The sequence below is a fragment of the Kluyvera cryocrescens NBRC 102467 genome (assembly GCF_001571285.1).
Lineage (GTDB): Bacteria > Pseudomonadota > Gammaproteobacteria > Enterobacterales > Enterobacteriaceae > Kluyvera > Kluyvera cryocrescens.
Window position 1 is genome coordinate 56,487 of sequence record NZ_BCTM01000006.1, and the last position, 57,671, is coordinate 114,157.

Here is a 57,671-nt window from a genome sequence, read left to right on the forward strand (position 1 = left end):
GTCAGCGGCACTTGCGCAATAAAAGAGGAAAGCATGAGCTTTGAAGGAAAAATTGCACTGGTAACCGGTGCAAGCCGCGGTATTGGCCGCGCAATCGCTGAAACTCTCGCCGCTCGCGGCGCAAAAGTTATCGGCACTGCGACCAGCGAAAGCGGCGCGCAGGCGATTAGCGACTATCTGGGTGCGAACGGTAAAGGTCTGATGTTGAATGTGACCGACCCGGCATCTATTGAATCTGTTCTGGAAAAAATTCGTGCGGAATTTGGCGAAGTCGACATTCTGGTCAATAATGCCGGGATTACTCGTGATAACCTGTTAATGCGGATGAAAGATGATGAGTGGAACGATATTATCGAAACCAACCTGTCATCTGTTTTCCGTCTGTCAAAAGCGGTAATGCGCGCTATGATGAAAAAGCGTCATGGGCGTATTATCACTGTCGGTTCTGTGGTTGGTACCATGGGAAATGCGGGTCAGGCTAACTACGCTGCGGCGAAAGCGGGTCTGATCGGCTTCAGTAAATCTCTGGCGCGTGAAATTGCGTCACGCGGTATTACTGTAAACGTTGTTGCTCCGGGCTTTATTGAAACGGACATGACGCGTGCGCTGACTGATGAGCAGCGTGCGGGTACTCTGGCGGCTGTGCCAACGGGGCGCCTCGGCTCTCCAAATGAAATCGCTAACGCGGTTGCATTTTTGGCCTCCGACGAAGCAAGTTACATCACTGGTGAAACGTTGCACGTTAACGGCGGGATGTATATGGTCTGACCGTGTTTTGCACAAAGTGCTCAGACAACGGGCAATCTACGTATGTCTGAGGATGATTAGTGCAAAATGATTTGCGTTATGAGGGCAAACACCCGCAAAATAGCGTAAAATCGTGGTATGACCTGCCGGGATTTAGTTGCAAATTTTTCAACATTTTATACACTACGAAAACCATCGCGAAAGCGAGTTTTGATAGGAAATTTAAGAGTATGAGCACTATCGAAGAACGCGTTAAGAAAATCATCGGCGAACAGCTGGGCGTTAAGCAGGAAGAAGTGACCAACAATGCTTCCTTCGTTGAAGACCTGGGCGCAGATTCTCTTGACACCGTTGAGCTGGTAATGGCTCTGGAAGAAGAGTTTGATACTGAGATTCCGGACGAAGAAGCTGAGAAAATTACTACTGTTCAGGCTGCCATTGATTACATCAACGGTCACCAGGCGTAAGTGAACATCTCCAGGCGGTCATTCGACCGCCTGAGTTTTATCTTTTTGTCCCACAAGTATCTATTTTATCCCTCCCTGGAGGACAAACGTGTCTAAGCGTCGTGTAGTTGTGACCGGACTGGGCATGTTGTCTCCTGTCGGCAATACCGTAGAGTCTACCTGGAAAGCTCTCCTTGCCGGTCAGAGTGGCATCAGCCTGATCGACCATTTCGATACTAGCGCCTATGCAACCAAATTTGCTGGCTTAGTAAAGGATTTTAACTGTGATGACATTATCTCGCGCAAAGAACAGCGCAAGATGGATGCCTTCATTCAATATGGAATTGTTGCAGGCTGGCAGGCCATGCAGGATTCTGGCCTTGAGATTACGGAAGAGAACGCTCACCGTATTGGCGCCGCTATCGGCTCCGGTATTGGCGGTCTCGGTCTTATCGAAGAAAACCATACCTCTTTGGTAAACGGTGGCCCGCGTAAGATCAGCCCGTTCTTTGTTCCATCAACCATTGTTAACATGGTGGCGGGTCACTTGACCATCATGTTCGGTTTGCGTGGTCCAAGCATCTCTATCGCAACCGCATGTACTTCCGGTGTGCACAACATCGGCCAGGCTGCGCGCATTATCGCTTATGGCGATGCGGATGCCATGGTTGCCGGTGGCGCAGAAAAAGCCAGTACCCCGCTGGGCGTAGGTGGCTTTGGTGCCGCACGCGCGCTGTCCACGCGTAACGACAATCCTCAGGCGGCAAGCCGTCCTTGGGATAAAGAGCGTGATGGCTTTGTGCTGGGCGACGGTGCAGGCATGGTCGTACTGGAAGAGTACGAACACGCGAAGAAACGCGGCGCGAAAATTTATGCGGAAGTCGTTGGCTTCGGCATGAGTAGCGATGCGTACCACATGACTTCACCACCGGAAGACGGTGCAGGTGCAGCGCTGGCAATGGTTAACGCCATTCGCGACGCAGGCATTGAAGCGAGCCAGATTGGCTACGTGAATGCCCACGGTACCTCTACCCCTGCTGGCGATAAAGCAGAAGCGCAGGCCGTTAAGTCTGTCTTCGGCGACGCCGCGAGCCGCGTGATGGTCAGCTCCACCAAGTCGATGACTGGCCACCTGCTGGGTGCTGCGGGTGCAGTAGAATCTATCTACTCCATCCTGGCGCTGCGCGATCAGGCTGTCCCACCAACCATCAACCTGGATAACCCGGATGAAGGTTGTGACCTGGACTTCGTGCCTCATGAAGCGCGTCAGGTTAGCGGTCTGGAGTACACCCTGTGTAACTCCTTCGGCTTCGGCGGTACCAACGGTTCACTGATCTTTAAAAAGGTCTGAGCCTGATTATCTGACGGCCATGCTGCTGTCAGATAACGAATTGATTAAGGCCCGCTTGTCGGGCCTTTTTTTATTCGGCTTTCTCTGCTTGTTCAACGGCTTCCATCTTGCGAAACTAGCCGACCATCGATAAGGAGCCGCTATGTTCTTAATTAATGGCCTCGAACAAAATACCCTTGCGGTCAACGATCGTGCCACGCAGTTTGGCGACGGCAGTTTCACCACGGCGCGCATCGTGGAGGGAAGGGTACAGCTGTTGGCTGCGCACGTTGGCCGTTTACAGCAGGCCTGCGAACGTCTGTCGATTCCATTTCGCGACGGGCACATTCTAACCGAGGAGATGTCTACGCTGGCGAGTAAGCAGCGTAATGGCGTACTCAAAGTCATTATCAGTCGCGGAGCCGGCGGACGAGGCTACAGCGGTAGCGCCTGCAATTCACCCACGCGCATTCTCTCAACCTCGGCCATGCCAGCCCACTATACTCACTGGCAAGCGCGCGGCGTGACGCTCGCGCTGAGCCCGGTCACGCTGGGGCGCAATCCGTTTTTGGCTGGAATTAAACATCTCAACCGGCTTGAACAGGTCTTGATTCGTTCTCATCTTGAGCAGACGGGCGCCGATGAGGCCCTTGTCCTTGACAGCGATGGGTGGCTTACGGAATGCTGTGCCGCAAATTTATTCTGGCGCTGCGGGCAGGATGTGTACACGCCACGTCTCGACAGTGCGGGGGTAAACGGTGTTATGCGGCAGTTTATTATTGCTGCGCTGGCACGCTCGCCGTATCGCGTTGTCGAAGTCAATGCACGGCCTGCGGAGATAAGCCTGGCTGACGAAGTGCTGATTTGTAACGCCCTGATGCCGGTTGTCCCCGTTCAGCGCTACGGAGAGCAGCAGTGGTCTGCTCGTGAGCTCTACCAATTTTTAGCCCCACTTTGTGAGTCGTCTGATTAGCATGAAGAAAATGTTACGCTTTGTCCTGGTAGTCATTATTGCCCTCGGCGTCGCCGCTGGCGTGGGCATGTGGAAAGTTCGCCAGTTGGCGAATAGCACGCTGCTGATTAAAGACGAAACTGTCTTTACGCTGAAGCCCGGTACCGGTCGTCTGGCGCTTGGTGAAAAGCTCTATGCCGAAAAAGTGCTCAACCGCCCGCGCGTATTCCAATGGTTGCTGCGCCTTGAGCCGGAACTGTCGCACTTTAAGGCCGGGACCTACCGATTCACTCCGCAAATGACTGTGCGTGAAATGCTGCAACTGATGGCCAGCGGCAAAGAGGCGCAGTTCCCGCTGCGTTTTGTCGAGGGGATGCGTCTAAGTGATTACCTCAAGCAGCTTCGCGAGTCGCCGTATATTAAGCACACGCTGAGCGACGATAAATATGCCACGGTGGCGCAGGCGCTGGAGCTGGACAATCCTGAGTGGGTCGAAGGCTGGTTCTGGCCAGACACCTGGATGTATACCGCTAATACCAGCGATGTGGCTATTCTCAAGCGAGCGCACCAAAAAATGGTCACTCAGGTTGATAAGGTCTGGGACGGGCGAGCGGACAATTTGCCGTACCACGATAAAAACCAACTGGTGACCATGGCCTCGATTATCGAGAAAGAGACGGCGGTTGCCGAAGAGCGCGATCGCGTGTCGTCGGTGTTTATCAACCGTCTGCGTATTGGTATGCGCCTGCAAACTGACCCGACCGTCATCTACGGTATGGGCGAAAGCTATAATGGCAAGCTCTCGCGTAAAGACCTTGAGACGCCAACCGCGTATAATACTTACACCATTTCCGGCATGCCGCCGGGTGCCATTGCCAACCCGGGTGAAGCCTCACTGAATGCCGCCGCGCATCCGGCGAAAACGCCGTATCTCTATTTTGTGGCCGACGGCAAAGGCGGGCATACGTTTAATACCAATCTTGCCGGCCATAACCGGTCGGTGCAGGATTATTTGAAAGTGCTAAAGGATAAAAATGCGCAGTAATTACATCGTCATTGAAGGACTGGAAGGGGCGGGTAAAACCACCGCGCGTGATGTTGTCGTCGAAACGCTGCGTGAACTTGGCGTCAACGACCTGCTGTTTACCCGCGAACCGGGCGGCACCGTGCTGGCTGAAAAGCTGCGCAGTCTGGTGCTGGATATTAAATCGGTTGGCGATGAAGTGATTACCGATAAAGCGGAAGTGCTGATGTTCTACGCCGCGCGGGTCCAGTTGGTTGACAGCGTGATTAAGCCAGCGCTGGCCAAAGGACAGTGGGTGATCGGTGACCGTCATGATCTCTCAACCCAGGCCTATCAAGGCGGCGGGCGTGGCATTGATCGCCAGATGCTGGCCACCCTGCGCGATGCGGTGCTGGGCGATTTTCGTCCTGACCTGACCATTTACCTCGACGTCACGCCGGAAGTCGGCCTCAAGCGCGCCCGCGCGCGCGGCGATCTTGACCGTATCGAACAGGAGTCGCTGAACTTCTTTAACCGCACCCGTGCGCGTTATCTGGAGCTGGCTGCCGCCGATGACAGCATTATCACTATTGATGCTACCCAGTCGCTGGAAAAAGTGATGAGCGATATCCGCACCGCGGTGACCGCCTGGGTTGCGGAGCAGCAGGCATGAAATGGTATCCGTGGTTGCGCCCCCCGTTTGAACAGCTTACCGCAAGCTATCAGGCTGGACGGGGTCACCACGCGCTGCTGATACAGGCGCGTGCGGGGATGGGCGCGGATTCGCTTGCGTACGCCATCACTCGCCTGTTGATGTGCCATCAGCCTGACGGTCATAAAAGCTGCGGCCAGTGCCACAGTTGCCAACTGATGCAGGCGGGAACGCACCCCGACTACTACACGTTGCAGCCGGAGAAAGGCAAAAGCACCCTGGGGATCGACGCGGTGCGTAGCGTCAGCGAAAAGCTCTATGAGCACGCTCGTCTGGGGGGCGCCAAAGTGGTGTGGATCGCCGATGCCACGCAGCTCACCGAGGCTGCCGCCAACGCGCTGCTCAAAACGCTGGAAGAACCACCGAAAAATACCTGGTTTTTCCTCGCTTGCGAAGAACCTGCGCGACTGCTGGCCACTTTACGCAGCCGCTGTCGCTTCTATCATTTGGCGCCACCGGGCGAACCCTACGCGCTGGCGTGGCTTGAGCGAGAAACCAGCGCTTCGCGCGATACGCTGTTGACCGCCCTGCGCCTGTGCGACCATGCGCCTGCTGCGGCGCTTGAGCTGCTGGCGCCGGACAGTTGGTCGGCGCGCGAAAAGCTATGCCAGGCGCTAAGCGGTTGCTTAAACAGTGGTGACTGGCTGGCGCTCTTACCGGCGCTGAACCATGATTCAGTCGTACAGCGCCTGCACTGGTTGTCATCGTTACTGCTGGATGCCCTAAAGCAACAGCAGCGGATCACCCGATTGACCAATGCCGATAGCCTGGCGCTGGTTGAACAGTTAGCCCGCACGCTGTCTGCCTCACGTTTGCAGGCGATAGCTGCGGATGCATGCGCCTGCCGTGAACAGCTACTGAGCGTAACGGGGCTGAACCGCGAGTTAATCCTCACCGAGCGCCTGCTGCGCTGGGAACAATATTTGCAACCTGGTGCGATATTGCCAGTATCCCACCTTTAAGTGCCTGACCTGCCAGGCTGCTTTATGCGTCAATTTGGCCGCGGCCAGTGCTCGAAATCCTCACGTACTTGGTGTACGCTCCGGTTTCTGCGCGCTGTTCAGCGCCAAACTGGCCTCCACCGTGACGCCTACTGGAATAGGTTCTAAGAGAGACATTATGTTTTTAGTCGACTCGCACTGCCATCTTGATGGCCTTGATTATCAATCCCTGCATAAAGACGTTGATGATGTGATGGCAAAAGCCGCCGCGCGCGACGTCCGTTTTGCGCTTGCGGTTGCCACTACGTTACCCGGTTATCGCCAGATGCGTGAACTGGTGGGTGAGCGCCCGGAAGTGGTGTTCTCCTGCGGCGTCCATCCTTTGAATCAGGATGAACCCTACGATGTTGAAGATCTGCGTCGTATGGCGGCGGAAGAGGGCGTTGTGGCGATGGGGGAAACCGGGCTGGATTACTTCTATACCCCGGAAACCAAAAGCCAGCAGCAGCTCTCGTTTCGCCAACATATCCAGATTGGCCGCGAGCTGAATAAACCGGTGATCGTGCACACCCGCGATGCACGCGCCGATACGCTTGCGATCCTGCGCGAAGAAAGCGTGATGGATTGCGGCGGTGTACTACACTGTTTCACAGAAGATACTGAGACGGCGGGTAAGCTGCTGGATATGGGGTTCTATATTTCGTTTTCCGGGATTGTGACTTTCCGCAATGCCGAGCAGCTTCGTGAGGCCGCGCGCTACGTTCCGCTCGACCGCCTGCTGGTTGAAACCGACTCACCTTATCTGGCGCCGGTGCCGCATCGTGGCAAAGAGAACCAGCCCGCGATGGTGCGTGACGTGGCGGAATACATGGCCGTACTGAAGGGCGTTAGCGTTGAAGAGCTGGCGCAGCAGACAACGGATAACTTCGCAAACCTCTTCCATATCGATCCCGCCCGCCTGCAATCTTGCTGATTTTTTGGCTTATTTTAATGCTCGTAATTAATGGTCAAAGCGAGTACAGTTCACCGCCGTAAAAGTGGCGGTGAATGTTAATCTTGCAACATACAGACACTGTTTATGTAAAGAAGATTAAGTTTTTCAGCCATAGCTCTTTGAAACGTGATAGCCGTCAAACAAAATCAGAGTTAATTATTTTACTCTGTGTAATAAATAAAGGGCGCTTTAGATGCCCTGACCCTGGTGAGTCTCTCCCCACTCACTAATGCGTGAAAACGTAGATAAAAGTACAAATACTCAGGAGCACTCCTAATTATGTTTAAGAATGCATTTGCTAACCTGCAGAAGGTCGGTAAATCGCTGATGCTGCCGGTTTCCGTGCTGCCTATCGCAGGTATCCTGCTGGGCGTCGGTTCCGCAAACTTCAGCTGGCTGCCAGCCGTCGTCTCTCATGTTATGGCTGAAGCAGGCGGTTCTGTTTTTGCTAACATGCCACTTATCTTCGCTATCGGTGTTGCTTTAGGTTTCACCAATAACGACGGTGTATCCGCACTGGCTTCGGTCGTGGCTTACGGCATCATGGTAAAAACCATGGCTGTGGTTGCGCCGCTGGTACTGCATTTACCGGCTGAAGAAATCGCCGCAAAACACCTGGCTGATACCGGTGTTCTGGGGGGCATCATCGCGGGTGCGATTGCAGCCTACATGTTCAACCGTTTCTACCGCATCAAGCTGCCAGAATATCTGGGCTTCTTTGCCGGTAAACGTTTTGTTCCGATCATTTCTGGTCTGACTGCCATCTTCATGGGTATCGTGCTGTCCTTCATTTGGCCGCCAATCGGTACCGCTATTCAGACCTTCTCTCAGTGGGCCGCGTACCAGAACCCTGTTGTGGCGTTCGGTATCTACGGTTTCATCGAACGTTGCCTGGTGCCGTTTGGTCTGCACCACATCTGGAACGTTCCATTCCAGATGCAGATCGGTGAATACACCAACGCAGCAGGTCAGGTCTTCCATGGCGACATTCCTCGCTACATGGCAGGCGACCCAACTGCGGGCAAACTGTCCGGTGGCTTCCTGTTCAAAATGTACGGCCTGCCGGCTGCAGCTATCGCGATCTGGCATTCTGCTAAACCAGAAAACCGCGCGAAAGTGGGCGGTATCATGATCTCCGCAGCGCTGACCTCGTTCCTGACCGGTATTACCGAGCCGATCGAGTTCTCCTTCATGTTCGTTGCGCCGATCCTGTACGTCATCCACGCGATTCTGGCGGGTCTGGCATTCCCAATCTGTATTCTGCTGGGTATGCGTGACGGTACGTCGTTCTCTCACGGTCTTATCGACTTTATCGTTCTGTCCGGCAACAGCAGCAAGCTGTGGCTGTTCCCGATAGTCGGTATCTGCTATGCGATCGTGTACTACGTCGTGTTCCGCGTGCTGATTAAAGCACTGGATCTGAAAACGCCGGGTCGTGAAGATACTTCTGAAGATGCTAAAGCTACCGCAACCAGTGAAATGGCTCCGGCGCTGATTGCTGCCTTCGGTGGTAAAGAAAACATCACTAACCTTGACGCCTGTATCACCCGTCTGCGTGTGAGCGTAGCCGACGTTGCTAAAGTGGATCAGGCTGGCCTGAAGAAACTGGGCGCTGCGGGTGTTGTGGTTGCAGGTTCCGGCGTTCAGGCAATTTTCGGTACCAAATCCGATAACCTGAAAACCGAGATGGACGACTATATTCGCAATAACTAAGTTATTCGAAGTCGTAGTATTGGGGAGACTAAGGCAGCCAAATGGCTGCCTTTTTTATGCCTCGGGTTTGGCCTCGGTTCCGGGCCACTGGTCTGAAAATGGGCTTAACGACCGAGCTCGGGCACGCAATCTGGACAATAAAAAAGGAGCCCGTAGGCTCCTGTGGTATGGGTGAGAATGACATCAGAACTGATAGCTTGCGGTCACGCTGACGTTACGCGGTTCGCCGTAGACAATTGACCCGTCGATGTTCGTGTCGTAGGTCTTGTCGAACAGGTTGTTGAGGTTACCCTGCACGGAGAAGTTCTTGGTGAACTGGTAGCGGGTGAACAGATCAACCAGCGCGTAGCTGCCCTGTTCGGCGCGGAAGGTACCAAATGACGTCACGGTATCTTTGTAGACGCGGTTCTGCCAGTTAACGCCGCCGCCAACGGTCAGCTCAGGCATCGCCGGCAGGCGATAGCGGGTAAATAGCTTCACCGTAGTGCGCGGCAGGTTCGGGTTAATCGCGTTGCCTTCGTTATCTTCAGCGACATAGCGGGTAGCACCAAAGGTCATCTGCCAGTTATCGGTCAGCGCGCCGTTAATCTCAAACTCGACGCCTTTACTGACGGTCCCGTCCGCGGTGGTATAGGCCGTCTCGCCGTTGCTGCCGGCAATCGGTACCCCGGTAGACTGCGCCAGGTTGTCCTGCTCAATACGGAAGATGGCCAGGCTGGTGGTTAAGCGGCTGTCCATCCAGTCGGATTTCAAGCCCACTTCATAGTTGTTGCCGGTAATCGGCTTCAGGTACTGCCCCGAACTACTACGCTCATTCTGCGGCTGGAAGATAGAGGTATAGCTGGCGTAGGTTGACCAGTTATCGTTGATATCAAACACCAGGCCCGCATACGGCGTAGTGTGATTTTGCTCCATCGTGTAGGTCAGCGTACCTACGCTCCAGTTGGTGTAGCGGGCGCCAACGATCAGATGCAGCGGGTCAGCCAGCGTGATACGCGTTGCGGCGTACAGCGATTTCATGCGCGTCGTATCGTCTTGCGCCAGGCTTTGTGGATTCCAGTCGGTTTCCGGGAAGCTGGCGCTGTTGAAGTTATTAAAGTTGCCGATGGCATCCGGGAAGACGTTGTCCCACGAGCTGAAGTAGCGGTTGTTCTGCTTACTGTAGCTGCCGCCGAGCATCAGGTTATGCTGACGACCGAACAGGTCATAGCTGCCGTCGGCGTACAGATCCAGCGCATCCACTTTCCGCTTGCCGCTGTTCCAGCCGGTTCCGCCGACGTATTCATAGTCTGGACCGTAGCTGCCGTACGGACCCACCAGAGAACCATCGGCTTTGTTCACATAGGCATCGATATACATCATTTTGCTGTCGAACTTCACCTCGGAGTGGGTGGCATTCAGCGTGGCCTGCCACGTATCGGCAAAGCGCTGGGTCAGAGACATGAAGACTTTGTTGATGTCTTTATCGTTGTAGGCCCAATCCGGCGAGGTGCTGTGCGCGCGATCGTAATGGTTGGTGCTGCCATCGGTATTCCAGCGCGGCAGGCCACCCCAGGTTGGGCTGTTGATATCGATACGCTGATACTCATAGCCCACGGACAGGCTGGTGGTATCCCCTAAGTCAGCGTCGAGAATACCGGAGAAGAACGTTTTATCGTTGTTGTAGCGGTCGAGCCAGGAGTCATTGTTTTGATAACCGGCCACAATACGCGCCCGGACTTTACCGTCTTCGGTCAGCGGGCTTTGCAGATCCGCAACGTAACGTTGCTTATTCCAGCTACCGTATTCGGCGGAGAGGTTGCCTTTGAATTCGCGGCTGGTGGCATGTTTGCGGATCATGTTAATGGAGGCGGAAGGGTTCCCTGTACCGGTCATTAGCCCGTTAGCGCCACGTACCACTTCCACACGTTCAAACAGCGCAGTATCGGATAGCGCATCCCCCAGGTTCCAGCGGGATTCAAAATAGGTCGGAATGCCGTCGACCATATAGTTATCGATCTGGAAACCGCGGGAGAAGTAGCTGGTACGGTCAGAGTCGGCCTGGCTGCTGGTGATGCCAATGGTGTTGTTCATCACGTCGCCAAGGGTCTGCAACTGCTGATCCTGCATGCGCTGTTCGCTGATGATACTGACCGATTGTGGGATATCGCGCTGGATCATCTGCATCTTGGTGCCCGCGGTGGTGGCTTTAACGCTGTAGTCCTGCTGCTGCGCGTCGCTGCTGGTATCTGAAGAGCCTTCAACTACGATGGTATCTTCGGTTTTATCGGCGGCCTGGCTCAGCTGAGGGTAGAGCGCGAGTGCGACGCCCATAGCAATCAGTGACGGCGCGATGCGGCCATCCCGGGTGTGGGAAGTGAAAGACATGGTAAATCCTTATCAATGATAGTTATTTTTCTCCGAGGCTCTGCGGCCCCGGTCGAGATTTGCCACATGTAAATGCGGTATTGTGAATGCAAATGAGAAATATACGCATTTTTATTGAAATGTAAACAGGCGTAAGAAGTCGATTCTGGTAGTAATGAAATGGCTTTTCATCTCTGAAGGGGCGCGATATGCGTTCGTGATAGCGCGGTTTTTATGGCGAAAAAATCCTTAATTAATAGACGATTCTTTTCATCGCGTATTTAGCCAGCGGCGTTGGCTTCGCGGTGCAGGCGATAGGGCAAAAAATGCGGATACGGACAGCCTGCCCAGGCGGATGACTCCTCCTCCAGCGCCGTAGGAGATTTCAATTCTCACGCGAAATCATCGCCTGGTGGCCTCTTTTCGCGACATGTTTTCACTGCATCAATAATTAAATAGTGGCAATTATCAGAGTTAATATATTACTGACAAGATAAAAGTGAAAACTCGGTATTGCCTCATCTATTTATGACCTTTTCTTTCACGCTGCCGCGTTTGTTGCAATGGTTTTTTCTGATATTCATACGCGCATGCGCGAAAAAATGTCTCATCGTGGACAATTCAAGCGGCTTTATTATTATTTTAGACATTATTTACTTGTTAAATAAAAAAGCTTCGTTTTATTGATTGATCAGCGCAAACGATCGATAACCATATTATCGATCGTTATTAACAATTAGACGGGTGGCAGGGCAGTTACTATTCTTTTTCGCGTTGAGATTTGCTTAATTTGCGTAAAGGTCTTTATTAATTGTTCCATTTAGTGAAGTTCGTACCACGGCAAATTTCACGGAATACATTCGGTTGTTAATAAATAACGAATGTTTGCGGAAGGAATTATTTTTTAATTAACAGGAGTTGTTTGAAATGAAAAAAGCATTATTAGGAATGTCTGTTGCTGCGGCGTTATTAGCTTCTGGTTCCGTACTGGCCGCTGAGCCGGTGGGGGCTGACTATAGCAGCATCGGTGTTCACGGCGTAGTCAGCTCAGGTACCTGTGACATTGTGGTCAATAATGGCCAGGACCTGACCCTGGATCCCGTCGACAAAGAAGATTTTGCTGCTGATGATACCGTGATTGCGGCAAAACCATTGTCAATTAGCTTCAGCAACTGCGAACCGACGGTCACCACCGGTACCATCGCTTTTGTTAAAGATGGTGATGATATCGATCCGGTTACAGGTTATCTCACTAACGCCACGTCAAGCGGTGCGAAGTCCGTACAGATCGCACTGCAGGGAACAGATGGCGTGACGATGGATCTGAACACCGCTGCGGGCATTCCTGTCGCCATTGATGCTACGACTCATGACGGTAGCGTTGCATTAACCGCAGGTTATGTCACACCGAATAAAAGCGAAGTGACTGCCGGTGTTGTTGATGGCTACGTGCGTTTCAGCGTGGACTACCTCTAATAAACACGACTGCTCTGCCATCTGCTTCGGCAGATGGCAGAGATTAAACGTCCCTAACGTTTGAGATCAGCAAGGAAGAGCTTATGTCGTTGTTTACGGGTAAAACCCTTATCGCCGCGGGCATCGGCGGACTTTTGGCGATGTCACTTTCCGCCCATGCTGGCGTCGTGCTGTCCTCTAGTCGGGTGATTTACGGGCAGACGTTGCATGAAAAAACCATCAAGGCGACTAACCGTGGCAGCAGCCCGGTCCTTATTCAGACGTGGATTGACGACGGACGAGAAAACCAGGCTCCGGATAAACTCAATTTGCCGTTTATGGTGACTCCACCCGTCGGGCGTTTGGATCCGGGCCGGGAACAAACTATCAAAATCACCGCTCTGAATACCACTTTTCCTCAGGATCGAGAGTCCGTTTACTGGCTAAGCGTACTGGAAATCCCCGCGAAATCGAAAGCATCGGCAAACGCCAACACCCTACAGGTCGCATTACGTACGCGAATAAAGTTGTTTTGGCGGCCTGACCATTTAGCCGGTTCGGCAACCGAAGCTGCCGAACATTTACAGTGGCAGTGGAGTAGTGAAAATGGCAAGCCAGCGCTGATCGCCAATAACACCTCACCTTATTATGTTTCGCTGAGTAAGGCTGAAGTGAAATCAGGCGCAATGCAGTGGACGGTGACCCCAAAAATGATCCCGCCTTTTGGTAAAGAAACGCTCGCCGTTAATTCTTTAAAGGCGACACCCGGCTCGGCAGAAATACACTATATCGCTATCGGCGATCTGGGAAATATTCTGGATAACAATCAGAAAATTAAATAACCCATCGTTATTTATCCCGCTCATGGAAAAAAGAACATGGATTGCACGACGTCACGCTGGCGGCTCCTGCTTATTACTCTGGCCTGTTATCCGATACTGTCCTCGGCGCAGGAAGAGGTGGAGTTCAACAGTAACTTCCTGATGGGCAGTAATAAAATAGATACCTCCCGCTATGCGAAAGGCAATCCTGTCTCGCCGGGTGAATATCAAGTCCAGATTTACCTCAATAATAAGCAGATAGTAAATGAACTGAATCTTGAATTTCAGGACAACGGTACCGCACAGGCTGAACCGTGCCTGAAGCCGTCGCTGCTTGAACGCCTTGAGGTAGATAGCGAAAAAGCGGTCATCCCTATTCCCGCAGATGAACAGTGCCTTGGCGATTTAGCCCACTATTTTCCCGGTTCTTCCGTGAGCTACGATCCGTTAAACCTGCGGCTGGATGTTGTTATGCCGCAGGTTTTTTTGCAGCAGATCCCGGTCGGTACGGTGCCACCGTCGCGCTGGGAAAACGGCATACCGGCACTTTTGCTGGCTTACGACACGAACTATTACCATCAGGTCAGCAGTACTCGCGATAGCGACACCGCTTACGCCGGATTGACCTACGGGGCCAACCTCGGCCCATGGCGCCTCCGTGCTCGCGGCTCGCTCAACTGGGACAGCGATGACGACGATATCGGCTACGACAGTCAGGATATCTATCTCCAGCGCGATATCGCGCCGCTGCGCGCGCAGATGATCCTAGGTGACTCCAGCACCAAAGGGGATGCCTTTGACACCTTGAAGGTCCGCGGTCTGCGACTGTACACCGATAAGCGGATGTACTCCTCAAGCGTCAATAATTATGCGCCGATTATCCGCGGGGTCGCCAACAGCAACGCCAAGGTCACGGTGAAGCAGAACGGCTCGACCATCTATCAAACCACGGTGCCGCCGGGGCCATTTACCCTATCGGACGTGATCCCCAGCGGCTACGGCAATGATTTGGATGTCACGGTAGAAGAGGCCGACGGCAGCAAAACGACCTTCACCGTGGCGTACTCTTCCGTACCACAGCTGATACGTAAAGGCTATGGTCGCTGGGAGGTGGCCGCAGGAGAGCTTCACGACAATTCTCTCAACCACAAGCCTAAAGTGGCACAGTTGACGGGTTATTACGGTCTGAGCGACACCATCACCGGCTATGGCGGGCTACAGGCCAGCGACCAGTCATATTATGCCGTGCTGGGCGGGTTGGCGTTTAACACCCCGCTGGGTGCCATTGCGACGGATATCACCCATTCACAAGCCGAATTTGATGATACCGCACAGGATCATCAGTCCGGAGAGAGCTATCGGGTGACCTACAGTAGCTTAGTGTCTGCGACGCAAACCACCTTCAGTCTGGCCGCCTATCGCTTTTCAACGAAGGGCTATCTGACGTTAAAAGATGCCGCGTCGTTGAATGACGATCTGCATGATGGTTCCCTGGAGAATTTAGGTGACTACCAGCGCTTGCGCGATCAGCTTCAGCTCAATATTAACCAGCCGCTGCGCTGGGGCGGCGAAGACCACGGTTCTTTTTATCTTTCGGGCAGTTGGGAAACTTACTGGGGCGGCTATGCCGATACTCAGCAGTATTCCGTCGGCTATAGCAACAACTGGAAAGCGCTGAACTACAGCATTTCGGCACAGCGCAGCTATGACAACGAGGGGAAAAAAGACGATAGCGTGTTTATCAACTTCACGTTGCCATTTAGCGCCTTTACTCACGACAACCACAAACCCGGCGGTTTTACGACGCTTAGCGGTGGCATCAGCAACAGCGGCCATGGCAGCACCCAGTTTAATGCTAACGCCAGCGGGGCGACCGCAGACAACAAATTTAGCTACAGCGTTAACGCCGCGACCGGTATCGGCGGCGGCGACAACTCAACCACCTCCTCGGTGGGGACCTACCTCACCTGGAACAGCCCGTACGGTCCGTTTAATGCCTCCGCTTCGGCGACAGATGGCGAGGGCAGCCAATATTCGCTCAGTAACAGCGGCGGGGTGATTGTTCATTCCGGCGGCGTCACCTTTGCCCCTGACAGTATCGGCAGCGATAGTGCCATTGCGCTGGTACGGGCAGATGGTGCCGAAGGGGCGAAGCTGACGATGGGGGATGGCGAAATTGGCCGCTCCGGCTACGGCATGTCGACCTACCTGTCCCCGTACCGGGAAAACCGAATCGGTCTGAACATCGAAGGTATGGATAACGATGTGGAGATAAAAAGCACCAGCACCACCGTGGTTCCGACCAGCGGCGCGGTGGTCGGCGTTAATTTTGAAACCGATCAGGGGCGTCCGGTACTGCTGATGCTTATCCGCGGAGACGGCGGTGATATTCCGCTGGGGGCGGCGGTGCGAAATGAGAAGGGCGATGACGTCGGTAACGTCGGCCAGGCGGGCTATGCCTACGTTCGCGGTATTGAAGATGCGGGCACCTTGCAGGTTGTCTGGGGCGCGAAGACAAATGAGATGTGCCAGGTCAGCTACCGCATTCCGACGGATCGGCAAATGGCGGATAAAACCATCGTCTTGTCCGGTCAGCGCTGCGTGATGAAAACCGGTACGCCGACATCATTAGGGGGCGTCAGATGAGATATTTCCCGTTACTGATAACCGGCCTGCTGGCGGGAGGGCTGCATTCACCGAGCGCAGTCTCTGCGCCGGTCGTGGGCGGAAACATTGATGTGACCTTCAAGGCGACCGTCGCCGACACCACCTGCGTGATTAACGTCGTGGGAGGGAGCGGCGATGGTAAAAACCGGACGGTGGTGATTGGCGACAGCAGCGGTGAAGTCTCGATGGAGTCGGTGGTCAATGGCGACAGCGCGGCGACCGCCAGCTTCAGCCTTCAGGCCACCGAGTGTCCGGCCGCCGGTACGCCGAGTTATTTCACCACCATTCAGGCCGACAGCGATCCGCAGGCAGGCAATATGTTGCTCAACCAAGCCGAAGGGCCGCTGGCGGCGCAGGGATTAGGCATTTCGCTGAGCCGAGCAGACAGCCTGGATACGCCATTGATCCTCAATCAAAAGCTCAGCTATGGCGATTTTGGCTGGCAGGTGCTGACTCAGGATAACTTCACGCAATCCGTCGAGGCCCGAATGGTGGCAAGGATCGCCGTCACTTCCGCGGTCAGCAGTGCGAAAGCGGGCAGCGTGCAGGCCACCGCCGTTTTTCACTTCGATTATAACTAGCGGACAATGCAGCCCATGAAAAAACATCCGGCAGTTTCTTCTTGCCCTGTATCGCTGGGAGTGTCGATAGCGCTGCTGTCGGCGCTGCTCTCCCCGGCCAGTAGGGCAATTGACGATGTTCAGGTCAATTTTACTTCCACCGTGGTGGCGGGCACATGCCAGGCACAGTTGACCACTCGCGACGGTGCCATTCTTACCGATGGGACGTTGGCCTTTGGCGACGTCTACAAAAGCCAGGTGCAGCAGGGGGCCGCCTGGCAGAACTTCTTTGTCAGCTTCAGCCATTGTCAGGGGGTTGGCAGCGCGACGGTACAGGCCTCCGCCGGTGCCAACGGCCTATGTAACGGCGTGGCCTTTGGCGGGGCTGGCGATCTTACCGGCGTCGCCGCTGAGATTTACCGCGACGCAGACGGTGGCGGTGCACAACTGAACTGTAGCGACACGATGAGCTCGACGCAGACCGTGGATCCTAATACCACTGCCGATATGCCGTTCTCAACGCGGTTGGTGGTGGCACCGGGTAAAACCCAATCCGACTTGCATAGCGGCAGTTTCAGCGCGCCGGTCACTTTTACCGTCAATTACCAATGAACAGGAGCCTCATGATGATTGCTGCGGGTAGCAAACCGAGCGCGCTATCGCTCATTGGCATCCTGTTATTGGCCGTCGGCCATTCTGCGACGGCGGCTCAGGCGCTGGATATGACCATTACCGCTAATGTAATGGAAGACCATTGCGCCATTCAGATTGAGCCTTCCACGGTTGAACTCCCAGTGATTGCTGCGCGAACGCTGGACGAAGATGGCCAAACGCCGACAGATTTCGGCTCTCAGGCATCGTTCAACGTCGAGGTTACCGATTGCGATGACGCAGACCAACTCTCCGCGCTGCATTTTTCGATTCAACCCGCCAGCGGCGTATTTCCCGCAGGATATCAACAGGTGTTTGCCAACGATCTCCCTGTCGAAAGTAAAGGCGCCGGGGGCGTAGGTATCGTCGTGTTCTGGCATGACGGTCAGCAAAACGTACTGAACAACGATGGCACCTCTGACGTGGTTGTACCGACCACGCCGGACGACTATCGCCAAAGCTACGCCTTTGACGTGCGCTATCAAAAAATCGGCAGCGTCAGCGCCGGTCAGGTATCGACGACGCTTCTTGTTGACGTGGAGTATCAGTGATGCAAAGGAGAAATGCCGTGAGTTGGTTAAACAGGATGGGGTTAATCCGCCGAATGCTGATGGCCGTGCTGGGCGTTGGGCTGTTTGTATTTCACCTCGCAGGCGCGCAGGCGAAGGTGAATGACTGCTATATGAGTAACAGTTATCTCAATAAATATGAGGCGGGGAAGACCCTCAATATGGGTGACGTTACGGGGATGTTCGATAGCATCACCGGAGCCCCGGCAAGCGATGTGCTGCTGGGGATGAAGACCATTGATCTGTTCGATAACGATGACGATCTGGAGTGCTCAGACAGTTCTGGCGACAACAGCGTTACTGTCTTCGGGATGAGTAACGTGCCAGCCAGCGGGATTGCCGGTACTGATTCGAGCGGCCGCACGCTGTATCTGGTTAATCAGAATATGCCAGGCATTGCCTACTCCATGGAAATTATCTGTCAGGGGGGGGATGAGCCCGGTGAGTGCCAGGGGCATTCCGGGGACACGATTCCGATTGTTGCTGGCAGCACGGTCACCTGGATAAACCAGGATGGTCACCCTTGGGATAACATGAAGGCGATTGGTTCCAAGAAATCGGGGATGAATTTTAAGCTTAATGTCTATTTCTGGCAGCTTCCTTCATGGCAGCCGTTTCCTTTCGATGGCGATTACGTCGGTAGTCGTTATGGATTGTTTTCTATGCGGTTCGGTTCATATACAAAACATAGTATTCCCTACTATTTCGATGTTCATCTGGTACCGATAACGCCGACCTGCGACACCCATATCAGCGTTGAGGGCAACCCTTCTGCGGTCATCAATCTCGGCGACGGTATCACCCCGCAGCAGCTCTCAGGCGATAGCACCGACAAGGTGCCTTTCACCCTTGTGGTCGATAACTGTAGCGCCACCCTGAACAACGTCTACGTCAAGATGACCTCCACCACAGTGGATAGCAACAACGCCACGCTGCTGGGCCAGCAGAGCGGCAGCGCCGCGGGCGTCGGGGTCAAAATCACCGATACCCAGGACAATCCGCTGTCGCCGGACGGCGCCAGCGTGCTGACGTTCCCCTACACCGGCACGGTTAACCACCGCGAGATGCCTATGCAGGCACAGTTGGTTAGCGACGGTACACCGGTGCAGCCCGGGGATTTCGAGGCCTCGGCGACCTTCAATATTAGCTATGACTAAGCAAATTTTACCCCTCATCTAAAGGAACAGCGATGAAAACGTTAAAAGCAGGAAAGACCCTTTTTAAACTGAGTGCCATGTCCCTTGCCGTGGGGCTGGGGCTTGGTGCGATCGCCCAGGCGAGTGCTGCCGTGGTGGTGGATGGCCGCAAATCCCCTGACACCAAGGTCACGATTGCGGACACCGGGGCGACGGTGGTGAATATTAGCGGCGCCAGTTCAGGAGGCGTTTCCCATAACACCTTTACCCAGTTCGACATAGACCCGACCGGCGTGATTCTTAACAACAGTTCCACCGGCAGCAGCACCACGCTTGGCGGCGATATTGCGGGTAACAGCAATATGTCGGGCGGCAGCGCCACGGTGATTCTTAACGAAGTCAACTCCCGCGACCCGAGTCAGCTAAACGGCATGGTCGAAGTGGCCGGGCAGCAGGCGGCGGTGGTCATTGCTAACCCGTCAGGCATTTCCTGCGACGGCTGCGGGTTTATTAACGCCAGCCGCTCCACGCTGGTGACCGGGACCGCCGAAATGAGCAACGGCGAGCTGACCGGCTTTAATGTTAACGACGGCCAGGTGGTGATCACCGGTAAGGGAATGGATGACCGCAGCACAGGCTATACCGACATTATCTCCCGTTCGGTGAAGGTCAACGCCCAGCTGCAGGCGCAGGATCTGCGCATCGTCACCGGCAGTAATCACGTCGATTACGCGACCCTGGCGACCCGCGGTATTTCGTCTTCTGTGTTCAGCAAACCGTCTCTGGCGGTGGACGTCTCCAGCCTTGGCGGCATGTACGCCAATAAAATTCAGCTTATCGGCACTGAAGACGGCGTGGGCGTGCGCAATAACGGCACTATCTCTGCCAGCGATACCCTTTCGCTGAGCACTAAGGGCAAGCTGGAGAATAACGGCCTGATTGCCGGTGGTGAAGTGGCGATTGATACCCACAAAAATACCCTCGATAACGACCACGGCACGCTGCAGGCCGAGCGCGCGCTGACCATTAACAGCGGGAATATCGATAACAACGTCGACGGTGCCATCGTCTCCAACGGCACCCTCACTATCGATACCCACGGGCAGTCGCTGGATAACGCCGGGCAGGGGATCTCCGGTAACGGCGCGGTAAGCATAACTGCCGATGAAATCGATAACAGCAGCTGGATTGCCAGCAACAGCACCCTGACGCTGAATACTGACTCACTGAATAACAGCGGTAGCATCTATGGCCAGGATATCTCCGCGACGGCGAAAAAAGTCAGCAATGGCGGCTCCGTTCAGGCCAATAATAGTCTGCAGGTGGATGCGGACGACATTGACAATCACGGCAAAATCGCCGCCGCGGATGCCAGCATTTATGCCGGACACGCTTTTGATAACGAGGGCGGTGAAGTCGCCACCACCCACTCGCTGTTGGTCAATACCAAGACGCTGACCAATACCGACGGTAAGCTTAGCAGCGACGGCTCCCTGCAATTGGTCGTCAACAAGCTGGATAACACGGCAAATTGTCACGATAAGAATAGCGGCGGAGTCATTAACGGCGCGGAGGTTACGATCAAGGCCGATAACCTTGATAACGACCGCGGTGCTATCTCCGGCAATAGTATCAATATCACCGGCAATGACATTGATATTGCCAATGGGAGCCTTACCGCCACCGGGGATATCAATATTAATGCGGCCGATGACTTTTATACGGATAATAACGGAGTCGTCCAGTCGTCTGCTGGCAATATCACCATTAACGCCGCCGATGAGTTGTCCAATGATGGTATAATTACGACCACTAAAAATATTTCCCTAAGCGGCAAAGATATCTCTAATGACGGTGTTATCTCGGCTGATGGCGGTCTTAATATGTACGCCTCAGCAACGATTGAGAACAACAAAGGGGGATATATTTATGGTGCTAATAGCTTTAGCGTTGAAGCCGTAAAACGTATTGATAATGCAGGTGAATTTTATACGGAAAATAATGGTGTAATGAAATCTGACGCTATTAATATAAAACAGACTGGCGTTGTATACGCTAACAATACGACGTTTTATGTCAACAAAATGAGTAATAAAGGGTCTATTTATGGTGCGTATACCAAACATCCCTATTGATCCTTTTAATCGTTAATACACATTTCACTGGCCACCGGGAAGGTGGCCAGTTTTTATTCTGACTTTATAAGAGCAAGGGATCTCCCCACTATGCGACGTCAGCTTGTGGCTTTTGTCTGCTATTCCATTTTTATTCCGTTTTGCCCCCACGTCATGGCTGACAGCGGCCCGGTCATTCATCCCTCTACAAGCCAAACCGACAATCAGAAAGCCCGTCAAACGCAGCTTACGCCGCAGGGCACCGAAGTGATGGCGAGCAAAAGCACGCTGCGCCCCGGCGAGCTGGATTTTCCGCAGGAAACGCCCTGTTTTACCCTCAACCGGGTGGTGATTGATAATCGCCCGGCGCTGCCGCAGTGGCTGCCGTTGAAATCGTTGCTTAAGCAGGCGCAGGGCCGCTGCCTGGGGGCGAAAGGGGTTAATCTGCTGGCGCGTGCGGTGCAAAACCAGATTATTGCCGGTGGCTACATTACCAGCCGCGTCGCCATTCCCAACCAGGATCTACGCACCGGCGAACTGCATTTACGGCTCCAGCCCGGCAAGGTTGGAAACATTCAGTGGCGGAAAGGCAGCCAGCAGAACGTGCATTTTGGCAATACGCTACCGCTCTCCTCGGGCGATTTGATGTCACTTCGCGCGCTGGAGCAAGGGCTGGAAAATCTCCAGCGGGTGCCGGGAACATCCGCCAACATCAAGCTGAAACCGGGTGCGCACGACGGCGAAAGCGATATTGAAATTTCGCGCCAGCAGGCGAAACGCTGGCGCCTCGGCGCGTGGGTGGATGATGCGGGGAGCAAATACACCGGGCGCTATCAGGGCGGCGGCACGCTATCTCTGGATAATATCACGACCCTCGACGACCTGATTTATCTCTCGGCGGGCGGCGGACTGCAAAATCAGGGGGATAAAAATGCCAAGTACGGTACCGCCTATTATTCGGTGCCGTTCGGCTGGTGGTCGCTGGATCTCTACGCCAGCCGCGACAAGTACACCCAGCGGGTGGTGGATGGCAGCAATACCTATGAATACAGCGGAGATGAACGAAATCTTAGCGCCACGCTTAACCGCATGCTGTTTCGCAGCGGCTATCAGAAATTACAGGCCAGTTTCCAGGTGCTGAAGCGTGATGATGAATACGATCTTAACGATACCGAAATTCTCGTCCAGGCCCACGACATGGCCTCGTGGCGCGCTACCCTTGAGCATACGGCTTATCCGGGTAAGGCGGTCATTGATACCAAAGTCTCGTTCCAGCGCAACACCAGCTGGCTGGGTGCGGAACAGTCGGTGGAAGAGCAAACCGGCAATGCGAACGTCGGATCGCGGCTGATTAATATTGACGTAGAGGCCAACGTGCCGTTCTCGTTGTTCAAGCGCTCATTGAGCTGGCATCCGCACTATAGCCAGCAGATAACGCCGGATAAGCTTAATCTTCCCGACCAGCTTTCCATCGGTAACCGCTGGACGGTGCGCGGTTTTGACGGTGATACCACGCTACAGGCTGACAGCGGCTGGTTCCTGCGCAACGATCTCAATCTGAATCTCCCTTCACTGGCGGCGCAGTTTTATCTGGGGATGGATATTGGTCGGGTGAGTGGACAGGGCAGCGAGATTTATTCTACCTCCTACCTGGCGGGCGGCGTGGTCGGGCTGCGCGGGGGGCTGTGGAAAACTAACTACGATTTCTTTGCCGGTACGCCGTTTGTGCATCCGGACGAGCTTGACGCCAGCCCGCTGGTGCTGGGCATGACGCTGCGCTGGGAGTACTAAACGAAACGGTTGGCATGCGGGCTGTCAAGGAACCCGGCAGCAGGTGCTGCCGGGAACAGGGTCAGGCGAGGGCATTCTCTTCGAGCTGGCGCATAAACTGACGCACCCAGTCCATTCGCGCTTTGCGCTCGGTCAGCTCCTGGAAGAACTTCAGCCGCGTTGGTCCATCGAGACGATAGTGCTGCGGCTGTTTTTGTAGCAGGCCAATCAGCCACGTTGGGTTCACGTGGTTCTTCTCGGCAAACTCAATAACGCCGCCTTTCTCGTTGCCTTCAAGCTTGCGTATCCCCAGCTTCTGCGCCTGCTGGCGCAAACGGGCGATATCTAACAGGTTACGCGCGGCGTCCGGCAGCAGACCGAAGCGGTCAATCAGTTCGACCTTGATCTCATCAAGCTCGTTCTCGCCTTTGGCGCTGGCGATTCGCTTGTAGAACGACAGGCGCGTGTTTACATCAGGAATATAATCATCCGGCAGCAGCGCGGGCATGCGTAGCTCGACTTCCGTCTGCTGGCTGGTGAGATCTTCCAGCGATGGCTCGCGGCCTTCTTTGAGCGCATCGACGGCGTTTTCCAGCATCTCCATATACAGCGAGAAGCCGATAGACTCCATCTGTCCGCTCTGTCCTTCACCCAGCAGCTCGCCCGCACCGCGGATCTCCAGATCGTGGGTAGCCAGCGCAAAGCCTGCACCGAGATCTTCCAGCGAGGCGATGGCTTCCAGACGTTTTTGCGCATCGGTGGTCATCGCTTTCGGGTGCGGCGTCAGCAGCCAGGCGTAGGCCTGGTGGTGCGAACGGCCCACGCGGCCGCGCAGTTGGTGCAACTGCGCCAGACCGAAGTGGTCGGCGCGCTCGATAATAATGGTGTTGGCAGTCGGAATATCGATACCGGTTTCGATGATAGTAGTACACACCAGCACGTTGAAGCGCTGATGGTGGAAATCATTCATCACCCGTTCCAGCTCGCGCTCGCGCATCTGACCGTGGCCGATGGCGATACGTGCTTCTGGTACCAGTTCCGCCAGCTTATCGGCGGTTTTCTGGATGTTCTCGACGTCGTTGAACAGGTAGTACACCTGGCCGCCGCGCAGGGTTTCACGGAGAATCGCTTCGCGCACCACCAGGCTGTCGTATTCGCGGACGAAGGTTTTGACCGCCAGACGACGCGCCGGCGGGGTAGCGATAATTGACAGATCGCGCATCCCGCTCATCGCCATATTCAGCGTACGCGGGATAGGGGTTGCGGTCAGCGTCAGAATATCGACGTCGGCGCGCATGGCTTTGATGCGTTCTTTGTGACGCACACCGAAGCGGTGCTCCTCATCGACGATCAAAAGCCCCAGATCGCGCAGCTTTACGTCGCTTTGCAGCAGCTTGTGGGTACCAATCAGAATATCAATTTTGCCCTCGGCGGCGTCCTGCAGTATTTGCGTCTGCTCTTTGGCGCTACGAAAACGTGACAGCATCTCAATACGTACCGGCCAGTTGGCGAAACGGTCGCGGAAGTTATCATAGTGCTGTTGCGCCAGCAGCGTGGTGGGCACCAGTACCGCGACCTGTTTGTGGTTTTCTACCGCCAGGAAGGCCGCGCGCATTGCCACTTCGGTTTTACCAAAGCCAACATCGCCGCATACCAGTCGATCCATGGCCAGCGGTTGGCACATGTCGCTGAGGACGGCGTTGATCGCCTGCGCCTGATCCGGCGTGGTTTCAAACGGGAAGCTGTCGCAGAAAAGCTGATACTGTTCGCGGTCGTGCTTGAAGGCAAAACCTTCTTTCGCCGCGCGCTGGGCGTAGATATCCAGCAGTTCGGCCGCGACATCGCGCACCTTTTCGGCGGCTTTTTGTCGCGCGCGTGACCAGGCGTCGCCGCCCAGCTTATGCAGCGGGGCGCTCTCGTCCGCGCCGCCGGCATAGCGGCTAATGAGATGCAGCGATGATACCGGCACGTACAGTTTGGCGTCGTTGGCATACGTCAGCATCAAATATTCAGCGGTAATGCCGCCGGCTTCGAGGGTAGTCATCCCGGCGTAGCGGCCAACGCCGTGCTCAAGGTGGACCACCGGCTGGCCAATATGCAGTTCAGCCAGGTTACGAATCAACGTATCCGGGTTGATGGTCCGTCGGGCATCCTGACGTCGGCGGGCCACGCGTTCACCGAGCAGATCGCTTTCGCAGATCAGCGCCCGGTTGTTTTGCGTGTCAATAAACCCGTGTTCGGCCGAACCGAGCATCAGATAGCGTTGGTTCCCGGTGGCCTCGTCCAGGCGCTGAATGCGCTTTGGCGCGAGCTTAATCCGTGCCAGCAGCTCACCTAATGCTTCACGACGGCCCTCGCTCTCCACCGAGAAAATCACCGGCCCACTGAAGCTTTCAATAAATTTACGCAGGTTTTCCAGCGGCGATTTGTTCTGCGCCTGCACCGACAGATCCGGCAATGGCTGGAAACCGAGGTTAACGTGAGCCGCTTTCTTCGCCAGATGCTCGGTTTTGAGCTGGACGCGCGGCCATTTTTTGAGCTCGCTGTTGAGCTCGTCGCTGCGCAGCCACAGGCGATCTGGTGCCAGCAGCGGGCGCATCGGATCCACGCCACGGTTTTCAAAGCGCGCCTGGGCGTCAGCCTGGAAACGGTTGGCGCTGGCGTCGATATCCCCGGTATTGATCAATAGCGTATTGGCTGGGAAGTAGCTAAACAGCGGGGGGAGTGGTTCACTAAAGAACAGCGGCTGCCAGTACTCAATACCGGCCGGAAGCGTGCCTTTACTCACCTGTTGATAAACGTGCTCGGCATCGCGTTTCACATCAAACTGATCGCGCCACTGGCTGCGGAACAGCTCAATCGCGGTTTTATCGGTCGGGAATTCGTGTGCCGGAAGCAGATTGATCGCCTCGACTTCTTCGAGCGTTCGCTGGCTGTCCACGTCGAATACGCGCAGGCTATCGATTTCATCATCGAAAAAGTCCAGACGATACGGTTGCTCGCTGCCCATCGGATAGAGGTCGAGCAGCGCGCCGCGGGTGGCATATTCGCCGTGCTCCATGACCTGATCGACATGACGATACCCGGCGCTATCGAGCTGGCTACGCAACGCGTCGCGGGACAACTGCTGGCCTTTTTTCATTACCAGCGCATGGCCGTGAAGGAAACTGTGCGGACAGACGCGCTGCATCAGGGTGCTCACCGGGACGATCAGTACGCCGCGCTGCATCGAGGGCAGCTGATAGAGCGTGGACAAACGCGAGGAGATAATGTCCTGATGCGGAGAGAAACTGTCATACGGCAGGGTCTCCCAGTCGGCAAGGCTCATCACCAGGCTATCGGTGAACTGGCCAATCTCGTCATGCAAGCGCAGGGCGTTTTGCATATCCGGCGCGATGAGAATCACCGGGCCGGGATGGTGTTCTGCGATCTCGGCGACAATCGTTGCGCAGGCGGCGCCGGTCAGTTCGCCAAGCAGGCGCTGTTCGCCGGGTTTGGTCGGTAGGGCATAACGGGCATGTTCAGGCATGGTCAGCGCACGTTCTCCAGAAATCCGTGTTTAGTCGTTCGCCTGCCGCCAGAAGACGGCATGAATGATTGGGTATATACACGGTAATGATATCAATTTTATGATCTTATTATCCGTGATGGTGGCGGGAGTGCAACCGCTTAAAACTCAGCGTTAGGGATCAGCTAAGCTGCCTGCGCTGCTGGCTGAGCTTGCGATACTGCTGTGGCGACATACCGACCAATTTGCTGAAAGTGCTGTAAAAACGGCTGCTGGAGCGGAAACCGGCGGTCATCGCCACGTCGAGAATGGTTTTATCGGTATCACTTAACAGCGCACGCACGTGGTTTATCCGCATCGCCGTAATGTACTGTTTTAATGTCAATTGCATGACCCGCTGGAAAATACCCATCGCGTAGTTGGCGTTGAGTTTGACGTGTTCAGCGACGTCATTGATGGTCAGCGCCTGATCGTAGTTATCGGCAATAAACCCGAGCATTTGGCTGACGTAAAACTGCGCGTGCCGCGAGACGCTGTTTTTGTGCGTGCGCGAGGTTTTGTTAAGCAGTATCGGTTGCCAGCCGGAGAGGCTAAAGCGTTTTAGCATCAGGCCGATTTCATCGATCGCCAACTGACGAATTTGCTCGTTCGGGCTATTCATCTCCTGCTGCCAGCGCAACACTTCGAAGGTGCTGAGCTGTTGAGTGGCCAGTGATTTAATGACCATCCCGTGGGTAACATGGTTAATCAATTCACGATCCAGCGGCCAGGAGAGAAACAGGTGCATCGGCAGGCTGAAAATCGCCATTTGCTGGCAGTGGCCTATCCGCGTGAGCTGGTGCGGAGTACAGGCCCAGAACAGGGTGATATGCCCTTGCTTAATCTGTACCACTTCATTGTTGATCAAATACTCCACGTCGCCGTCAAACGGTACATTGACCTCTACCTGGCCGTGCCAGTGGCTGGCGGGCATTACGTGCGGCCGGCGAAGCTCAATATCCATACGCTGATATTCGGAATAGAGCGACAGCGGACTACGGGTCTGTTTTTCGTCGCCGTTACACATGTGCGGATCGGGCGGCAGAAAGGTTATCGGCTCGGTACTCATAGAGACTCCATTTCCTGAATTGTCAGAATCATGCCAGCTTTGACCGGCTGAGACTGCGAATACGGACACAAATACCCTGTATACCTTCAATAATAGAGTCAAAAGGAGGCCGGATAATCTGCTTTTCAGGTTAATTTCTCCCAAAAGCTCAGATCGTGGTTCAGTTCTCATAGGATCTGAGTTTCCGGGAATGCTCCTTATGGAAGCTGGAGGTTTTTCGCCAGACAGCGTGCCACCATGAATTTGTCCACTACTGTTCTGGAGAGTCATGATGACAGCACCAAAAATTACCTTTATCGGCGCGGGTTCAACTATTTTCGTCAAGAATATCCTCGGCGATGTCTTCCATCGTGAGGCGCTGAAGTCGGCGCATATCGCACTGATGGATATCGATGAAAAACGGCTGGAAGAGTCGCACATTGTGGTGCGTAAACTGATGGATTCCGCCGGCGCGTCAGGCCATATCACCTGCCATACCCAGCAGAAAGCGGCGCTGCAAGGCGCGGATTTCGTCGTCGTCGCTTTCCAGATTGGCGGCTATGAACCGTGCACCGTCACCGACTTTGAGGTCTGCAAGCGCCACGGGCTGGAGCAGACCATCGCCGACACGCTGGGCCCAGGCGGCATCATGCGTGCGCTGCGCACCATTCCGCATCTGTGGCAAATCTGCGACGACATGACGGAAGTGTGTCCGAACGCGACAATGCTCAACTACGTCAACCCGATGGCGATGAATACCTGGGCGATGTACGCGCGCTATCCGCACATTAAACAGGTTGGGCTGTGCCATTCGGTACAGGGGACGGCAGAGGAGCTGGCGCGCGATCTGGATATCGATCCTGCCTCATTACGCTACCGCAGTGCGGGCATCAACCATATGGCGTTTTATCTCGAACTGGAGCGTAAAACCGCCGACGGCAGCTACGTCAATCTGTACCCGGAACTGCTGGCAGCCTATGAGGCCGGGCAGGCGCCAAAACCGAATCTTCACGGTAACGAACGCTGTCAGAATATCGTGCGCTATGAGATGTTCAAAAAGCTGGGCTACTTTGTCACCGAGTCTTCAGAGCATTTTGCCGAATATACCCCTTGGTTTATTAAGCCGGGGCGTGAAGACCTGATTGCGCGCTACAAAGTGCCGTTGGATGAGTACCCAAAACGCTGCGTGGAGCAGTTGGCCAACTGGCATAAAGAGCTGGAAGAGTACAAAACCGCCGAGCGGATTGATATTAAGCCGTCGCGGGAGTACGCCAGCACCATTATGAACGCCATCTGGACCGGCGAACCGAGCGTGATTTATGGCAACGTGCGCAACGACGGACTTATCGATAACCTGCCGCAGGGCAGCTGCGTGGAAGTTGCCTGTCTGGTGGATGCCAACGGCATTCAGCCAACCAAAGTCGGGACAATCCCATCTCATCTGGCGGCGATGATGCAGACCAACATCAACGTCCAGACGCTGCTGACGGAAGCCATTCTGACCGAAAACCGCAGCCGGGTGTATCACGCGACGATGATGGATCCGCATACTGCCGCAGTCCTTGGCATTGAGGAGATTTATGCGCTGGTGGATGACCTGATTGCCGCTCACGGCGATTGGCTACCGGCCTGGCTGCACCGCTAATACCTGACGACGCCGGGCGGTGTATCCGGCGTTTTACCTCGCACATAACAGCAGGCGGGCGTTGGTAACAGCGACCCGGTACCCTATGAGCATCTCTCTGAAAACAAAATTAAGTTACGGGTTCGGTGCATTTGGTAAGGATTTCGCGATCGGCATCGTTTACATGTATCTGATGTATTACTACACCGACGTGGTTGGCCTCTCGGTTGGCGTGGTCGGGACGCTGTTTCTGGTCGCTAAGATCTGGAACGCGTTCAACGATCCGGTGATGGGATGGATCGTGAATGCGACCCGCTCGCGGTGGGGGAAATTTAAACCGTGGATCCTGCTCGGCACGCTGGCTAACTCGCTGGTGCTGTTTCAGCGCCCATCTTTTCGAGGGGACGGCGCAGATTGTCTTCGTTTGCGTGACCTATATTCTGTGGGGCATGACCTACACCATTATGGATATTCCATTTTGGTCGCTGGTGCCGACAATCACCCTCGACAAACAAGAGCGTGAGCAACTGGTGCCATTCCCGCGCTTTTTTGCCAGCCTCGCCGGATTTGTGACCGCCGGGGTGACGCTACCGTTTGTCAGCTACGTTGGCGGCGGGGATCGGGGCTTCGGTTTTCAGATGTTTACGCTGGTACTGATTGCATTCTTTATCGCGTCAACGATCGTCACCTTGAGAAACGTGCATGAAGTGTTCTCGTCAGACAGCGATGCGACGGCAGACAGCTCGCGGCTTTCGCTCAAATCGATTCTTGCCCTGATCTACAAAAACGATCAGCTCTCGTGTTTACTGGGCATGGCGCTGGCGTATAACGTGGCGTCGAACATCATTACCGGCTTTGCCATTTACTACTTCACCTACGTGGTGGGCGATGCTGCGCTCTTCCCGTACTACCTTTCCTATGCGGGCGCGGCCAATCTGCTGACGCTCATACTCTTCCCACGGCTGGCGAAATCACTTTCGCGGCGGATTTTGTGGACGGGAGCCTCGGTGATGCCGATCTTGAGCGCCGGTGTGCTGCTGCTGATGGTGCTCGCCGGTTCCCATAGCCTCATTCTGATCTGCGTGGCCGGGGTGTTCCTTAACGTCGGTACGGCACTGTTTTGGGTGCTACAGGTCATTATGGTGGCCGACACGGTGGATTACGGCGAGTACAAGTTTAACGTGCGCTGCGAGAGTATTGCCTATGCGGTGCAAACCATGGTGGTGAAGGGGGGCTCGGCATTTGCGGCGTTCTTTATTGCGGTGGTGCTGGGGGTGATTGGCTACGTGCCTAACGGCGTACAGTCGGCAGAAACCATCTTCGGTATGCAGTTTATTATGATTGCGCTGCCAACGCTGTTCTTCGCTATCACGCTGGCGCTCTACTTCCGCTATTACCGCTTGAATGGCGATATGCTGCGTAAAATCCACATCCATTTGCTGGATAAATATCGCAAAGTACCGCAGCCGACGTCGATACCTGATGCGCCAATGGCGCCCGTTGCCGCCGTGAGCGAAGCGAAGGTGTGATCATGGAGTGGAGCTCGCTGATTGGCTATCTGGCGGCAAGCCTGACAACGCTCTCTTTTTTGCCACAGGCGTTTAAGGTTATCACCACCCGCAACACTCAGGGAATATCCGGACTGATGTACGTCATGTTTGTCTGTGGTCTGGTGCTGTGGCTGGTATACGGGGTGATGATTGAAGATACGGCGGTCAGCATGGCAAATCTGCTGACCCTGCTGTTTGCTCTGCCGATTTTGATTATCAAGCTACGTCGGGGGTAGCGAGGAAGAGGTTATCTCTCCGGCCAACACGGGAGCGGCGTTGGCCGGAGAAAATCTTGCGCACGGCGACGGAAATCATACGGCGTGAATCAGACCGTAACGCTTTAGCTGTCGACAATGTACGCCGGCGAGCACAATGACCGTGGTCAATGCGCCAAGCAGGGCGCAGAACATATCCGACTGGGTGTCCCACGGATCTCCCTGCGTACCGAGGAAATCATCCGCCCCTTGCCCCATCGCCAGCGCTGCCCACCATTCGATGAGTTCATAAGTCGCGCTGATGGCTAATGCCACGCAGCACACCAAAAATGCCAGCATTTTGCGGCCACGAACATACTGCCCGCGAGCGAGAATTTCACGAGCCGCCAGCGCCGGAACCAGACCCTGGAAGAAGTGTCCCAGCTTGTCGTACGGGTTGCGGCTCAGATCCAGCCACGCTTGCACATCAAAGCCAATTGGTACTTTGGCGTAGGTATACTGGCCGCCGACCATCAAAATAATGGCGTGAAAGAAAATCAGCGCGTAGAGCAGGGGGGTTAATGGATAGCGTTTGGCGGTGAGCAGCAGCAACGGCACGATGATAATCACCGGCGTGACTTCCATAATCCAGGTCACTTTCTCGGCGGCGCTGACGCCGGTGTAGACGAGGAACAGCGCCAGCAGCAGCGCGCCAACGGGTAAAAACAGAGGATTTAAGGTGCGGATCATCATGAATTCGCAAATAAAGGGAAAACCACACTATTGACCGTGACGGCGAAAATTTCAATGTTCGTCGCGTACTGTCAGCCGTTTGTCAGGCTTGCGCTTACGGTTCAGTCATTTACCCATCTCGCTTTCGCTTATATACTCGTGCTTCTGCTATCAGCAACCAGACGGATTACATGTACCAACCTGTCGCACTATTCATTGGCCTGCGTTATATGCGCGGGCGGGCAGCGGACCGCTTCGGTCGCTTTGTTTCCTGGCTGTCTACTATCGGCATTACGCTAGGCGTAATGGCGTTGGTCACCGTCCTTTCGGTGATGAACGGCTTTGAGCGCGAGCTGCAAAACAACATCCTGGGGCTGATGCCGCAGGCCATTCTGAGCGCTGAGCAAGGCTCCCTGAACCCGCAAAAATTTCCTGAAGCGAACGTCAAACTCCAGGGCGTGACCCGCGTGGCACCGCTCACCACCGGTGACGTGGTGCTGCAAAGTGCGCGCAGCGTCTCGGTTGGCGTGATGCTGGGTATCGACCCGGCGCAAAAAGATCCGCTGACCCCATATCTGGTCAACGTCAAACAGACCGATCTACAGGCCGGTAAATACAACGTCATTTTGGGCGAACAGCTTGCCGGACAGTTGGGCGTTAACCGCGGCGACCAGATCCGCGTAATGGTACCGTCGGCCAGTCAGTTTACGCCGATGGGGCGTCTGCCGAGCCAGCGTCTGTTCACCGTTATCGGCACTTTCGCCGCCAGCAGTGAAGTGGATGGCTATCAGATGCTGGTCAATATCCAGGATGCGTCGCGGCTGATGCTGTACCCGCTGGGTAACATCACCGGCTGGCGTCTGTGGCTGGATAAACCGCTGCAGGTTGACACGCTAAGTCAGCAAACCCTGCCGGAAGGTACGAAATGGCAGGATTGGCGCGAGCGTAAAGGCGAGCTGTTCCAGGCCGTGCGTATGGAAAAAAACATGATGGGGCTGCTGCTGAGCCTGATTGTGGCCGTAGCGGCGTTTAATATCATCACCTCGCTGGGGCTGATGGTGATGGAGAAGCAGGGCGAAGTGGCGATTCTGCAAACGCAGGGGCTAACGCCTCGGCAGATCATGGCCGTGTTTATGGTGCAAGGCGCCAGCGCCGGGATTATTGGCGCTCTGTTGGGCGCGGTGCTCGGCGTGCTGCTGGCCAGCCAGCTCAACAATTTAATGCCGATTATCGGCGCGTTCCTCGACGGTGCGGCGCTGCCGGTTGCCATCGAGCCGCTGCAGGTTATCGTGATTGCGCTGGTGGCGATGGCCCTGGCGCTGCTGTCAACGCTGTATCCTTCCTGGCGCGCTGCCGCCACTCAACCCGCTGAGGCTTTACGTTATGAATAAGATCCTGTTGCAATGCGACAACCTGTGCAAACGCTATCAGGAAGGCACCGTGCAGACCGATGTTCTGCACAATGTCAGCTTCAGCATTGCCGAAGGGGAGATGATGGCTATCGTCGGTACCTCCGGCTCGGGGAAAAGTACCCTGTTACATCTGCTGGGCGGTCTGGATACGCCAACCTCCGGCGACGTGATTTTCAGCGGCCAGCCGATGAGCTCGCTTTCTTCGGCGGCGAAAGCGGAGCTGCGCAATCAGAAGCTCGGTTTTATCTATCAGTTCCACCATCTGCTGCCGGACTTCACCGCGTTGGAAAACGTGGCGATGCCGCTGCTAATTGGCAAAAAGAAACCGGCCGAAATCAACAGCCGTGCGCTGGAGATGCTGAAAGCGGTGGGGCTCGATCATCGCGCCAGCCATCGTCCTTCGGAACTGTCCGGCGGCGAACGCCAGCGCGTTGCCATTGCCCGTGCGCTGGTGAATAACCCGCGTCTGGTGCTGGCGGATGAACCGACCGGTAACCTCGATGCCAAAAACGCCGACAGTATCTTCAAACTGCTTGGGGAGCTGAATCAATCTCAGGGTACGGCATTTTTAGTGGTCACTCATGACCTGCAGCTCGCTAAACGAATGGGCCGCCAGCTGGAGATGCGTGACGGTCGCTTAAGCGATCAACTAACCCTGATGGGAGCACAGTAATGGCGTCCTCGCTCTCGTTATTGATCGGCCTGCGCTTTAGCCGCGGGCGTCGACGCGGCGGTATGGTCTCGCTGATTTCCGTGATCTCCACGGTCGGCATTGCGCTGGGCGTGGCGGTGCTGATTGTGGGTCTGAGCGCCATGAACGGGTTCGAGCGTGAGCTGAACAACCGTATTCTGGCGGTCGTGCCGCATGGCGAAATTGAAGCGGTTAACCAGCCATGGACCAACTGGCGTACAGTTCTGCCAAAAGTAGAGGCGGTGAAAGGCATTGAGGCCGCGGCGCCGTACATTAACTTTACCGGTCTGGTGGAGAGCGGCAGTAATCTGCGCGCCATCCAGGTGAAAGGCGTTGATCCGCAGCAGGAGAGCAAGCTAAGCGCGCTGCCGAGCTTTGTCCAGGGCGATGCCTGGGCTAACTTCAAAGCCGGTGAGCAGCAAATTATCCTCGGCAAAGGGGTCGCTGATGCGCTGAAAGTGAAGGCAGGTGACTGGGTCTCGATCATGATCCCAAATGCCAACCCGGAACATAAGCTATTGCAGCCAAAACGCGTGCGCCTGCACGTCACCGGGATCCTGCAGTTGAGCGGCCAGCTCGATCACAGCTTTGCCATGATCCCGATGCCGGATGCTCAGCAGTATCTGGATATGGGTGAGAGCATCACCGGTATCGCTATCAAAGTTCAGGACGTCTTTAACGCTAACAAGCTGGTGCGCGATGCGGGTCTTGTGACCAATAGCTACGTGACAATCCAGAGCTGGATTGGCACCTACGGCTATATGTACCGCGACATCCAGATGATCCGCGCGATTATGTATCTGGCGATGGTGCTGGTTATCGGCGTGGCCTGCTTTAACATCGTGTCGACGCTGGTGATGGCGGTTAAAGACAAAAGTAGCGATATTGCGGTACTGCGCACATTGGGCGCAAAAGACGGGCTGATCCGAGCAATTTTCGTATGGTATGGTTTGTTAGCTGGCCTGCTGGGCAGCCTATGCGGGGTGGTGATCGGGGTGCTTGGCTCCCTGTATCTGACCGGCATTATTAACGTGATTGAAAAACTTATTGGTCACCAGTTCTTGTCTGGCGACATTTATTTTATCGACTTCCTGCCGTCTGAACTGCACTGGCTGGATGTCGTTTATGTGCTGGTCACGGCACTGTTGCTGAGTCTGCTGGCGAGCTGGTATCCGGCTCGTCGCGCCAGCCGTATTGACCCTGCGAGAGTGCTGAGTGGCCAGTAATTTGACGTCCTGACCGTGCGGCTTTGCTGCTGCGCGCGTCAGTAAGAGGAATTGACAATGATGCATTATGGATTTGACATTGGCGGCAGCAAAATCGCGCTGGGCGTATTTGATTCATTGCGCCAGCTTCAGTGGGAAAAACGGATCCCGACGCCGAAAGAGGGCTATGACCGCTTCCTGGAGGCCGTTATCGGACTGGTTGTTGAGGCGGATGAACGCTTTAATTGTCGGGGCACCGTCGGGATTGGTATTCCCGGTATGCCGGAAACCGAAGGTGGCCTGCTGTACGCCGCCAACGTGCCGGCGGCCAGCGGCAAACCGCTGCGCGCTGATTTGAGCCGTCTGCTGGAGCGCGATGTGCGTCTGGACAATGACGCTAACTGCTTTGCCATCTCAGAAGCCTGGGATGAAGAATTTACCCAGTATCCTCTGGTGATGGGACTGATTCTGGGGACCGGCGTCGGCGGCGGGATTGTGCAAAACGGCAAATCGATTACCGGTCACAGCTATATTACCGGCGAGTTCGGCCATATCCGTCTGCCGGTGGATGCCCTTGAGGTGGTCGGCCGTGATTTTCCGCTGACCCGCTGTGGCTGCGGCCAGCTTGGCTGTATTGAAAACTATTTATCCGGTCGTGGTTTTGCCTGGCTGTATAACCATTTTTACCAGCAGTCACTGACCTCACCGGAAATTGTTGCCCTGTGGGAGCAAGGAGACTCTAACGCCCGCGAGCACGTTGAGCGTTACCTGGATCTGCTGGCCGTGTGTCTTGGCAACATCCTGACCATCGTTGATCCGGATTTACTGGTTCTTGGCGGTGGGTTATCCAATTTTTCAGCGATCGCCGATGGACTTGCGCACCGCTTACCGCGCCATTTATTACCTGTAGCCCGCCCGCCGCGAATCGAACGCGCGCGCCACGGCGATGCAGGGGGAATGCGCGGCGCTGCGTTCCTTCATCTTACAAACTAACGTGGAGTAGATATGCAGTCGCGCCGCTTACATCGATTGAGCCGTTTTCGTCGGAATAAACGTCAGCTGCGCCAGCGTCTGCGCCAGCGAACCTTTTTCACGGACAGGGCTATGTCAGAGCAAATGGATAAACCAAGAGTGCTTGTGTTAACAGGCGCCGGGATTTCAGCGGAGTCAGGGATCCGCACCTTCCGCGCAGCGGATGGGTTATGGGAAGAGCATAAGGTTGAGGATGTGGCGACGCCGGAAGGCTATGCGCGCGATCCTGCGCTGGTGCAAAATTTCTATAATGAACGTCGCCGTCAGCTACAGCAGCCGGAGATTGCGCCGAATGCGGCCCATCTGGCGCTGGCGCGTCTGGAAGAGGCACTGGGCGATCGCTTTATGCTGGTGACGCAGAATATCGACAATCTGCATGAACGTGCGGGCAATCGCGACGTGCTTCACATGCACGGCGAGCTGCTGAAGGTTCGCTGTACGCAGAGTGGCCAGGTCTTCGACTGGCCGGGTGACATGTCGGTGGATGAACGCTGCCATTGCTGTCAGTTCCCGGCGCCGCTGCGCCCGCATATCGTCTGGTTTGGTGAAATGCCGTTTGAGATGGATCACATCTATCTGGCGCTGTCGATGGCGGATATTTTCATTGCGATAGGCACCTCCGGCCACGTTTATCCGGCGGCAGGTTTTGTCCATGAAGCGAAGCTACACGGCGCGCATACCGTGGAACTCAATCTCGAACCGAGCCAGGTGGGCAGCGAGTTTGAAGAAAAGCATTACGGTTTGGCAAGCGAAGTGGTGCCTGCATATGTTGAGAAGCTGCTCAAAGAGCTGTGAGTTAGCGCGTTAGCGTTTAAAAAGCGGGGCCTTTGCTCCGCTTTTTTTATGCCAGTTAACTCGAGGCGAAGAAGAGCTCACGCTGGGCTTTCCAGCCGGTTGCGCTCCTTATTCATCTCTTGCCCTATAACCAGAACGGCGCAAGGAGCGCGCAGGGGGCGGACAATTGCCTCCGCCCCCTGCACCCCTGCACCCCTGCACCCCTGCACCCCCGCGCTCTGGCGGCAGAATCGCCGCTTCGCGGTTCCCTCAGCTTATGCCTTGCGGCTTTCGGGTCGGGCGCGAGGCAACATCCCTGTAAAGCCGCGCCCTCAGCCCACATCCCTGTGGGCTGCCCCGGCCTCCAGGCAACGCCTCGGTGATTCAGACGCCACCTATGCCGCTTCCGTTTTTTAGCTAAAAATAAACGTCAGTGTCGCTGGAACCGATGAGTCCCCGCTTGAAATCGGTGAGCCGGAGATTGGAAGACAAGGTCAGGCCACCAGGGATGGCGGACTGAGGCGAACCGAGACAGGACAAAATTGCCGGGAGCAATGTTGAACAACGCTTGCGTTGGCCCGAAGGGCGAGTCCCAGGGATGGGACGAGTAGCGTCGAGTTTCGCCGTGCCGCAGGCTGGAGTTCGCAGGCGAACGCAGTGCGAAGCACCGATTTCGCTGCGGGGCCGCGGGGATTGCAAAGGGGAGCGCGGTGCTCCCCTTTGCCCGTTCACTGATACTGAAGCTTCATGTTCTAGCAAACATAAAGTGAACGGAATTTATTGCCCAACTAACAGGTATAGAGCCAACGCCTCACATTTGAAGGCTTAACGCCCAGCTTTCAATTTCTGGTAATACTCTTCATACAGCGTGCTGGTGCTGCCAACATCATTCTGCCATTCGCCTTTTTTCACCGTTTCTGCATCCGGATAGAGCGATTTATCGTTGGCCACTTCCGGGCTTAGCAGTTTACGGGCGGCCAGGTTTGGCGTCGGATAGCCGACGGTTTCTGCCACCTGCTTGGCCACATCCGGACGCAGCAGGAAGTTAATCAGCTTCAGCGCACCTTCTTTGTTTTTGGCGTTAGACGGAATGGACAGGCTGTCCATCCAGAAGATACCGCCTTCTTTTGGCCAGATCACTTCCAGCGGCGTTCCAGCCTGACGGGCGACATAGGCCGATCCGTTCCACACCATTCCGAGATTCACTTCACCTTCCATATACGGGTTGGCCGGGTTATCGGAGTTAAACGCCGCCACGTTTGGCATCAGCTTTTTCAGTTCGTTGTAGGCCGCTTCAATCTCTTTCGGATTGGTGGTGTTACCGGAGTAGCCAAGCTTGCGCAGGGCAATCTGGAACACTTCGCGCGCATCGTCGGTTAACAGCAGGCTGCTTTTGTACTCAGGTTTCCACAGGTCGGCCCAACTGGTGACGGTTTTCGGGTCAATCTCGTCGCTGTTCACGCCAATTGCCGTGGCGCCCCAGATATACGGGATCGAGTAATCATTGTTGGGATCGAACGGTTTATTGAGCATCTCGGGATCGAGGTTTTTAAAATTGCTCAACTGGGTTTTATCGATCTTCTGAATCATGCCTTCTTTGCGCATCTTGTCGACAAAGTAGGTCGACGGCACGACCAAATCGTAGGCGCCGTCTTTGTAAGTTTTGAGCTTGGCGTACATGGTTTCGTTCGACTCGTAGGTCGAATAGATAACCTTAATACCGGTCTCTTTGGTGAACTGTTCCAGCAGTCCCGGCGGCACGTACTCCGTCCAGTTGTAGAAGTAGAGCGTTTTGCTATCGTCCGCGTGGGCTGCACCCATACCGAGTGCTAAAGCACCTGCCGCGAGCAGGTGGCGTGACCATTTCATCATTTAACGTCCCCTGAGTTGTGCCTGACCTGCAGGCTTTTAGTTTTATCACGTGCAATAAGCTGACTGGCAATCACCATGACCAGTGACAGTACTAGCAAAATGGTGGCCAGCGCGTTCACTTCCGGCGAGACGCCGACTTTGACCATGGAGTAAATCTTGAGCGGTAGGATCTCATAGCTTGGCCCGGTCACAAAGGATGACACTACGACATCATCCATCGACAGGGTAAAGCTCAATAACCAGCCTGCGGCAACGGCGGGCATTGCCAGCGGCAGAATAATTTTACGTAGGATTGTGACTTCGCTGGCGCCGAGATCTTTTGCCGCTTCCAGCATTCGAACGTCAAAACCCTTCAGCCGAGAGTAGACGGTAACCACCACAAACGGCAGGCAGAAGGTGATGTGTGAAAACAGCAGCGACCAGAAGCCAAGCTGAATGCCCAAGAGCATAAACAGCACCAGCAGGGAGATGGCCATGACGATGTCCGGTGACATCATCACCACAAACAGCATGCCGCTGACGAACGGTTTGCCGCGAAAACGGTAGCGATAGAGCGCCACGGCGGTTAACGAACCAATCAGCGTCGCGGCGGTGGCGGAGAAAATCGCCATCGTCAGCGAGTGCTGGGCGGCCTGCAGCAGGCTGTCGTTATTCATCAGCAGGCTGTACCACTTGGTGGTGAAGCCTTGCCAGTTGATCCCAAAGCGCGAACTGTTAAACGAGTTGACGATCAGGATGATAATCGGGATGTAGAGATAGGCGTAAATGGCGGACATAAAACCGCCGCGCAGCAGTTTACCGATCATTCCAGCTCCACCTTCTTATTGAGCAAGCGCGAGGCGCGCCAGTACACCAGCATCAGCAGGCCCATCACCACCGTCAGCGTAATGCTGGTGGCTGCGCCAAACGGCCAGTCGCGGATATTGAGGAACTGACTCTTAATCACGTTGCCGATAAGTAAATTTTTGGCGCCACCCATGAGATCTGACACGTAGAACAGCCCCATCGCCGGCAGCATCACCAGCAGGCAACCGGCGATAATCCCCGGCATGGTCAGCGGAATAATGATGCGAATAAAGGTCTGAAACTTGTTCGCCCCCAGATCCTTGGCCGCTTCCAGCAGCGGTTTATCGAGTTTTTCTATGCTCGAGTACAGCGGCATGACCATAAACGGCAGCAGGATATACACCAGCCCGATAATCACCGCCGCCGGGGTGAACATGATGCGGATGGGGGTCTCAATCACGCCTAGCCACAGCAGGAATTCGTTGAGATAGCCTTTGGTGCTGAGGAAAATTTTGAGCCCGTAGATGCGAATAAGCGAGTTGGTCCAGAACGGAACAATCAGTAAAAACAGCAGCAGCGGGCGCACCTTTTGCGGCAGGCGCGCGAGAAACCAGGCAAACGGATAACCCAGAATCAGACACGCCAGCGTGGCGATTATCGCCATATTCAACGAGTGCAGCAGCACCTCGGCGTACAGCGGATCGAGCAGCCGGGCGTAGTTGTCCAGAGTGAAGACCATCTGGACGAAATTGGCATCATCGCGCGTCAGGAAGCTGGTGGCGATGATCATCAGGTTGGGCAGGAACACAAACAGCACAAGCCAACCGACGATGGTGGCAATCACCACATTCTGGAACTTACTTGTGCTCTTCATCAGCCAGTACAACCTCCCAGCTCTCTACCCAATTAATCGCCATCTTCTGGTCCAGCGAGTGGTCAAAGTCAGGATCGTCTTCGTTGAAGAATTCGCTGACGATAACCATTTTGCCGTTTTCCAGTTCAACCACCGATTCCAGCGTCATGCCTTTGTAGTTGCGCTCGCGAACGTAGCCAATCAACCCTTCGACCTCGATACCGTCGTGGATCTCATCGACGCGCAGATCTTCCGGGCGCAGCAGAACGTTTAGCTTCTGCCCTGGCGTCACCGGGAAGTTAACGTCGATATTGCATTCCCGGCCTTCTACGTGGGCGCGAACGCGGCGTTCGTCCAGGCGTTCAATCACCGTGGCGTTAAAGATATTGATCTCGCCAATGAAGCTGGCGACAAACAGGTTTTTCGGCTCTTCGTAGATTTCACGCGGCGTCCCGTCCTGTTCGATTTTGCCGTCGCGCATCACCACGATACGGTCGGACATGGTCAGCGCTTCTTCCTGATCGTGGGTGACGAAGACGAAGGTAATCCCCAGCTTACGCTGCAACGCTTTCAGTTCGTTTTGCATCTGCTTGCGCAGCTTATAGTCGAGCGCGGAGAGGGATTCGTCTAATAGCAGCAGGCTGGGTTTATTGACTACCGCACGGGCAATGGCAACGCGCTGCTGTTGACCACCGGAAAGCTGGTTGGGTTTACGCTGGGCGAATTCTTCTAATTGCACCATGCGCAGGGCGTCGTTCACGCGCGGAGTAATTTCTGCGGCCGGGGTTTTTTGCATGCGCAGACCGAAGGCGACGTTGTCAAACACGGTCATATGGGGGAAAAGCGCGTAGCTCTGAAACACGGTATTGACGTGGCGGTCCTCGGCGGGAACCTGGGTGATATCCTGGTTTTCCAGATGGATTTGCCCAGCGTCAACGCTTTCTAGCCCGGCAATAAGGCGCAGGACGGTGGTTTTACCGCAGCCGGAGGGGCCAAGCAGCGTGAGAAATTCACCGTTATTAATCGTCAAATCAAGATCGGAGATGACCGTCTTACCATCGAAGTCCTTGCGAATCCCCACCAGTTCAACCAGCGGCGATAGCGAACGCGATTTTGTATTCAATTTATTGCTCTGTCCCATGTAAACGCGCCCAATGAAGCTCATCGACGCGGGGTTTGTGGTTATCCACCTTTAGACGTTTAGAGGTCTGAAATGTATTAATAAGGGCTGGCATTCTACGGCAAACCATAGCCATTCGCCAATCCTTGTCTAAGCTACGTGTATGTATATCGGGCTATTAGATACCGTTTGGCGAAAAAAAGTCACCTTTGCCGGGTTAAAAGTGACCTGACGCAATATTTGTCTTTTGTTGCTTATTGATAATGTTGTCACAAAAAGAGAGGGTGGCTACATGGATAAATTGCTTGAACGTTTTTTGCAGTACGTTTCTCTGGACACGCAATCGAAACCTGGCGTGCGTCAGGTACCGAGTACAGAAGGGCAGTGGAAGCTGTTGCACCTGCTGAAAGAGCAATTGGAAACGATGGGGCTCATCAACGTTACCCTGAGTGAGAAGGGGACGGTGATGGCCACGCTGCCAGCCAATGTGAACGGCGATGTCCCGGCGATTGGTTTTATTTCCCATGTTGATACCGCACCGGATTTCAGCGGTAAAAACGTCAACCCACAAATTGTTGAAAACTACCGTGGCGGTGATATTGCGCTGGGCATCGGTGATGAAGTGCTGTCGCCGGTCATGTTCCCGGTACTGCATCAGTTGCTCGGCCAGACGCTTATCACGACCGATGGCAAAACGCTGCTCGGCGCCGATGACAAAGCCGGTATCGCCGAGATTATGACCGCGCTGGCGGTACTGAAGGAAAAAAACATTCCGCACGGCGATATCCGCGTGGCCTTCACGCCGGATGAAGAAGTCGGCAAGGGCGCGAAGCATTTTGATGTCGCCGCGTTTAACGCCCAGTGGGCTTATACCGTCGATGGTGGCGGCGTCGGTGAGCTGGAGTTTGAGAACTTCAACGCCGCCTCTGTGACCATCAAGATCGTGGGTAACAACGTACATCCAGGCACGGCGAAAGGGGTGATGGTGAATGCCCTGTCGCTGGCGGCGCGCATTCATGCCGAAGTTCCCGCCGACGAGAGCCCGGAAAAAACCGAAGGCTATGAAGGTTTCTATCATCTGACCAGCATCAAAGGGTCGGTGGATCGCGCAGAGATGCACTACATCGTGCGTGATTTCGACCGTAAGCAGTTTGAAGCCCGCAAGCGCAAGATGATGGAGATCGCCAAGAAAGTCGGAAAAGGACTGCATCCGGATTGCTATATTGAGCTGATTATTGAAGACAGCTACTACAATATGCGCGAAAAGGTGGCCGATCATCCTTATATTCTGGATATCGCCCAGCAGGCAATGCGCGATTGCGGTATCGAGCCCGACATGAAGCCGATTCGCGGCGGCACCGACGGCGCGCAGCTTTCATTTATGGGGCTCCCGTGCCCGAACATTTTCACCGGCGGCTATAACTACCACGGCAAGCACGAGTTTGTAACCCTGGAAGGGATGGAGAAAGCGGTGCAGGTGATTGTGCGTATTGCCGAATTGACCGCCAAACGCGGGGCGTGAAAACATCCCCGGGGAAACCCGGGGATGAATAAGCTTACTCAGCGAAGAACCAGTACCCGCTGTTGACCAGCGCGGCCAGCATGGCGAGGAAGGAGGGGTCGTCCAGCGCTTCACCGAAATGTTGGCTCTCCAGCATAATACTGCCCGCCATGGCATCCAGCGCATGACGATGCGGGGAGTCCACTTTTTCACCGTTAACGAAGAAATCGTCGCCAATGCGGATCACCCGCAGGCCGCCCAGGCGTTGCAGCATATCGCCTTGCTGCAGGGCGTCATAGATCTCATCGGGCTGATACGGCGGCTCAGGCGGCGCAATATCCAGCTCATGACGAGACTGGCTGATGAACTCCCCCAGCCACTGCTGGAAATGCTCAGGCTGATTGATCAGATCCAGCATCATGCCGCGCAGACGATCGACCTCTTGTGGCAGGAGATCCGCCGGGTGATCGCGTGACGGAACGTCCGGGTCGCTGTAGTGCACATTGCCCAGGTCGCGTTGTAAAACGTAGTCGGCAAAGCCGCTGATTAATTCCCGGCTGTTTGGTGTACGGAAGCCGACGGAATAGTTGAGCGAGTTCTCCAGCGCATAGCCTTCGTGTGGGAATCCCGGTGGGATGTAAAGGATATCGCCGGGCTCCATCTCTTCGTCAATGATGGCTTCAAACGGCGCAACCTGCAGCAGATCCGGATGCGGACAGTGCTGCTTGAGCGCGGTTTTTTCACCCACGCGCCAGCGGCGACGGCCGGTCCCCTGAATAATAAACACATCGTATTGGTCAAGATGCGGGCCTACGCCACCGCCCGGCACCGAGAAGGAGATCATCAGATCGTCAAGACGCCAGTCGGGTAGGCTGCGGAACGGGCGCATCAGCGCGCTGGAAGGCTCATGCCAGTGGTCAACGGCCTGAACCAGCAGTGACCAGTTGCTTTCACCCAGATGGTCATAGCTTTCAAATGGCCCATGTTTCACCTGCCATTCGCCGTCGAGGTGGCTGACCAGCCGACTATCGACTTCGTTTTCCATCGCCAGACCCGCCAGTTCATCCGGTGAAATCGGGTCAATAAAGTTGGCGAAGCCGCGTTTGAGCACGACCGGGCGTTTTTGCCAGTAGCGCGCCATAAAATCGGGCCAGTTTAGCGTTAAGTGGTATTCCATATTGATATTTCCGCAGCAGATGTATGTCCGGATTATACATCGTATTCACAAAACTACCCTGCTACGGAAACATTATTTACCCTTCGTGACTCTCGAGATCCTGATGGCCAAAGATCACTTCCATTTTTGCCCCGCCGAGCAGGCTGTCGCGGGTGATGATTTGCCCGTCATACTGTTCAACGATTTCCCGCGCAACGGCGAGCCCGACGCCTTGTCCTGGGCGAAGGGTGTCGGCGCGCTGGCCGCGGTCGAAGACGATATCGCGTTTACTTTGCGGAATGCCCGGGCCGTCATCTTCGACAATAATATGCAGATAATCGTCGGTCAGGCGTGCGGAGACTTCGACAAACTCAAGGCAATATTTGCAGGCGTTATCCAGCAGGTTGCCCATCACTTCCATAAAGTCATTTTTCTCGCCGGCGAAGGTCATCTCCGGTGAAATATCCAGCGTGATATTGACGCCCTTACGCTGATAGACCTTATTCAGCGCCGAGATCAGGCTGTCCAACAGCGGTGCTACCGGATGCAGCTCGCGGCTCAACAAGGTGCTGTCGGTGCGCATGCTGGCGCGATGGAGATAGTAGCCAATCTGCTGTGAGATGCGGCTAATTTGCTCCAGCATCACCGGTTCAGCTTCGCTGACGGTCATCTTTTCGCTACGCAGGGAACGTAGCGAACTTTGCAGCACCGCCAGCGGCGTTTTCAGGCTGTGGGTCAGGTCGGTGAGGGTGGTGCGGTATTTGTCGTATCGTTCGCGTTCGCTCTTTAACAGCCGGTTTAAATTGCGCACCAGACTGGTCAACTCGCGGGTGGTATCGGGGTTGAGATGCTCGCGGTGATGTTCTTCCAGCTCGCGTATCTCCCGTGATAATGCGGCAATTGGACGCAGGCTCCAGTGTGCGGCAATCCACAGTAGCGGGATAACCAGCAGCAGATTCGCGGCCAGAACGTAAGAGAACCAGCTCCAGACCATATAAGAGCGCTTAAGCTCGATGGGGATGGTGTCGATCACCACGATCACCACCGCCGGCATCAGGCTGGTCGCCGGATAGCTATTAACCGCCACCGAGTGGGTCATCTCAGCATCATCGTCCTGCTGATGAATTTCGGTGAGCTCTTTTTGCATCTCATGATCGTTGCGCAGCAATGAGCTGGTGGAGCTGACGTCGGCCTCAATTTCATAAAAACCGTTACCCTTCAGCCACTCCGGTCGAATCCGATTCACCAGCCACGGAAGGTCTTTTTGTTGCCACAGCAGCTTACCCTGATCGTCATAGATCAACGCCACCGTAGGGCTTTGCATATTGAGGTTATCGGGCAGATCAACGCTCATCACGTTGTTGTCCCATTTGGCCAGGGTATAGAACAAATTGCTCTCGCCGCGCAGCAGGCGGAAGGTGGTTTTGTCGAAGCTCACGCTATAGCCGACCAGCGCGACCATACCATAGGACAACGACAGCACGATAACCACCGCGGCCGTTGCCAACAGGAAACGCATGCGCAGCGACAGCGGCAGAATATGCCGGCGGATATTTTTCATTCGCGCAGTTCGAAGAGATAGCCCTGGCCGCGTACGGTAATAATCACATCATGCGGATACTGGCTCTGAATTTTTTTACGCAAACGGCCCATGAGCACGTCAATGGTGTGGCTCTCGCGCAATTCGGCATCGGGATAGAGCTGAAGCATTAAGGCATCTTTGCTCACCACTTTGCCGTTGTTACGGATCAGCGTTTCCATAATGGTGTATTCGAAAGCGGTGAGCTTAATCACCTCTTCATTAATAGAGAGTTCGCGGCGCGACAAATCGACCTGGAACGGCGGCAGGGAGATGACCTGCGAGGCGTGACCGCTGTTACGACGCATCAGCGCCTGCATGCGGGCGGAAACCTCTTCAATATGGAAGGGTTTGGTGACGTAGTCGTCGGCACCGGCGCTGAGCACTTCCACTTTGTCCTGCCAGCTTTCGCGGGCCGTCAGGACCAGAATCGGCAGGGAAATATCGTGGCTGCGCCAGCGGCGAATCAACGACAGGCCGTCTTCATCGGGCAGGCCTAAATCAACAATGGCGATATCGGGAATATGTTCACCCAGATAGTAATCGGCTTCCTTTGCATCTTCTGCGGCATCTACCTGGTGGCCCATTTCCTGCAGCTGCACTTTCAGGTGATGACGTAACAGAGCGTTGTCCTCTACGACGAGTACGCGCATGCTGTTTCTCCATTAAAATAATGACATGAATATATTAACGCCGATTATGGCTTTGTGGAGATAAACATTAACTAAATTGATTGGAAAGTCCCCTCCTTCAGGAAGAAGGAGGGGAGAGGCAGCTTATTTCAGCTCGTCGACCATGGCGATCGCGCGGCCGATGTAGTTAGCCGGAGTCATCTCTTTGAGGCGAGTTTTCTCTTCTTCCGGCAGCGCCAGACCGTCGATAAACTGTTTCATGCCTTCGGCATCGACGCGTTTACCGCGGGTCAGTTCTTTGAGTTTCTCGTACGGCTTCTCAATACCGTAGCGACGCATTACGGTCTGAATCGGCTCGGCCAGCACTTCCCAGTTATGATCCAGCTCGTCTAACAGACGGTCACGGTTCACTTCCAGTTTGCTCACGCCTTTCAGGGTAGACTGATAAGCGATCAGCGCATAGCCGATACCCACACCCAGGTTACGCAGAACGGTGGAGTCGGTCAGGTCACGCTGCCAGCGGGAAACCGGCAGTTTGCTGGCCAGGTGCTGCAGCACCGCGTTGGACAGGCCCAGGTTGCCTTCGGAGTTTTCGAAGTCGATCGGGTTAACCTTGTGCGGCATGGTGGAAGAGCCGATTTCGCCGGCGATGGTTTTTTGCTTAAAGTGGTTCAGCGCAACGTAACCCCAGATATCTCGATCGAAGTCGATCAGGATGGTGTTGAAACGCGCGATGCAGTCAAACAGCTCCGCAATATAGTCGTGCGGCTCGATCTGCGTGGTGTACGGGTTCCACTGAATGCCTAAAGAGGTCACGAACTCTTCGCTGAACTGGTGCCAGTCAACGTCCGGGTAGGCCGCGATGTGGGCATTGTAGTTGCCAACCGCGCCATTAATTTTACCCAGAATTTCTACCTGACCCAGTTGACGGAACTGGCGCTCCATACGGTAGGCGACGTTCGCCATCTCTTTACCGATGGTTGACGGCGTCGCCGGCTGACCGTGGGTACGGGAGAGCAGCGGGATGTCACGATACTGGACGGCGAGGTCTTTGATCGCATCAATCACTTTACGCCAGTACGGCAACACCACCTCTTCACGGGCCGCTTTCAGCATCAGCGCGTGGGACAGGTTGTTGATGTCCTCGGAGGTGCAGGCAAAGTGGATAAATTCAGACACGGCGTGCAGCTCTGGCACGGACGCGACTTTTTCTTTCAGGAAATATTCGACTGCCTTCACGTCATGGTTGGTGGTGCGCTCGATAGTTTTAATGCGCGCCGCGTCTTCTTCATTGAAGTTCGCCACGATGCTATCAAGGTAACCGTTTGCGTCGGCAGCAAAAGCAGGAACTTCCTTGACGGCTGCGTGTGCGGCCAGCTTCTGCAGCCAGCGTACTTCGACTTGTACACGGAATTTCAGCAAACCATATTCGCTGAAAATCCCGCGCAGCGCGCTGACTTTATCGCCGTAGCGTCCATCGACAGGGGAAACGGCGGTCAGTGAGGATAATTCCATAGATCACAACTCCGGGGTTAAATGAGCAAGAATTTGTTTTGCCTGAGTGGTCAGGCGATTACGAGAAAACATCAGCTGGAGACGTCCGCCGCCAACCTGGTGCCACAGCACCGCGGCGCGGATACCCGCTAATAAAGAGGCGCGTACTTTCGCCTGAACCTGCGGGCTTTGCAGCACGGCAGGGGAGCCGGTCACCTGAATGCGGGGACCCAGCGGGCTAATCACATCGACATAAATACCGGCCATCGCGCTAAGCAGCGTTTCTGACTGCAGGTCGAAATGGTCAAGCTGACGTTGTAAACCATTAATACGATTACCGAGCGTATCCATCGCCCCTTTCGCGGCAGCAAGCTTACGTTCCAGTACCATCAGGCTTAGAGTGTAGCGGGTGAGTTCCGCGTTCAAACCCTGGCGGCTGCTGGCGTTCAGCACGCCGAGTAAGGTTTCAAGGCCAAGGCGAAGATTGGCTTCACTGCCACCGAAAACGCCCAGCGCGGAGTCCGGGTTGAGATCGATAACGCTGTTAAGCGAAACGTGTAGCGCGTCGCCGTCACAGTGGCCCTGATGGGCCAGTTGCTGCACCAGACGGGCCGACTGGCAAATGCCCGCCAGCGCCAGGGTGATGTCATAATAATTCTTCGCCACGCTCACTCCTTGTTGGCGCCCGTCAGACGGCGTACCGCCAGACAGGCTACGTTAAACCTTCGCGATGGCGAAAGTCACGTTGCTAATTATGGTTACTCTACCGGCAGCGGCAGGCGCTGCTCAATGATGCCGCCGCCCAGGCAAATTTCACCGTTGTAGAACACGGCGGACTGACCCGGGGTGACGGCGGCAACAGGTTCATCAAAATGAACCTCAATACGTTCTGCATCCAGCGCGGTGACCGTGCATGGAATATCAGTTTGACGATAGCGGGTTTTCACGGTGCAGCGGAAAGTTCCGGTAACCGGGACGCGGTCAACCCAGTGAAGCTGTTGGGCGATAAGCCCAACCGACATCAGGCGCGGGTGATCGTGACCCTGAGCAACAACGAGGATGTTGTTCTCAACGTCTTTATCCACCACGTACCATGGATCTTCGCTGCCTTCTTTTGTTCCGCCGATCCCCAGACCTTTACGCTGGCCAAGGGTGTGATACATCAGACCCTGGTGGGTGCCAATCTCTTCACCCTCAACGGTGACAATTTTACCCGGCTGTGCGGGCAGGTAGCGGCCGAGGAACTCGCGGAATTTACGCTCGCCGATAAAACAGATACCGGTGGAGTCTTTTTTCTTCGCGGTGATGAGATCCAGCTCTTCGGCGATTTTACGCACCTGCGGCTTTTCCAGCTCGCCGACCGGGAACAGGCTTTGTGCGACCTGATCGTGGCCTAAGGTATAAAGGAAGTAGCTCTGATCTTTATTGCCGTCGAGGCCACGCAGCAGTTGGCTTTTACCGTCGACATCGGCACGGCGCACATAGTGACCGGTCGCGATATAGTCAGCGCCCAAATCTTCAGCGGCAAACTCGAGGAAGGCTTTAAATTTGATCTCTTTGTTGCACAGGATATCTGGGTTTGGCGTGCGGCCCGCTTTGTACTCTTCGAGGAACAGTTCGAAAACGTTATCCCAGTATTCGGCAGCAAAGTTTACCGTGTGCAGCTCAATGCCGAGCTTGTCACACACCGCCTGCGCGTCGGCAAGATCCGCCGCAGCCGTACAGTATTCCTCGCCGTCGTCTTCCTCCCAGTTCTTCATGAACAGGCCCTCCACCTTATAGCCCTGTTGCAGTAACAGGTAGGCGGAAACGGAGGAATCTACACCGCCGGACATGCCGACGATCACTTTTTTCTGGCTTTCTGACATTGGAATACTCACGACATTGGACTTCAAGGCGGCATATTCTATCACGCAGCCTTTTACTTGACACCCTCTGTAAACGGCCAGTTAAATTCGCCAAGCAGCGACAGCGGATAGCGGGCTTCCTCGTGATAGCAACGAATGCTCTCGGCAACCAGCGCGGAGCGTAGGTTTTTCGCCTGCAAAATCTCATCCGCGCTCACCCACAGGCAGCGGTCGATATCGCTATCGTGCGGCTCGGTTGCGCACATTTTATCGAGTTCAATGACAAACAGGAAACGCAGGAACGGCGTGTTGTCCGGGGCAATCCACTGGTGCAGTCGGATAAAGTGCTGCGGCGTAGCGCGAATGCCGGTCTCTTCCCACAGTTCGCGTTCGGCGGCCTGAACTAGGGTTTCATCCGCTTCTAAATGGCCTGCGGGCTGGTTCCACAGCGCCTTGCCATTGATCGTTTCTTCAACAACCAAAAATTTGCCTTCGGCGTGGACCACGCAGGCGACGGTGACGTGGGGCTTGAACATGCGGCATCCTTATCGGGCGAATAGAAGATAAGGATATTAAAGAAGAAGAGGGGAAAATCAAACCCGCGTCGGTGTACTCCAGCTTTGCTGCAAAATCACGCCGCTGCTGTTACTTAGCGTGACGGTGATCTGCGCCCATTCACCCTGCGGAATATCCAGCCGCATGCTGGCAAGCGCCTGGGGCTGCTGGCCCTTAATTTTGACGCTGCCACTTTGGCTGCTATTGCTGGTGCCAGACTGGCCTTGATGAACCACATTAATCGTTAACTGGCAGTCGCAGTCGGCCGTCAGCGTAGCCATTGGGGTGATAACCATTGATTCAGCCTGCGGTTGGGCTTCAAACCACAGTTGATTACTGAGTGCGGCGGCAATAAGAAGCACGTGCATAGCGAGCCTCGCGTACGGGAAAAAACAGCCGGATGAGTGATCATCCGGCTGACGATATGGATTAATGCTGGATAACGGTAGAGCTATTACCTGAGCCGCCGACCTGCTGGACATAGGCAAGGTTGTTATTACGAGATTGATCGACATAGCTGCTGTTATAAGAGCCACTTTGCGCGATCACTACCATTGAGCCTTCCGCATTTTGATTCACGGTCGAGCTGTTACGGTAATCCACCTGGGTTACATCCACAGAACTGTTCTTACCTTTCTGATTAACGTAGGAGCTGTTGTAGCTACCGCCGTTTTGCGACACGTTAATCGCGTTGCTGGTCCCCGCCTGAATCGCAGTAGAGGAATGCCCGGTACCCAGTTGACCTACGCCAATGGAGTTACCGGAGCCCGACTGCGATGCATAGGATTGGTTACCGGTACCCTGCTGATTAATCACCACCGCGCTTTGCGTGGTAGATTGGTTAACGGTTGATTTGTTCCAGTCGCCATGCTGATGGACATCAATGGTGGATTTAGTGGCAGAAGCCTGCTCCGCGTAGGAACTGTTACTGTTGCCCGCTTGATAGATGTGAACCACGCCGTCCCATTTCCCGCTGGTCGGAAGCACCGGGCTGGTTGGCGCATTAAAGTTTGCATGAGGAATGCTCACTCCGGTTCCTGGCGTCGTTGTAGGAGGAGGCGTGTAGGTGCCGTGGCCTCCCGCTAAAGCTGTACCGGATGCTAACAACGTAGACAAAATAACAAGATTCCACTTTTTCATGAGATACCCCATAGGTTTAGAGATTGGTAATCAGTGAAAACGCTAATTTTGAGTAATACGAATTGCCATTCCTGCCGAATTTTGCACAACAGCCGCACCGCGGTTTGTGCCCGTTTGATTAATCTGCGTGAGATTGCCCTTGCCTCTATTAACAATTTCCGCAGAGTTCTCAAAACCAGTCTGGTTAATATCCGATTGGTTACCCGTACCCACCTGAATTAAGGTGGCGGAGTTATTCATCCCCGTTTGGTTAACCGTCGCATTATTACCATTGCCGTACTGAGCGATATCTGCACGATTATTAAATCCATTCTGACTTAATGCCGCGTAGTTTTGCCCGCCAACCTGAGATATTGAACCATAAATGTGATGACCAGACTGATTAATAGACGCAGTATTACCACTGCCCTGTTGACCAGTAATAGCAATCATATCGTAGCCCTGATTGAATTTATCCAGCCCCGAGAATTCAGAACCGGCTAAATCGCCACCCGCGGAAACAAGACACGAGTATCCCAGGATGGGTAATAATAAAAAACATGATTTCATAGTCGCACCTAGATTTAACCGATGGTTAAAGTCAGGAGTTAAATCAGCCAGGCTATAACCAATTAGATGGTTATGGGATGAATCTGATTTATGGATTGAGTATGTCTGAGAGGTGTGGACCTGTTTTTCACCTGGATGTTGTATTTTAAAATCGCCTCTCAACTTAAAGTATTAAAGTTGGGGGTGAGGGCGCAGGCCGGGCCTGCAAGCGGCAGTTATTTGATTAGTTGGCTAAGCAAGCGGCTTTGTGTGTAAAATAATGATTACGACTTAGGCGCAATCCCTATTTCATGAGGTTTTCGGTGGAATAAAAAATTTACAATAGAGCTTAAGAGCGCGGGTGATTGACATACTCTGCTTAGAATCAAGCGTAAAAACGGCGTTGCTATCTAAATTTATGAAAAATGATTTTTAAACATTTCCTATAAAAAACAAAGAGTAATACAAAAGACATTGAAATATACTGATACTTTCATGTTACATTTTGAAACACAAATGCCACTTGCGATAAAAATAGCAATGTCTAGATTGAACAGTATTGCAGCACTTAGGAAACAAGCGCACCGCCCGTGCTCTTAATACCTTTATTGTCATACTTATTAATTAGCAACTACACAGGATAGCGACCCTTTCTTGATATGCCTATTTATGCCTATCAGAAAGAGGTCGCGATCCGGGCAGCAAGCGGGATGGAGTATCATAATGCCGAAAGAAATAGAGCCGGTGAATAGCGATGTTTTGTTGTTAATATCCAGGCCGTCATTGCAGGCGACTGCGCTGGTACATCAACTTAAAACGTCTATCGCGATTAATGTCAGAATACAAAACATTCAAAAAACGCTGGATAACGTTAATGCCGAACGTATTTTGGTGCTTTTTGACTTAAGTGAATCAGATAAAAAACGAACGCTATTGTGGCAAACAGAACTGAGACGATTGCGCGATAAGGTCAAGGTTTTGTTGATTAATATGCCAGAAGACTACCCGTTTCATGAAGTGGAAAGCTGGCCGGGGATTAGCGCTGTGTTTTACCTCTCGGTTGATGAACAAACATTGATTGAAGGCATTCGTAACGTACGCGCCGGCGGCTGTCATTTCCCACACGATCTCACCAGTTATCTTATTAATCAGTCCGGAAACTATCGTTACCACGATGATACAAGCGGTCTCACGCAAAGAGAAAAAGACATTCTTAATAAATTGAGAATGGGTGCATCAAATATTGAAATTGCTCGTCTGCTATTTATTAGCGAAAATACAGTCAAGACACATCTATATAATCTATTTCGTAAAATTGCCGTAAAAAACAGGACCCAAGCCGTAACATGGGCGAATGACAACCTTAGACGATAATTATGAAATATCTGAAGGTAGCGATCGCATCATTAATGATGCTACTGGCATCGCACGCCAGTTATTCAGCAGAAATAGAAGTGCCGGGGCTGGTGACCGATAATACAATCACTCGCATTGGCCATGATTTCTATCGAGCATTTACCGATCACTGGGAAGAAGAGTATCCGGGCTCAATTACGATTAATGAGCGACCCAGCGCCCGATGGGGGAGTTGGATAACGATCAAGGTTGACCAGGATTTATTGTTTCAAACGTTCTTATTTCCCAGCAAAAATGATTTTAATAAACAGGTTAATATCGCGTTGGCCTCGGTGTATGAAGGGCTACAAAAACGCGCGATTAACAAAGCGTTATTAAATACCGGCGACTTAACCAGCGATGAGTTCTAGGAGTGTACGATGAAAGTGCTTTCTTTGATTCTTGGCATTGGTTTGCTCTCGACCACGGCCCAGGCTGGGAATATGACTTTCCAGTTTATTAACCCAAATTTTGGTGGTAACCCGAATAATGGTGCATTTCTGCTTTCGGAAGCCAATGCACAGAATTCATATAAAGATCCCGATGCCTATGACTGGGGCTCTGGCGCCACGGCAACCTCTGCACTGGATAATTTCACCTCAGCAATTCAGTCGCAGCTGTTGGGCAGCTTAATGGGCAATATCTCCACCGGGAAACCGGGACGTCTGGTCACCAAAGATTTTATTGTCGATATCACTAATACCGATGGTCAGTTGATGATGAATATTCTCGACCGAGCCACAGGGAAATCGTCCACCATTCAGGTCAGCGGCCTGAGCAGCATTTCAACAAATTAATCAGTGGCGAGAAGCGGATATGAAAAATATAACTGGCGTAGTGGTCATCTTCGTTAGCCTGTTGATGCTTACGGGCTGCATTACCTCTCCCCCTCAACAGGCAGCAAAACCGACGTTATTGCCCCGGTCGCAGAGCTATCAGGACTTAACGCATCTCCCGGCTCCGAAAGGAAAGCTGTTCGTGTCGGTCTATAACATCCAGGATGAGACCGGGCAATTTAAACCCTATCCGGCCAGTAACTTTTCAACCTCCGTGCCGCAAAGTGCCACTGCGATGCTGGTGTCAGCCTTAAAGGATTCCAACTGGTTTACGCCGCTGGAGCGTCAGGGGCTGCAAAACCTGCTTAATGAAAGAAAGATTATTCGCGCCGCCCAGGAAAACGGCACGGTTTCGGATAACAATCGGGGGCAGTTGCCTTCGCTGGTGGCGGCCAATATTTTGATTGAAGGGTCAATTATTGGTTATGAAAGCAATGTGAAATCGGGTGGGGCAGGCGCACGCTATTTTGGTATCGGGGCCAGCACCGAGTATCAGCTCGATCAGATAGCGGTCAACTTACGCGTGGTTAATGTCAGCACCGGCGAAGTCCTGTCTTCCGTTAACACCAGTAAAACGATCCTTTCCTATGAATTCCAGGCCGGGGTCTTCCGTTATATTGACTACCAGCGCTTGCTGGAAGGGGAAGTGGGCTACACGGTCAACGAACCGGTGATGCTGTGTTTAATGTCTGCCATTGAAACCGGCGTCATCTATCTGGTGAACGATGGTCTCAGCCGCAACCTGTGGCAGTTGCAAAATCCAGCGGATGCCAATTCACCTATACTGGAAAAATATAAGAGCGTGATTGTGCCAGACATCTCTTAGCCTGCGGGAGGAGCGTGGGGAGACGATCCCCGCGCTCATTAATCATTCCGCATCGCGCCATTCGCCATTTTTCAGGTTATCCAGCGTGTAGCTACCCATCGCATAGCGAATGAGGCGTAGCGTTGGGTAGCCAACGTGAGCGGTCATGCGGCGTACCTGACGGTTACGGCCTTCATACAATGTCACTTTCAGCCAGGCGGTAGGAATGGATTTTCGCTCGCGAATCGGTGGATTGCGCGGCCACAGCCATTCGGGCTCATCTACGCGTTCAACACCCGCGGGCAGTGTGGGGCCATCGTTCAACGTGATGCCGTGACGCAGTGCTTCAATGGCCTCGACGGTAGGTTCTCCCTCCACCTGGACGTAGTATATTTTCCCCGTCCTTTTCCCCGGCTGGGTGAGCTTAGCCTGCAAAGCGCCGTCATTTGTTAACACCAGCAGGCCTTCGCTATCGCGGTCAAGACGCCCGGCGGCGTACACATTTTGCACGGAGATAAAATCTTTTAACGTGCTGCGGCCGGCTTCATCGGTAAATTGCGGCAAAACATCATAGGGTTTATTAAATAAGATAACGCGTTTTACGTGGCTATCTTTACGTTGTTTGGTTGCTTGTCGTGAGCTGAATCGCTCAAGCTGGTTTTTTCTAAATGAAGTCTTAATCATAGTATTTTCAGGCTTTATAGATTCGCGCATTATAGCCTAATAACGAGAGTCTTTCATGGCGCCAAACAATCAGGTAGTATTGACAGGCTTATTACAAAACATTAACAAAAATGCTCTAACTCTTTGTGTTGCAGGAAGACGGTAAGACAGTGCATCTCCAGGCTAAGTGGAGTGGGCGTAGTAGCGGCAAGAACCTGTGGCGTAAAGGATGACGAGCACACCAGTAGCGCTCGAAGGAGAGGTGAATGGAAAGCAAAGTAGTTGTTCCGGCGGAAGGTCAAAAAATCACCCTGAAAGACGGCAAGCTGAATGTGCCACACAATCCGATTATCCCATTTATTGAAGGCGACGGTATCGGCGTTGACGTGACTCCGGCAATGCTTAAAGTGGTTGATGCCGCTGTTGAGAAAGCCTACAAAGGCGAGCGTAAAATTTCCTGGATGGAAATTTACACCGGGGAAAAATCCACTCAAGTTTATGGCCAGGATGTTTGGCTGCCAACCGAAACGCTGGATCTCATTCGTGACTACCGCGTTGCAATCAAAGGTCCACTGACCACGCCAGTCGGCGGCGGCATTCGTTCTCTGAACGTTGCGCTGCGTCAGGAGCTGGATCTGTACGTTTGTCTGCGCCCAGTGCGTTACTACCAGGGCACCCCAAGCCCGGTTAAACACCCAGAGCTGACCGATATGGTCATCTTCCGCGAAAACTCCGAAGACATCTATGCCGGTATCGAATGGAAAGCTGACTCTGCTGACGCTGAGAAAGTGATTAAATTCCTGCGCGACGAAATGGGCGTGAAGAAAATTCGCTTCCCTGAACATTGCGGTATCGGTATCAAGCCATGTTCTGAAGAAGGGACTAAGCGTCTGGTGCGTGCGGCGATCGAATACGCAATCACCAACGATCGTGACTCCCTGACTCTGGTTCACAAAGGCAACATCATGAAGTTCACCGAAGGCGCGTTTAAAGACTGGGGTTACCAGTTAATTCGCGACGAATTCGGCGGCGAGCTGATCGATGGTGGCCCATGGCAGAAAATTAAGAACCCGAACACCGGCAAAGAGATCATCATTAAAGATGTGATCGCCGATGCGTTCCTGCAGCAGATCCTGCTGCGTCCAGCTGAGTACGACGTTATCGCATGTATGAACCTGAACGGTGACTACATCTCCGATGCGCTGGCCGCTCAGGTGGGGGGTATTGGTATCGCTCCGGGCGCCAACATCGGTGACGAGTGCGCGCTGTTTGAAGCGACCCACGGTACTGCACCGAAGTACGCCGGTCAGGATAAAGTGAACCCAGGTTCCATCATCCTGTCCGCTGAAATGATGCTGCGCCACATGCAATGGTTCGAAGCCGCAGACCTGATTGTTAAAGGCACCGAAGGCGCCATCGCCGCTAAGACCGTGACCTATGACTTCGAACGTCTGATGGAAGGCGCTAAGCTGCTGAAATGTTCAGAGTTTGGTGACGCAATCATCGCAAACATGTAATCCATAATTTGGGTTCGTGATAAACGGGAGCCGGTTGGTTCCCGTTTTTTATTGCTGAAGAAAATCTTTCCCCAAAACTCTCCCCAAAACCTTTCCCCAAAACCCCTCTGATTTACCCCATCCTGGCACTCACAACTATCCCATCTTTACCACTGTCATCACTGCTGCACATATCCGAACACCCTTATCGGGGGGCAGAGAATGCTGTACGTTTAATAGACATTGATTTGTGTGAGTATAAAAAGAGCAATTTGTTTCGCCGTAAACGGTGCCAGATTAGACGATTGTTGCGAAACGCCGGATGGTTGGTTATCTCGCCAGGTGGATTGAGCGGGGAATAGCAGACGTGAAGGAGAAGAGAGGCTGTCGTCATTCTCCGCAGCGATCTTGTTAATGCGGATTGCTGCGGAATTGGCCGCTATTATTCACTGACTAGCCAGAACTCGGCTTCTTCAAACATTTCCTGAACCGCCCGGCTTATCTGTTCTTTCTCATGTTTACTGGCATCGGTATTGATTGCAGGTAACGTCATCATAGGTTTTACCCGGACTTCTGCATCTGGGAAAATTCGGTGCACTCTCTTACTCAGTTCACTCAGAATGATCTCTTTTGCGCCAGGCAAACCATCAAAATTTCTTTTGTCATACACCAGTTCC

At 54.1% G+C, this 57,671-nt stretch carries 52 protein-coding genes and 1 pseudogene (2 of these 53 cut by a window edge); 33 read left to right on the forward strand and 20 right to left on the reverse strand.

What is annotated here, in order from left to right:
• From fabD to ptsG, 10 genes are all read left to right on the forward strand, one after another.
• Positions 1–22, forward strand: the 3' end of a protein-coding gene (gene fabD, locus KCR01S_RS04490) for an ACP S-malonyltransferase (protein ID WP_061280170.1). 908 nt of this gene lie to the left of the window's left edge; only the last 22 of its 930 coding nucleotides appear in the window; the start codon falls outside the window, past its left edge; it ends in the stop codon at positions 20–22.
• A gap of 11 nt (positions 23–33) precedes the next feature.
• Entirely contained in the window at positions 34–768 is a 735-nt protein-coding gene (gene fabG / locus KCR01S_RS04495; protein WP_061280172.1) for a 3-oxoacyl-ACP reductase FabG, read from the forward strand.
• A 209-nt stretch (positions 769–977) separates the two neighbouring features.
• The gene (gene acpP / locus KCR01S_RS04500; protein ID WP_000103754.1) at positions 978–1,214 is read left to right on the forward strand and encodes an acyl carrier protein; all 237 of its coding nucleotides are present in this window, start codon (positions 978–980) and stop codon (positions 1,212–1,214) included.
• An 88-nt stretch (positions 1,215–1,302) separates the two neighbouring features.
• Entirely contained in the window at positions 1,303–2,544 is a 1,242-nt protein-coding gene (gene fabF / locus KCR01S_RS04505) for a beta-ketoacyl-ACP synthase II (protein WP_061280174.1), read from the forward strand.
• Between the two features lie 142 nt (positions 2,545–2,686).
• On the forward strand, positions 2,687–3,496 hold the full coding sequence (gene pabC / locus KCR01S_RS04510; protein ID WP_061280177.1) for an aminodeoxychorismate lyase: 810 nt from the start codon (positions 2,687–2,689) through the stop codon (positions 3,494–3,496).
• Position 3,497: 1 nt separating this feature from the next.
• On the forward strand, positions 3,498–4,520 hold the full coding sequence (gene yceG, locus KCR01S_RS04515; protein ID WP_061280181.1) for a cell division protein YceG: 1,023 nt from the start codon (positions 3,498–3,500) through the stop codon (positions 4,518–4,520).
• Positions 4,510–5,151: a dTMP kinase gene (tmk, locus tag KCR01S_RS04520; protein WP_061280184.1), complete on the forward strand. Its 642-nt coding sequence runs from the start codon at positions 4,510–4,512 to the stop codon at positions 5,149–5,151. Before yceG ends, tmk begins: the two co-directional genes overlap by 11 nt.
• Positions 5,148–6,152 carry a DNA polymerase III subunit delta' gene (holB, locus tag KCR01S_RS04525; RefSeq protein WP_061280187.1) on the forward strand — a complete coding sequence of 335 codons (1,005 nt, stop codon included), beginning with the start codon at positions 5,148–5,150 and terminating at the stop codon, positions 6,150–6,152. The genes tmk and holB overlap by 4 nt, the downstream gene beginning before the upstream one ends.
• A gap of 157 nt (positions 6,153–6,309) precedes the next feature.
• Positions 6,310–7,104 carry a metal-dependent hydrolase gene (locus tag KCR01S_RS04530; RefSeq protein WP_061280189.1) on the forward strand — a complete coding sequence of 265 codons (795 nt, stop codon included), beginning with the start codon at positions 6,310–6,312 and terminating at the stop codon, positions 7,102–7,104.
• Between the two features lie 300 nt (positions 7,105–7,404).
• Entirely contained in the window at positions 7,405–8,838 is a 1,434-nt protein-coding gene (gene ptsG, locus KCR01S_RS04535; protein ID WP_061280191.1) for a PTS glucose transporter subunit IIBC, read from the forward strand.
• A 183-nt stretch (positions 8,839–9,021) separates the two neighbouring features.
• Here ptsG and fhuE read toward each other — a convergent pair whose 3' ends face one another.
• Complete coding sequence (fhuE, locus tag KCR01S_RS04540; protein WP_061280193.1) at positions 9,022–11,205, reverse strand: ferric-rhodotorulic acid/ferric-coprogen receptor FhuE; 2,184 nt, start codon at positions 11,203–11,205, stop codon at positions 9,022–9,024.
• 906 nt (positions 11,206–12,111) lie between these two features.
• Between fhuE and KCR01S_RS04545 the strand changes: the two genes are divergently transcribed.
• From KCR01S_RS04545 to KCR01S_RS04585, 9 genes are all read left to right on the forward strand, one after another.
• Entirely contained in the window at positions 12,112–12,660 is a 549-nt protein-coding gene (locus tag KCR01S_RS04545; RefSeq protein ID WP_061280195.1) for a fimbrial protein, read from the forward strand.
• 83 nt (positions 12,661–12,743) lie between these two features.
• Positions 12,744–13,481, forward strand: a complete 738-nt coding sequence (locus tag KCR01S_RS04550) for a fimbria/pilus periplasmic chaperone (protein WP_061280198.1) — start codon at positions 12,744–12,746, stop codon at positions 13,479–13,481.
• A gap of 36 nt (positions 13,482–13,517) precedes the next feature.
• The gene (locus KCR01S_RS04555; protein ID WP_082767933.1) at positions 13,518–16,106 is read left to right on the forward strand and encodes an outer membrane usher protein; all 2,589 of its coding nucleotides are present in this window, start codon (positions 13,518–13,520) and stop codon (positions 16,104–16,106) included.
• A complete protein-coding gene (locus tag KCR01S_RS04560; RefSeq protein WP_061280200.1) occupies positions 16,103–16,708 on the forward strand; it encodes a fimbrial protein in 606 nt (201 codons plus the stop codon). Before KCR01S_RS04555 ends, KCR01S_RS04560 begins: the two co-directional genes overlap by 4 nt.
• 15 nt (positions 16,709–16,723) lie before the next feature.
• Complete coding sequence (locus KCR01S_RS04565; RefSeq protein WP_061280202.1) at positions 16,724–17,299, forward strand: fimbrial protein; 576 nt, start codon at positions 16,724–16,726, stop codon at positions 17,297–17,299.
• An 11-nt stretch (positions 17,300–17,310) separates the two neighbouring features.
• Positions 17,311–17,889 (forward strand): fimbrial protein, encoded by a 579-nt coding sequence (locus KCR01S_RS04570; protein WP_061280204.1) that lies wholly within the window; start codon positions 17,311–17,313, stop codon positions 17,887–17,889.
• 17 nt (positions 17,890–17,906) lie between these two features.
• Positions 17,907–19,064 carry a fimbrial protein gene (locus KCR01S_RS04575; RefSeq protein WP_167348811.1) on the forward strand — a complete coding sequence of 386 codons (1,158 nt, stop codon included), beginning with the start codon at positions 17,907–17,909 and terminating at the stop codon, positions 19,062–19,064.
• 32 nt (positions 19,065–19,096) lie between these two features.
• Positions 19,097–21,178, forward strand: a complete 2,082-nt coding sequence (locus KCR01S_RS04580; RefSeq protein WP_061280209.1) for a two-partner secretion domain-containing protein — start codon at positions 19,097–19,099, stop codon at positions 21,176–21,178.
• Positions 21,179–21,268: 90 nt separating this feature from the next.
• Positions 21,269–22,948 carry a ShlB/FhaC/HecB family hemolysin secretion/activation protein gene (locus tag KCR01S_RS04585; protein ID WP_061280211.1) on the forward strand — a complete coding sequence of 560 codons (1,680 nt, stop codon included), beginning with the start codon at positions 21,269–21,271 and terminating at the stop codon, positions 22,946–22,948.
• A 61-nt stretch (positions 22,949–23,009) separates the two neighbouring features.
• On the opposite strand, the gene mfd is transcribed toward KCR01S_RS04585, so the two are convergent.
• Together mfd and melR are read right to left on the reverse strand one after the other, a co-directional pair.
• On the reverse strand, positions 23,010–26,456 hold the full coding sequence (gene mfd, locus KCR01S_RS04590) for a transcription-repair coupling factor (RefSeq protein WP_061280213.1): 3,447 nt from the start codon (positions 26,454–26,456) through the stop codon (positions 23,010–23,012).
• Positions 26,457–26,616: 160 nt separating this feature from the next.
• Positions 26,617–27,543: a transcriptional regulator MelR gene (gene melR / locus KCR01S_RS04595; RefSeq protein WP_061280216.1), complete on the reverse strand. Its 927-nt coding sequence runs from the start codon at positions 27,541–27,543 to the stop codon at positions 26,617–26,619.
• Between the two features lie 268 nt (positions 27,544–27,811).
• On the opposite strand from melR, the gene melA reads away from it, so the two are divergent.
• The 3 genes and pseudogenes from melA (at position 27,812) to KCR01S_RS04610 (ending at position 30,932) form a co-directional block, all read left to right on the forward strand.
• A complete protein-coding gene (gene melA / locus KCR01S_RS04600) occupies positions 27,812–29,167 on the forward strand; it encodes an alpha-galactosidase (protein WP_156478742.1) in 1,356 nt (451 codons plus the stop codon).
• An 85-nt stretch (positions 29,168–29,252) separates the two neighbouring features.
• Positions 29,253–30,675 (forward strand): annotated as a pseudogene (gene melB, locus KCR01S_RS04605) (melibiose:sodium transporter MelB).
• A 2-nt stretch (positions 30,676–30,677) separates the two neighbouring features.
• The gene (locus KCR01S_RS04610) at positions 30,678–30,932 is read left to right on the forward strand and encodes a SemiSWEET transporter (protein WP_061280221.1); all 255 of its coding nucleotides are present in this window, start codon (positions 30,678–30,680) and stop codon (positions 30,930–30,932) included.
• 75 nt (positions 30,933–31,007) lie between these two features.
• On the opposite strand, the gene KCR01S_RS04615 is transcribed toward KCR01S_RS04610, so the two are convergent.
• On the reverse strand, positions 31,008–31,640 hold the full coding sequence (locus KCR01S_RS04615) for a DUF2238 domain-containing protein (RefSeq protein ID WP_061280225.1): 633 nt from the start codon (positions 31,638–31,640) through the stop codon (positions 31,008–31,010).
• A gap of 173 nt (positions 31,641–31,813) precedes the next feature.
• Between KCR01S_RS04615 and lolC the strand changes: the two genes are divergently transcribed.
• Genes lolC through cobB form a run of 5 tightly spaced genes read left to right on the forward strand, consistent with a single transcriptional unit; the run spans position 31,814 to position 36,757 of the window.
• Positions 31,814–33,013, forward strand: coding sequence for a lipoprotein-releasing ABC transporter permease subunit LolC (lolC, locus tag KCR01S_RS04620; protein ID WP_061280228.1), 1,200 nt, complete (start codon positions 31,814–31,816; stop codon positions 33,011–33,013).
• Positions 33,006–33,707 carry a lipoprotein-releasing ABC transporter ATP-binding protein LolD gene (lolD, locus tag KCR01S_RS04625; RefSeq protein ID WP_061280231.1) on the forward strand — a complete coding sequence of 234 codons (702 nt, stop codon included), beginning with the start codon at positions 33,006–33,008 and terminating at the stop codon, positions 33,705–33,707. Before lolC ends, lolD begins: the two co-directional genes overlap by 8 nt.
• Positions 33,707–34,951, forward strand: a complete 1,245-nt coding sequence (gene lolE / locus KCR01S_RS04630) for a lipoprotein-releasing ABC transporter permease subunit LolE (RefSeq protein ID WP_061280234.1) — start codon at positions 33,707–33,709, stop codon at positions 34,949–34,951. The genes lolD and lolE overlap by 1 nt, the downstream gene beginning before the upstream one ends.
• 60 nt (positions 34,952–35,011) lie before the next feature.
• Positions 35,012–35,923, forward strand: a complete 912-nt coding sequence (nagK, locus tag KCR01S_RS04635; protein ID WP_061280354.1) for an N-acetylglucosamine kinase — start codon at positions 35,012–35,014, stop codon at positions 35,921–35,923.
• Positions 35,924–35,935: 12 nt separating this feature from the next.
• Positions 35,936–36,757, forward strand: coding sequence for a Sir2 family NAD+-dependent deacetylase (gene cobB, locus KCR01S_RS04640; RefSeq protein WP_061280237.1), 822 nt, complete (start codon positions 35,936–35,938; stop codon positions 36,755–36,757).
• An 804-nt stretch (positions 36,758–37,561) separates the two neighbouring features.
• On the opposite strand, the gene potD is transcribed toward cobB, so the two are convergent.
• The 4 genes from potD to potA are packed head-to-tail and all read right to left on the reverse strand — an operon-like array spanning position 37,562 to position 41,388.
• Positions 37,562–38,608: a spermidine/putrescine ABC transporter substrate-binding protein PotD gene (gene potD / locus KCR01S_RS04645; RefSeq protein WP_061280240.1), complete on the reverse strand. Its 1,047-nt coding sequence runs from the start codon at positions 38,606–38,608 to the stop codon at positions 37,562–37,564.
• Positions 38,605–39,414 (reverse strand): spermidine/putrescine ABC transporter permease PotC, encoded by an 810-nt coding sequence (gene potC / locus KCR01S_RS04650; RefSeq protein ID WP_061280242.1) that lies wholly within the window; start codon positions 39,412–39,414, stop codon positions 38,605–38,607. Before potC ends, potD begins: the two co-directional genes overlap by 4 nt.
• Positions 39,411–40,268, reverse strand: coding sequence for a spermidine/putrescine ABC transporter permease PotB (potB, locus tag KCR01S_RS04655; protein ID WP_061280244.1), 858 nt, complete (start codon positions 40,266–40,268; stop codon positions 39,411–39,413). Before potB ends, potC begins: the two co-directional genes overlap by 4 nt.
• Positions 40,252–41,388 carry a spermidine/putrescine ABC transporter ATP-binding protein PotA gene (gene potA, locus KCR01S_RS04660; RefSeq protein ID WP_061280357.1) on the reverse strand — a complete coding sequence of 379 codons (1,137 nt, stop codon included), beginning with the start codon at positions 41,386–41,388 and terminating at the stop codon, positions 40,252–40,254. Before potA ends, potB begins: the two co-directional genes overlap by 17 nt.
• Positions 41,389–41,659: 271 nt before the next feature.
• On the opposite strand from potA, the gene pepT reads away from it, so the two are divergent.
• Positions 41,660–42,889, forward strand: a complete 1,230-nt coding sequence (gene pepT, locus KCR01S_RS04665) for a peptidase T (protein WP_061280246.1) — start codon at positions 41,660–41,662, stop codon at positions 42,887–42,889.
• A gap of 34 nt (positions 42,890–42,923) precedes the next feature.
• On the opposite strand, the gene KCR01S_RS04670 is transcribed toward pepT, so the two are convergent.
• From KCR01S_RS04670 to KCR01S_RS04715, 10 genes are all read right to left on the reverse strand, one after another.
• Positions 42,924–44,045, reverse strand: a complete 1,122-nt coding sequence (locus tag KCR01S_RS04670) for a ribosomal protein uL16 3-hydroxylase (RefSeq protein ID WP_061280249.1) — start codon at positions 44,043–44,045, stop codon at positions 42,924–42,926.
• A 76-nt stretch (positions 44,046–44,121) separates the two neighbouring features.
• Positions 44,122–45,585, reverse strand: coding sequence for a two-component system sensor histidine kinase PhoQ (phoQ, locus tag KCR01S_RS04675; protein ID WP_061280252.1), 1,464 nt, complete (start codon positions 45,583–45,585; stop codon positions 44,122–44,124).
• Entirely contained in the window at positions 45,582–46,256 is a 675-nt protein-coding gene (gene phoP / locus KCR01S_RS04680) for a two-component system response regulator PhoP (protein WP_061280256.1), read from the reverse strand. The genes phoQ and phoP overlap by 4 nt, the downstream gene beginning before the upstream one ends.
• Before the next feature lie 123 nt (positions 46,257–46,379).
• Positions 46,380–47,750, reverse strand: a complete 1,371-nt coding sequence (gene purB / locus KCR01S_RS04685) for an adenylosuccinate lyase (RefSeq protein ID WP_061280259.1) — start codon at positions 47,748–47,750, stop codon at positions 46,380–46,382.
• Positions 47,751–47,753: 3 nt separating this feature from the next.
• Entirely contained in the window at positions 47,754–48,395 is a 642-nt protein-coding gene (gene hflD, locus KCR01S_RS04690; RefSeq protein ID WP_052281758.1) for a high frequency lysogenization protein HflD, read from the reverse strand.
• 92 nt (positions 48,396–48,487) lie between these two features.
• Positions 48,488–49,597: a tRNA 2-thiouridine(34) synthase MnmA gene (gene mnmA, locus KCR01S_RS04695; RefSeq protein ID WP_061280262.1), complete on the reverse strand. Its 1,110-nt coding sequence runs from the start codon at positions 49,595–49,597 to the stop codon at positions 48,488–48,490.
• Between the two features lie 53 nt (positions 49,598–49,650).
• Positions 49,651–50,112, reverse strand: a complete 462-nt coding sequence (locus KCR01S_RS04700; RefSeq protein WP_061280265.1) for an NUDIX hydrolase — start codon at positions 50,110–50,112, stop codon at positions 49,651–49,653.
• 57 nt (positions 50,113–50,169) lie between these two features.
• Positions 50,170–50,499, reverse strand: coding sequence for a curli assembly chaperone CsgC (gene csgC / locus KCR01S_RS04705; RefSeq protein WP_061280268.1), 330 nt, complete (start codon positions 50,497–50,499; stop codon positions 50,170–50,172).
• Between the two features lie 61 nt (positions 50,500–50,560).
• Positions 50,561–51,160 (reverse strand): hypothetical protein, encoded by a 600-nt coding sequence (locus KCR01S_RS04710; RefSeq protein ID WP_061280271.1) that lies wholly within the window; start codon positions 51,158–51,160, stop codon positions 50,561–50,563.
• A gap of 153 nt (positions 51,161–51,313) precedes the next feature.
• Positions 51,314–51,820, reverse strand: a complete 507-nt coding sequence (locus KCR01S_RS04715; RefSeq protein ID WP_061280276.1) for a hypothetical protein — start codon at positions 51,818–51,820, stop codon at positions 51,314–51,316.
• Between the two features lie 702 nt (positions 51,821–52,522).
• On the opposite strand from KCR01S_RS04715, the gene csgD reads away from it, so the two are divergent.
• The 4 genes from csgD to csgG are packed head-to-tail and all read left to right on the forward strand — an operon-like array spanning position 52,523 to position 54,856.
• A complete protein-coding gene (gene csgD, locus KCR01S_RS04720) occupies positions 52,523–53,173 on the forward strand; it encodes a biofilm master transcriptional regulator CsgD (RefSeq protein WP_061280278.1) in 651 nt (216 codons plus the stop codon).
• Positions 53,173–53,565 (forward strand): curli production assembly/transport protein CsgE, encoded by a 393-nt coding sequence (gene csgE, locus KCR01S_RS04725; protein ID WP_233269644.1) that lies wholly within the window; start codon positions 53,173–53,175, stop codon positions 53,563–53,565. Before csgD ends, csgE begins: the two co-directional genes overlap by 1 nt.
• A gap of 9 nt (positions 53,566–53,574) precedes the next feature.
• A complete protein-coding gene (gene csgF / locus KCR01S_RS04730; RefSeq protein ID WP_061280283.1) occupies positions 53,575–53,991 on the forward strand; it encodes a curli production assembly/transport protein CsgF in 417 nt (138 codons plus the stop codon).
• Positions 53,992–54,010: 19 nt separating this feature from the next.
• Positions 54,011–54,856, forward strand: a complete 846-nt coding sequence (gene csgG / locus KCR01S_RS04735; protein WP_061280287.1) for a curli production assembly/transport protein CsgG — start codon at positions 54,011–54,013, stop codon at positions 54,854–54,856.
• A gap of 42 nt (positions 54,857–54,898) precedes the next feature.
• Here the strand turns inward: csgG and rluE are convergent, their stop codons facing one another.
• Positions 54,899–55,549 carry a 23S rRNA pseudouridine(2457) synthase RluE gene (gene rluE, locus KCR01S_RS04740; RefSeq protein WP_061280290.1) on the reverse strand — a complete coding sequence of 217 codons (651 nt, stop codon included), beginning with the start codon at positions 55,547–55,549 and terminating at the stop codon, positions 54,899–54,901.
• Between the two features lie 215 nt (positions 55,550–55,764).
• On the opposite strand from rluE, the gene icd reads away from it, so the two are divergent.
• Positions 55,765–57,015, forward strand: coding sequence for an NADP-dependent isocitrate dehydrogenase (icd, locus tag KCR01S_RS04745; RefSeq protein WP_061280293.1), 1,251 nt, complete (start codon positions 55,765–55,767; stop codon positions 57,013–57,015).
• A 421-nt stretch (positions 57,016–57,436) separates the two neighbouring features.
• On the opposite strand, the gene KCR01S_RS04750 is transcribed toward icd, so the two are convergent.
• A protein-coding gene (locus KCR01S_RS04750; RefSeq protein WP_061280296.1) for a DinI-like family protein crosses the window boundary here: on the reverse strand, positions 57,437–57,671 show its 3' portion. 8 nt of this gene lie beyond the right edge of the window; only the last 235 of its 243 coding nucleotides appear in the window; its start codon lies off the right edge, out of view; the stop codon is at positions 57,437–57,439.

Coding starts and splice junctions, on each gene's coding strand:
- csgG (WP_061280287.1), top strand. CDS start 54,011: ATGAAAAATATAACTGGCGTAGTGGTCATCTTCGTTAGCCTGTTGATG.
- potB (WP_061280244.1), bottom strand. CDS start 40,268: ATGAAGAGCACAAGTAAGTTCCAGAATGTGGTGATTGCCACCATCGTC.
- tmk (WP_061280184.1), top strand. CDS start 4,510: ATGCGCAGTAATTACATCGTCATTGAAGGACTGGAAGGGGCGGGTAAA.
- holB (WP_061280187.1), top strand. CDS start 5,148: ATGAAATGGTATCCGTGGTTGCGCCCCCCGTTTGAACAGCTTACCGCA.
- mnmA (WP_061280262.1), bottom strand. CDS start 49,597: ATGTCAGAAAGCCAGAAAAAAGTGATCGTCGGCATGTCCGGCGGTGTA.
- mfd (WP_061280213.1), bottom strand. CDS start 26,456: ATGCCTGAACATGCCCGTTATGCCCTACCGACCAAACCCGGCGAACAG.
- KCR01S_RS04615 (WP_061280225.1), bottom strand. CDS start 31,640: ATGATCCGCACCTTAAATCCTCTGTTTTTACCCGTTGGCGCGCTGCTG.
- lolE (WP_061280234.1), top strand. CDS start 33,707: ATGGCGTCCTCGCTCTCGTTATTGATCGGCCTGCGCTTTAGCCGCGGG.
- csgC (WP_061280268.1), bottom strand. CDS start 50,499: ATGCACGTGCTTCTTATTGCCGCCGCACTCAGTAATCAACTGTGGTTT.
- lolD (WP_061280231.1), top strand. CDS start 33,006: ATGAATAAGATCCTGTTGCAATGCGACAACCTGTGCAAACGCTATCAG.
- csgD (WP_061280278.1), top strand. CDS start 52,523: ATGCCGAAAGAAATAGAGCCGGTGAATAGCGATGTTTTGTTGTTAATA.
- KCR01S_RS04700 (WP_061280265.1), bottom strand. CDS start 50,112: ATGTTCAAGCCCCACGTCACCGTCGCCTGCGTGGTCCACGCCGAAGGC.
- cobB (WP_061280237.1), top strand. CDS start 35,936: ATGCAGTCGCGCCGCTTACATCGATTGAGCCGTTTTCGTCGGAATAAA.
- KCR01S_RS04715 (WP_061280276.1), bottom strand. CDS start 51,820: ATGAAATCATGTTTTTTATTATTACCCATCCTGGGATACTCGTGTCTT.
- purB (WP_061280259.1), bottom strand. CDS start 47,750: ATGGAATTATCCTCACTGACCGCCGTTTCCCCTGTCGATGGACGCTAC.
- ptsG (WP_061280191.1), top strand. CDS start 7,405: ATGTTTAAGAATGCATTTGCTAACCTGCAGAAGGTCGGTAAATCGCTG.
- KCR01S_RS04555 (WP_082767933.1), top strand. CDS start 13,518: ATGGATTGCACGACGTCACGCTGGCGGCTCCTGCTTATTACTCTGGCC.
- KCR01S_RS04565 (WP_061280202.1), top strand. CDS start 16,724: ATGAAAAAACATCCGGCAGTTTCTTCTTGCCCTGTATCGCTGGGAGTG.
- fabG (WP_061280172.1), top strand. CDS start 34: ATGAGCTTTGAAGGAAAAATTGCACTGGTAACCGGTGCAAGCCGCGGT.
- KCR01S_RS04610 (WP_061280221.1), top strand. CDS start 30,678: ATGGAGTGGAGCTCGCTGATTGGCTATCTGGCGGCAAGCCTGACAACG.
- lolC (WP_061280228.1), top strand. CDS start 31,814: ATGTACCAACCTGTCGCACTATTCATTGGCCTGCGTTATATGCGCGGG.
- nagK (WP_061280354.1), top strand. CDS start 35,012: ATGCATTATGGATTTGACATTGGCGGCAGCAAAATCGCGCTGGGCGTA.
- KCR01S_RS04670 (WP_061280249.1), bottom strand. CDS start 44,045: ATGGAATACCACTTAACGCTAAACTGGCCCGATTTTATGGCGCGCTAC.
- pepT (WP_061280246.1), top strand. CDS start 41,660: ATGGATAAATTGCTTGAACGTTTTTTGCAGTACGTTTCTCTGGACACG.
- melA (WP_156478742.1), top strand. CDS start 27,812: ATGATGACAGCACCAAAAATTACCTTTATCGGCGCGGGTTCAACTATT.
- phoP (WP_061280256.1), bottom strand. CDS start 46,256: ATGCGCGTACTCGTCGTAGAGGACAACGCTCTGTTACGTCATCACCTG.
- csgF (WP_061280283.1), top strand. CDS start 53,575: ATGAAAGTGCTTTCTTTGATTCTTGGCATTGGTTTGCTCTCGACCACG.
- pabC (WP_061280177.1), top strand. CDS start 2,687: ATGTTCTTAATTAATGGCCTCGAACAAAATACCCTTGCGGTCAACGAT.
- KCR01S_RS04585 (WP_061280211.1), top strand. CDS start 21,269: ATGCGACGTCAGCTTGTGGCTTTTGTCTGCTATTCCATTTTTATTCCG.
- phoQ (WP_061280252.1), bottom strand. CDS start 45,585: ATGAAAAATATCCGCCGGCATATTCTGCCGCTGTCGCTGCGCATGCGT.
- fhuE (WP_061280193.1), bottom strand. CDS start 11,205: ATGTCTTTCACTTCCCACACCCGGGATGGCCGCATCGCGCCGTCACTG.
- KCR01S_RS04570 (WP_061280204.1), top strand. CDS start 17,311: ATGATGATTGCTGCGGGTAGCAAACCGAGCGCGCTATCGCTCATTGGC.
- icd (WP_061280293.1), top strand. CDS start 55,765: ATGGAAAGCAAAGTAGTTGTTCCGGCGGAAGGTCAAAAAATCACCCTG.
- yceG (WP_061280181.1), top strand. CDS start 3,498: ATGAAGAAAATGTTACGCTTTGTCCTGGTAGTCATTATTGCCCTCGGC.
- potC (WP_061280242.1), bottom strand. CDS start 39,414: ATGATCGGTAAACTGCTGCGCGGCGGTTTTATGTCCGCCATTTACGCC.
- KCR01S_RS04560 (WP_061280200.1), top strand. CDS start 16,103: ATGAGATATTTCCCGTTACTGATAACCGGCCTGCTGGCGGGAGGGCTG.
- KCR01S_RS04530 (WP_061280189.1), top strand. CDS start 6,310: ATGTTTTTAGTCGACTCGCACTGCCATCTTGATGGCCTTGATTATCAA.
- KCR01S_RS04550 (WP_061280198.1), top strand. CDS start 12,744: ATGTCGTTGTTTACGGGTAAAACCCTTATCGCCGCGGGCATCGGCGGA.
- KCR01S_RS04545 (WP_061280195.1), top strand. CDS start 12,112: ATGAAAAAAGCATTATTAGGAATGTCTGTTGCTGCGGCGTTATTAGCT.
- potD (WP_061280240.1), bottom strand. CDS start 38,608: ATGATGAAATGGTCACGCCACCTGCTCGCGGCAGGTGCTTTAGCACTC.
- melR (WP_061280216.1), bottom strand. CDS start 27,543: ATGAGTACCGAGCCGATAACCTTTCTGCCGCCCGATCCGCACATGTGT.
- potA (WP_061280357.1), bottom strand. CDS start 41,388: ATGGGACAGAGCAATAAATTGAATACAAAATCGCGTTCGCTATCGCCG.
- rluE (WP_061280290.1), bottom strand. CDS start 55,549: ATGCGCGAATCTATAAAGCCTGAAAATACTATGATTAAGACTTCATTT.
- acpP (WP_000103754.1), top strand. CDS start 978: ATGAGCACTATCGAAGAACGCGTTAAGAAAATCATCGGCGAACAGCTG.
- KCR01S_RS04580 (WP_061280209.1), top strand. CDS start 19,097: ATGAAAACGTTAAAAGCAGGAAAGACCCTTTTTAAACTGAGTGCCATG.